Annotated in this window: 56 protein-coding genes, 1 tRNA gene, 1 other RNA gene and 2 pseudogenes (2 of these 60 cut by a window edge); 10 read left to right on the top strand and 50 right to left on the bottom strand. The window is 42.8% G+C overall.

Annotated features, from left to right (window positions below; genetic code table 11):
- The 14 genes from FOC72_RS11345 to FOC72_RS11280 form a co-directional block, all read right to left on the bottom strand.
- On the bottom strand, positions 1–764 hold the 5' portion of the coding sequence (locus tag FOC72_RS11345; protein ID WP_002893973.1) for a caldesmon family protein. Its footprint begins 544 nt before the window's first position; 764 of the gene's 1,308 nt are visible here — the first part of the coding sequence; it begins with the start codon at positions 762–764; its stop codon lies beyond the left edge, outside the window.
- Positions 765–1,272: 508 nt separating this feature from the next.
- Positions 1,273–2,286, bottom strand: a complete 1,014-nt coding sequence (locus FOC72_RS11340; protein ID WP_002893974.1) for a hypothetical protein — start codon at positions 2,284–2,286, stop codon at positions 1,273–1,275.
- A 30-nt stretch (positions 2,287–2,316) separates the two neighbouring features.
- The gene (locus tag FOC72_RS11335; protein WP_002893977.1) at positions 2,317–3,252 is read right to left on the bottom strand and encodes a hypothetical protein; all 936 of its coding nucleotides are present in this window, start codon (positions 3,250–3,252) and stop codon (positions 2,317–2,319) included.
- Between the two features lie 79 nt (positions 3,253–3,331).
- Positions 3,332–4,189, bottom strand: coding sequence for a hypothetical protein (locus FOC72_RS11330; protein ID WP_002893978.1), 858 nt, complete (start codon positions 4,187–4,189; stop codon positions 3,332–3,334).
- Positions 4,190–4,511: 322 nt separating this feature from the next.
- Positions 4,512–4,892, bottom strand: a complete 381-nt coding sequence (locus FOC72_RS11325; RefSeq protein WP_002893979.1) for a PTS glucitol/sorbitol transporter subunit IIA — start codon at positions 4,890–4,892, stop codon at positions 4,512–4,514.
- Between the two features lie 98 nt (positions 4,893–4,990).
- A complete protein-coding gene (gene srlE, locus FOC72_RS11320; protein ID WP_032913995.1) occupies positions 4,991–5,971 on the bottom strand; it encodes a PTS glucitol/sorbitol transporter subunit IIB in 981 nt (326 codons plus the stop codon).
- A gap of 16 nt (positions 5,972–5,987) precedes the next feature.
- Entirely contained in the window at positions 5,988–6,530 is a 543-nt protein-coding gene (srlA, locus tag FOC72_RS11315; RefSeq protein ID WP_002893982.1) for a PTS glucitol/sorbitol transporter subunit IIC, read from the bottom strand.
- On the bottom strand, positions 6,527–7,024 hold the full coding sequence (locus tag FOC72_RS11310) for a transcriptional regulator GutM (protein WP_002893984.1): 498 nt from the start codon (positions 7,022–7,024) through the stop codon (positions 6,527–6,529). Before FOC72_RS11310 ends, srlA begins: the two co-directional genes overlap by 4 nt.
- Complete coding sequence (locus tag FOC72_RS11305; protein WP_002893987.1) at positions 7,024–8,850, bottom strand: BglG family transcription antiterminator; 1,827 nt, start codon at positions 8,848–8,850, stop codon at positions 7,024–7,026. The genes FOC72_RS11310 and FOC72_RS11305 overlap by 1 nt, the downstream gene beginning before the upstream one ends.
- Before the next feature lie 62 nt (positions 8,851–8,912).
- Entirely contained in the window at positions 8,913–9,713 is an 801-nt protein-coding gene (locus tag FOC72_RS11300; protein WP_002893988.1) for an SDR family oxidoreductase, read from the bottom strand.
- 184 nt (positions 9,714–9,897) lie between these two features.
- Positions 9,898–11,247, bottom strand: coding sequence for a glucose-6-phosphate isomerase (locus tag FOC72_RS11295; RefSeq protein ID WP_002893989.1), 1,350 nt, complete (start codon positions 11,245–11,247; stop codon positions 9,898–9,900).
- Positions 11,248–11,818: 571 nt separating this feature from the next.
- An RNA gene (ffs, locus tag FOC72_RS11290) (signal recognition particle sRNA small type) lies at positions 11,819–11,916 on the bottom strand.
- A 12-nt stretch (positions 11,917–11,928) separates the two neighbouring features.
- Positions 11,929–12,399 (bottom strand): tRNA adenosine(34) deaminase TadA, encoded by a 471-nt coding sequence (gene tadA, locus FOC72_RS11285; protein ID WP_002893991.1) that lies wholly within the window; start codon positions 12,397–12,399, stop codon positions 11,929–11,931.
- 243 nt (positions 12,400–12,642) lie between these two features.
- Positions 12,643–13,935, bottom strand: coding sequence for an adenylosuccinate synthase (locus tag FOC72_RS11280; protein ID WP_002893992.1), 1,293 nt, complete (start codon positions 13,933–13,935; stop codon positions 12,643–12,645).
- A gap of 297 nt (positions 13,936–14,232) precedes the next feature.
- Here FOC72_RS11280 and gshAB point away from each other — a divergent pair, with 297 nt between their 5' ends.
- The 3 genes from gshAB (at position 14,233) to FOC72_RS11265 (ending at position 18,816) form a co-directional block, all read left to right on the top strand.
- Positions 14,233–16,485 (top strand): bifunctional glutamate--cysteine ligase GshA/glutathione synthetase GshB, encoded by a 2,253-nt coding sequence (gene gshAB, locus FOC72_RS11275; RefSeq protein WP_002893993.1) that lies wholly within the window; start codon positions 14,233–14,235, stop codon positions 16,483–16,485.
- Positions 16,486–16,689: 204 nt separating this feature from the next.
- Positions 16,690–17,535 carry a hypothetical protein gene (locus FOC72_RS11270; RefSeq protein WP_002893994.1) on the top strand — a complete coding sequence of 282 codons (846 nt, stop codon included), beginning with the start codon at positions 16,690–16,692 and terminating at the stop codon, positions 17,533–17,535.
- 24 nt (positions 17,536–17,559) lie between these two features.
- Positions 17,560–18,816, top strand: a complete 1,257-nt coding sequence (locus FOC72_RS11265) for a toxic anion resistance protein (protein WP_002893996.1) — start codon at positions 17,560–17,562, stop codon at positions 18,814–18,816.
- 76 nt (positions 18,817–18,892) lie between these two features.
- Here the strand turns inward: FOC72_RS11265 and FOC72_RS11260 are convergent.
- Positions 18,893–19,711 (bottom strand): annotated as a pseudogene (locus FOC72_RS11260) (ADP-ribosylglycohydrolase family protein).
- 118 nt (positions 19,712–19,829) lie between these two features.
- On the opposite strand from FOC72_RS11260, the gene hslO reads away from it, so the two are divergent.
- Positions 19,830–20,702, top strand: a complete 873-nt coding sequence (gene hslO, locus FOC72_RS11255; protein WP_011837605.1) for an Hsp33 family molecular chaperone HslO — start codon at positions 19,830–19,832, stop codon at positions 20,700–20,702.
- Positions 20,689–21,666: a tRNA dihydrouridine synthase DusB gene (gene dusB / locus FOC72_RS11250; protein WP_002894002.1), complete on the top strand. Its 978-nt coding sequence runs from the start codon at positions 20,689–20,691 to the stop codon at positions 21,664–21,666. The genes hslO and dusB overlap by 14 nt, the downstream gene beginning before the upstream one ends.
- A gap of 40 nt (positions 21,667–21,706) precedes the next feature.
- Here the strand turns inward: dusB and FOC72_RS11245 are convergent, their stop codons facing one another.
- From FOC72_RS11245 to FOC72_RS11205, 9 genes are all read right to left on the bottom strand, one after another.
- Entirely contained in the window at positions 21,707–22,456 is a 750-nt protein-coding gene (locus FOC72_RS11245; RefSeq protein WP_002894003.1) for a DUF6287 domain-containing protein, read from the bottom strand.
- A 159-nt stretch (positions 22,457–22,615) separates the two neighbouring features.
- The gene (locus FOC72_RS11240; protein WP_002894004.1) at positions 22,616–23,404 is read right to left on the bottom strand and encodes an NUDIX domain-containing protein; all 789 of its coding nucleotides are present in this window, start codon (positions 23,402–23,404) and stop codon (positions 22,616–22,618) included.
- Positions 23,405–23,458: 54 nt separating this feature from the next.
- Positions 23,459–24,274: a nicotinamide riboside transporter PnuC gene (gene pnuC, locus FOC72_RS11235; protein ID WP_002894005.1), complete on the bottom strand. Its 816-nt coding sequence runs from the start codon at positions 24,272–24,274 to the stop codon at positions 23,459–23,461.
- Positions 24,275–24,295: 21 nt separating this feature from the next.
- Positions 24,296–25,354: an AAA family ATPase gene (locus FOC72_RS11230; RefSeq protein WP_002894006.1), complete on the bottom strand. Its 1,059-nt coding sequence runs from the start codon at positions 25,352–25,354 to the stop codon at positions 24,296–24,298.
- A gap of 186 nt (positions 25,355–25,540) precedes the next feature.
- Entirely contained in the window at positions 25,541–25,942 is a 402-nt protein-coding gene (locus FOC72_RS11225) for a DUF4430 domain-containing protein (protein ID WP_002894007.1), read from the bottom strand.
- Positions 25,926–26,411, bottom strand: coding sequence for a hypothetical protein (locus tag FOC72_RS11220; protein ID WP_002894008.1), 486 nt, complete (start codon positions 26,409–26,411; stop codon positions 25,926–25,928). Before FOC72_RS11220 ends, FOC72_RS11225 begins: the two co-directional genes overlap by 17 nt.
- A 42-nt stretch (positions 26,412–26,453) precedes the next feature.
- Positions 26,454–27,164, bottom strand: coding sequence for a DUF4272 domain-containing protein (locus FOC72_RS11215; RefSeq protein ID WP_002894009.1), 711 nt, complete (start codon positions 27,162–27,164; stop codon positions 26,454–26,456).
- 125 nt (positions 27,165–27,289) lie between these two features.
- Complete coding sequence (locus FOC72_RS11210; protein WP_002894011.1) at positions 27,290–29,719, bottom strand: ATP-dependent Clp protease ATP-binding subunit; 2,430 nt, start codon at positions 29,717–29,719, stop codon at positions 27,290–27,292.
- Positions 29,720–30,184 carry a CtsR family transcriptional regulator gene (locus tag FOC72_RS11205; RefSeq protein WP_002894012.1) on the bottom strand — a complete coding sequence of 155 codons (465 nt, stop codon included), beginning with the start codon at positions 30,182–30,184 and terminating at the stop codon, positions 29,720–29,722.
- A gap of 146 nt (positions 30,185–30,330) precedes the next feature.
- On the opposite strand from FOC72_RS11205, the gene FOC72_RS11200 reads away from it, so the two are divergent.
- A complete protein-coding gene (locus tag FOC72_RS11200; protein ID WP_002894013.1) occupies positions 30,331–30,819 on the top strand; it encodes a hypothetical protein in 489 nt (162 codons plus the stop codon).
- A gap of 99 nt (positions 30,820–30,918) precedes the next feature.
- Here FOC72_RS11200 and tsf read toward each other — a convergent pair whose 3' ends face one another.
- Complete coding sequence (tsf, locus tag FOC72_RS11195; protein WP_002894014.1) at positions 30,919–31,962, bottom strand: translation elongation factor Ts; 1,044 nt, start codon at positions 31,960–31,962, stop codon at positions 30,919–30,921.
- A 72-nt stretch (positions 31,963–32,034) separates the two neighbouring features.
- Positions 32,035–32,817, bottom strand: coding sequence for a 30S ribosomal protein S2 (gene rpsB / locus FOC72_RS11190; RefSeq protein ID WP_002894015.1), 783 nt, complete (start codon positions 32,815–32,817; stop codon positions 32,035–32,037).
- A 307-nt stretch (positions 32,818–33,124) separates the two neighbouring features.
- Between rpsB and FOC72_RS11185 the strand changes: the two genes are divergently transcribed.
- A tRNA-Cys gene (locus FOC72_RS11185) sits at positions 33,125–33,195 on the top strand.
- Between the two features lie 129 nt (positions 33,196–33,324).
- On the top strand, positions 33,325–34,089 hold the full coding sequence (locus FOC72_RS11180; RefSeq protein ID WP_002894016.1) for a hypothetical protein: 765 nt from the start codon (positions 33,325–33,327) through the stop codon (positions 34,087–34,089).
- 85 nt (positions 34,090–34,174) lie between these two features.
- On the opposite strand, the gene nusG is transcribed toward FOC72_RS11180, so the two are convergent.
- The gene (gene nusG / locus FOC72_RS11175; protein WP_002894018.1) at positions 34,175–34,711 is read right to left on the bottom strand and encodes a transcription termination/antitermination protein NusG; all 537 of its coding nucleotides are present in this window, start codon (positions 34,709–34,711) and stop codon (positions 34,175–34,177) included.
- 788 nt (positions 34,712–35,499) lie between these two features.
- Here nusG and FOC72_RS11170 point away from each other — a divergent pair.
- Positions 35,500–35,856: a hypothetical protein gene (locus tag FOC72_RS11170; protein WP_002894021.1), complete on the top strand. Its 357-nt coding sequence runs from the start codon at positions 35,500–35,502 to the stop codon at positions 35,854–35,856.
- A gap of 488 nt (positions 35,857–36,344) precedes the next feature.
- On the opposite strand, the gene secE is transcribed toward FOC72_RS11170, so the two are convergent.
- From secE to pbp2a, 3 genes are all read right to left on the bottom strand, one after another.
- On the bottom strand, positions 36,345–36,524 hold the full coding sequence (secE, locus tag FOC72_RS11165; RefSeq protein ID WP_002894022.1) for a preprotein translocase subunit SecE: 180 nt from the start codon (positions 36,522–36,524) through the stop codon (positions 36,345–36,347).
- A 9-nt stretch (positions 36,525–36,533) separates the two neighbouring features.
- Positions 36,534–36,686: a 50S ribosomal protein L33 gene (rpmG, locus tag FOC72_RS11160; protein WP_002894024.1), complete on the bottom strand. Its 153-nt coding sequence runs from the start codon at positions 36,684–36,686 to the stop codon at positions 36,534–36,536.
- Positions 36,687–36,754: 68 nt separating this feature from the next.
- Positions 36,755–38,983 (bottom strand): penicillin-binding protein PBP2A, encoded by a 2,229-nt coding sequence (gene pbp2a, locus FOC72_RS11155; RefSeq protein ID WP_002894025.1) that lies wholly within the window; start codon positions 38,981–38,983, stop codon positions 36,755–36,757.
- Between the two features lie 176 nt (positions 38,984–39,159).
- Here pbp2a and FOC72_RS11150 point away from each other — a divergent pair, with 176 nt between their 5' ends.
- Positions 39,160–40,035, top strand: a complete 876-nt coding sequence (locus tag FOC72_RS11150; protein ID WP_002894027.1) for an RluA family pseudouridine synthase — start codon at positions 39,160–39,162, stop codon at positions 40,033–40,035.
- Positions 40,036–40,109: 74 nt separating this feature from the next.
- On the opposite strand, the gene FOC72_RS11145 is transcribed toward FOC72_RS11150, so the two are convergent.
- From FOC72_RS11145 to nrdD, 20 genes and pseudogenes are all read right to left on the bottom strand, one after another.
- The gene (locus FOC72_RS11145; RefSeq protein ID WP_002894029.1) at positions 40,110–41,084 is read right to left on the bottom strand and encodes an acyltransferase family protein; all 975 of its coding nucleotides are present in this window, start codon (positions 41,082–41,084) and stop codon (positions 40,110–40,112) included.
- A gap of 153 nt (positions 41,085–41,237) precedes the next feature.
- Positions 41,238–42,647, bottom strand: coding sequence for a lipopolysaccharide biosynthesis protein (locus FOC72_RS11140; RefSeq protein ID WP_002894031.1), 1,410 nt, complete (start codon positions 42,645–42,647; stop codon positions 41,238–41,240).
- A gap of 10 nt (positions 42,648–42,657) precedes the next feature.
- Positions 42,658–43,743 (bottom strand): NAD-dependent epimerase/dehydratase family protein, encoded by a 1,086-nt coding sequence (locus FOC72_RS11135; RefSeq protein WP_002894034.1) that lies wholly within the window; start codon positions 43,741–43,743, stop codon positions 42,658–42,660.
- Positions 43,724–44,446, bottom strand: coding sequence for a 2-C-methyl-D-erythritol 4-phosphate cytidylyltransferase (ispD, locus tag FOC72_RS11130; RefSeq protein ID WP_002894037.1), 723 nt, complete (start codon positions 44,444–44,446; stop codon positions 43,724–43,726). The genes FOC72_RS11135 and ispD overlap by 20 nt, the downstream gene beginning before the upstream one ends.
- A complete protein-coding gene (locus FOC72_RS11125; protein ID WP_002894039.1) occupies positions 44,443–45,768 on the bottom strand; it encodes an O-antigen polymerase in 1,326 nt (441 codons plus the stop codon). The genes ispD and FOC72_RS11125 overlap by 4 nt, the downstream gene beginning before the upstream one ends.
- Positions 45,768–46,691, bottom strand: a complete 924-nt coding sequence (locus tag FOC72_RS11120; protein ID WP_002894042.1) for a LicD family protein — start codon at positions 46,689–46,691, stop codon at positions 45,768–45,770. The genes FOC72_RS11125 and FOC72_RS11120 overlap by 1 nt, the downstream gene beginning before the upstream one ends.
- Positions 46,692–46,696: 5 nt before the next feature.
- Positions 46,697–47,656 (bottom strand): glycosyltransferase family 2 protein, encoded by a 960-nt coding sequence (locus FOC72_RS11115; RefSeq protein ID WP_002894043.1) that lies wholly within the window; start codon positions 47,654–47,656, stop codon positions 46,697–46,699.
- Between the two features lie 77 nt (positions 47,657–47,733).
- Entirely contained in the window at positions 47,734–48,534 is an 801-nt protein-coding gene (locus FOC72_RS11110; protein ID WP_002894045.1) for a glycosyltransferase, read from the bottom strand.
- A gap of 44 nt (positions 48,535–48,578) precedes the next feature.
- On the bottom strand, positions 48,579–49,439 hold the full coding sequence (locus FOC72_RS11105; protein ID WP_002894047.1) for an NAD-dependent epimerase/dehydratase family protein: 861 nt from the start codon (positions 49,437–49,439) through the stop codon (positions 48,579–48,581).
- A gap of 6 nt (positions 49,440–49,445) precedes the next feature.
- Positions 49,446–50,051 (bottom strand): sugar transferase, encoded by a 606-nt coding sequence (locus FOC72_RS11100; protein ID WP_002894048.1) that lies wholly within the window; start codon positions 50,049–50,051, stop codon positions 49,446–49,448.
- Between the two features lie 15 nt (positions 50,052–50,066).
- A complete protein-coding gene (locus FOC72_RS11095; RefSeq protein ID WP_002894049.1) occupies positions 50,067–51,869 on the bottom strand; it encodes a polysaccharide biosynthesis protein in 1,803 nt (600 codons plus the stop codon).
- 41 nt (positions 51,870–51,910) lie between these two features.
- Positions 51,911–52,609 carry a polysaccharide biosynthesis tyrosine autokinase gene (locus FOC72_RS11090; RefSeq protein WP_002894050.1) on the bottom strand — a complete coding sequence of 233 codons (699 nt, stop codon included), beginning with the start codon at positions 52,607–52,609 and terminating at the stop codon, positions 51,911–51,913.
- Positions 52,610–52,619: 10 nt separating this feature from the next.
- Positions 52,620–53,315 (bottom strand): Wzz/FepE/Etk N-terminal domain-containing protein, encoded by a 696-nt coding sequence (locus FOC72_RS11085; protein ID WP_002894051.1) that lies wholly within the window; start codon positions 53,313–53,315, stop codon positions 52,620–52,622.
- Positions 53,316–53,322: 7 nt separating this feature from the next.
- Positions 53,323–54,054, bottom strand: a complete 732-nt coding sequence (gene cps4B, locus FOC72_RS11080; protein ID WP_002894052.1) for a capsular polysaccharide biosynthesis protein Cps4B — start codon at positions 54,052–54,054, stop codon at positions 53,323–53,325.
- Positions 54,051–55,523 carry an LCP family glycopolymer transferase CpsA gene (gene cpsA / locus FOC72_RS11075; RefSeq protein WP_437344464.1) on the bottom strand — a complete coding sequence of 491 codons (1,473 nt, stop codon included), beginning with the start codon at positions 55,521–55,523 and terminating at the stop codon, positions 54,051–54,053. Before cpsA ends, cps4B begins: the two co-directional genes overlap by 4 nt.
- Before the next feature lie 240 nt (positions 55,524–55,763).
- Positions 55,764–56,363, bottom strand: coding sequence for an anaerobic ribonucleoside-triphosphate reductase activating protein (nrdG, locus tag FOC72_RS11070; protein ID WP_002899261.1), 600 nt, complete (start codon positions 56,361–56,363; stop codon positions 55,764–55,766).
- Positions 56,329–56,874, bottom strand: a pseudogene (locus tag FOC72_RS11065) (GNAT family N-acetyltransferase). The gene nrdG and the pseudogene FOC72_RS11065 overlap by 35 nt, the downstream one beginning before the upstream one ends.
- Positions 56,875–56,883: 9 nt before the next feature.
- The gene (locus tag FOC72_RS11060) at positions 56,884–57,381 is read right to left on the bottom strand and encodes a GNAT family N-acetyltransferase (RefSeq protein ID WP_002894057.1); all 498 of its coding nucleotides are present in this window, start codon (positions 57,379–57,381) and stop codon (positions 56,884–56,886) included.
- A gap of 52 nt (positions 57,382–57,433) precedes the next feature.
- Complete coding sequence (locus FOC72_RS11055; RefSeq protein WP_002894059.1) at positions 57,434–57,574, bottom strand: hypothetical protein; 141 nt, start codon at positions 57,572–57,574, stop codon at positions 57,434–57,436.
- A gap of 1 nt (position 57,575) precedes the next feature.
- A protein-coding gene (nrdD, locus tag FOC72_RS11050; protein WP_002894061.1) for an anaerobic ribonucleoside-triphosphate reductase crosses the window boundary here: on the bottom strand, positions 57,576–57,671 show its 3' end. The gene runs 2,100 nt beyond the window's last position; 96 of the gene's 2,196 nt are visible here — the last part of the coding sequence; its start codon lies beyond the right edge, outside the window; it ends in the stop codon at positions 57,576–57,578.

The raw sequence follows: 57,671 nt of genomic DNA, 5'->3' as shown, positions 1-57,671 counted from the left end.
TCTCCAGCAATCAATTCTGAACGATTAGTAGAAGTTAAATCCTTTTCGCTGTTAGATGACGTTCCCCCCTGATAAATATCAAAAGAATCATTATAAATATTGTTTGTTTTAGAACTTGGATTGGAAACTAGCCCTGCAGCTCCTAGTCCTATGAGTAACATGAAAAACGCCCACATAAGTTTCCAACCCATAGAACTATCAGATGAAGACTCCGAATTTTCCTTCCAAAAAGCCTCATTCTCTTCTTTTTTAGCGAGCTCCTCAGCACTAAATCTCGGACGAAGCTCATACTCTTCTGCTTCAGATACAAGTTCTGAGTCTGGACGATTAGTTTCATCCTTAAAATAGAGTGATTCTTTCTTCTTAGATTTCAAGGATTCTAAAGCAAAAATAAGGCGAGATAACTCTCTCTCCCTCAGGTGTAAGAAGTCATCTGACTCAGCCGTTGAAACTCGTTTAATCTCTGTTTCAGTTCTCAAGCCGTCTGGAGTCTCTGAAACATCCTGATAGCTTAACTGAGCCCTACTATCTTTGTCGCTTACATTAATTACTGGATTAGAAGAGGATTCATTGAACTCAATGTTTTCTATTTTTTCTACTACTTTTTTCTCAATCATTTGAGATTGAGCCAAAACCTGAGATTTCTCTTCTTCAGATTTTTTGGATTGTGATACAGAATGTTTGATGCCACTTCTTTTAGGCTGAACCTTGTTAAATTTTGATTTATGTTCCCGTCTTAAGGCTTCCAGATTTCTTTTTTCCATATATTCTCCCAATCATATTTTTTAAACTAATCAGCATTAGTAAGATAGCATTTGTTATTTATTTTGATAGATCTGCTCTAACAGACAGTCGCTAGCTTCTCTTTCTTCAATAAGCTAGAAATACCATATCTGTATCAATAACTTTTTTAAAACATCATTTACTATTTAAAATATTTTACAACAAAAATAACTAATGTGAGACTTTGATGAATAGTCCTTTTAACTTCTCAGTTCACCCTTCCTCTAAACACTTTGAAAAGGCAATGTTTCGCTAAGACAGTCTTGTTCCAGTATATCATATTTTGAACAGGTTTAGCTCTAAATCTACAAGGAAAAAGACACGAACTTTCGTCCGTGCCTAACAAAGCAATTCCAAACCATATACCAACGATATTATTTAATTCTTTCGTTCAAAATGTTCCCGCTGTTAGCATCAATGGTTATTTTAATCTTTTGCGTACCGTTCAGAGCTTCCAGCTTGTGAGATAAGCACCCCTATTCATTTATTCTATTTAGAAAGATTACTCAATAGATACTGTCCGTTTTCCTGACGGATAAAAGTCAAAGTTATCTCCTTATTTGAAGAGGTTTCATAGTTTACAAGCATCTTCGGCTCTGATTCACCATCCCCATAAACTGAGATATGTTGATATTCTGGGTATTCCTTGATTACTTCTTTAAAGGAAGAACCGCCCTCGCCTGTTTCCGCATCACCCGTCTTTAAGCTCTCTGTAATCTGGCTAGATACCTTTTTATTATAGCTGTCACTGCCGGGCATAATACTCATACCCTGAAGATGGTAGCTACCATCCTCGTGTTTCATAAAGGTCAGAGTGGTATAACTAGAGTCAGGTAACCAAGACAATGAGAGCCCTTCTTCCTGAAACGTCACACTGCTGGCCAAGCCAAAATCTTTGACTACTTGTTCAGGGGTCAATCCTTCATCATCCGCACTAACAATGCTCAGCTTTTCAAAGTCTTTCACTTCCCACTCATACACATCCTCTTTTGACGGAGCCACAAAAGAAGCAACATCGCTTTGATGTCCCTTTCGAGACAGACTTGGCACACTTCCCCCACCCATAAAATCATTTAGGAAATAGCCGCCAAGACCTCCTAGCAATAGTCCCGCTGCCAAACCTATTCCTAAAAATCCTATCAGCTTGCCCGTACTATTTTTCTTTGGCTCTGGACTTGGCTGGGCAGCGAAGTTTGCAGCTTGCTGTGGTCCGGCAAAGTTCTGACCAGCTGGATTAAATCCCTGAGGAATTGCTTCTTGAAAAGCAGGATTTCCCCAATTATCCTGCTGAGGCATCTGCTGCTGAGGAGCTTCAAAAATGGGTTGCTGAACACCAAAATCTTGATTAGGATTCATCATTTCAGGACTGTCTCCTTCTGTTGGGAAAGGCTGCCCCTCTGTTGAGTTAGCTACAAATTGTCCTGAGTCTGATGACTGGACTTGCTGTGGATACGGAGCTAATCCTTCTAAAGATTGTTCCTGCGGTTTATTTTGTTCTGACATCGTTTCTCCTTTTATTATTTGAGTTCTATTTTATTTATTGGCAGTAGTGGACAAAAGATAGTTTCCGTCCTCCTGCTGAACGAAGAACAACCTATAAGTACCATCATTAGGAGCGTCATAAGCCACCTCCATAATGGTTTGACTAGTATCCTCACTGAAATCTTCATCTACACGAATATAGATACTCCTCGGACTGCCATATTCCTTAAAAACTTCCTTATAGGAAATGCCATCCTTACCAGTCTTTGCATCGCCTTTTTTCAATTTTTCAAAGTAATCAGCCGCCATCGCTTCGTCCTCAGCATTATGTTTGCTTCCTTCAAAGCGAATATTATAGATATGAAGGCTATTCAGATAGAAACCATCTTTTTTCTTCTCAAAAGCCAGAGAAGCGGTTTGATCTGTATAATAAACTGGCCAGTCCTCCTCATCATCAGAATCTTGAAGCGTTCCCCACTCTAAATCAAGGCTGTCACGAGAGATTTCTTCTTTTAAAGCCTTGCCATATTTATCAAGAATATCTTCCACAGAAGTACCATTCGTATCTGTCTGAATAGTATTGAACCGTAACTCTGACAAACTATCAATGTCCCACTTGAACTCAGTAGTATCAGGGTCAATGTACTGATCTGATTGATCTCTCTTTGATTCTCCAGCATCTGCCAAAGGATGAAGGACAGGATATTCTCCTCTGATGACCTCCGCTACTCCCATGCTATATCCCCATACTCCCCCTCCGATTAGTCCAAGACCAAGAGAGAGCAAGGCTCCGCCTATCAGGATTCCTTTCCAAGATTTATTCTTGGTCAAAGGCGGAGTTGGTCCCTGCGGACTTGAAACATGGCCCTGCTGAGGTTGAAAATGATGCGGGAATCCCTCTTGCGACTGAGCATTCTTTGAAGGCTCAAAAGAATGCTGTGTTTGCTGTTCTGTCAATCTTCTTTCCTCTTTCTTGTTTATTTCCAATAGTCTTATCAGTTCTCTTTTAATAACGAAATGCTTTGAAAGCAGTCAGTCACAAAAGATAAACTAAATAACTAAAAACTTACATTTCCTCTGACTTTATATATAAGAAATTTCCATCTGGCTGGCCTACAAACAATAGGTATTCATAACCATCTTCTGTTTTATAAGTCACCTCAGCAATCAGACGGTTGGAGATAATCTTATTATCCACATCACGCTCGGTGGTAATGACAATTTCTGACGGAACAGGATGCTTCTTCAGAACTTCCGATAAGGCTGTCCCTCCTTCACCCGTTTCCTTGTCTCCTTCTTTCAAACGTTCAAGGTCTTTGGGAGATAATACGCTCCAATCTGTCGTTTCCTTCCCTTTTCTATATTCTTTAAAAGAATCTCCAACTACCACTTGTCTCAGATAGTAGTTCTGGTCAACTTTATCAAATTGAAAAGAAATATTTTGCTCCTTATCCCTGACAGAAGGGCCCCATCGGAGTAACAGGCGATTACGATCATATTCTGCTGAACTAGCCAAGCCATAAGTTTCAACGATTTGATCAGCCGTCAGACCTAATCCTTCATCATTTGTATAGCTCAACCGTCCCAAGTCTTTCAATGTCCAATTAAACTGAACCGACTGCCCATCTGTAGTAAAGCTGTCACTCTTGTCTTTGGCTTCTTCCTGAGCCTTACTCAGACGCTTAATCCTTTGTATATCCTTATTTGTCTGCGCCTGCTTGCCGATAAAATAAGCTGAACTGCTGCCAATCAAAAGACCAATTATGAGAGCAAAAATTGAAAGTCCTATGACTTTTCCGATATTGCCCTTCTTATCAGGCAATCCTTGCGGCTGAATCTGCTGGAAATTCCCTTGCATTGGCTGGCTAGGTTGATTTTCTTGCCAAGCCCCTTGCACTTGACCTTGTCCATCTTTATCTGACATGGTTTTCTCCTTATAAATTTTATTGATTTGTCATATTGCGAAAACATTGAAAAATAATGACAAATTTTACAATATTATAACATAAATTATTCTTCCACTCAAAAAGGGAGTGGGAAAGAACTTCAAACAAGTTAAAAAGTTCGTCTTCCCACCCCCGCACAGTTGATCAGGCAATCTTTGGGGCTTAAAAAGCGAAGGAAGATGCCAATCAACCACTGCGTCATCTATTTTTTCTAATTTAGACCCAAAAGCCTGGACTTTTGCCCAGGCTCTGAATCAAGTTTTTAGACTCTTATTTTTCTAGTATTCTTATTTAGATATTTTATCCTAATTGAGCTACTTCAAAAATCTGAATGGTAGAGCCTTTTTCAATTACTACTGCTTGGTCTGCTGCGACATGGAGTGTACCAGGAAGGCTCCCCTCTTTTGAACCATCAAAAGAAATCGTGATATGGCCCAGTCCAGTTAAATTTTTTTCTACTACATTTCCCACGGAACTAATCGAATATTCCTGATTATCTACCACCAGCTTGCCGCCTTCTAGTATTGAACCTAGCAGATTTTTGTTATCAATCTTAAAACAATACTCTGCTAAATCTTCCGGTGCTTCTTCTCCAAATAAAATGAGCATATTGGCATCTTGAATCATATTCTGAGCTTCAGGCCCCACTTGAATTACTTTAGCTTCAAAAATTTTCTTCATCTAATTCCTATTTATCCTTTCTCTAATTTGTCTTAAACTTATGCTTATAGATAAGTTTAACATAATAGTTGCTCTGTTTACGTGCATCTATCAAAGGTCTATTGATAAAGACCAATACTAGCTATCCAAGCTACTAGCACCCGCGGAACACCATTGAGAAAGCGTGAATAAAGCACAGAAGGGACACCAACCTCAACTGTTTCAGACTTGGCTTCAGATAGACCGAGTGCTACAGGAATGAAATCACAACCGTTTTGAGTGTTGATAGCAAATATAGCTGGCAGAGCCATTTGGGGCGGAATATTCCCTTTTCCGATTTCGACTCCAATTAAGGTTCCGATAATCTGACTGATAACAGCTCCGGGGCCTAACAAAGGAGATAGGAATGGCAAGGAACAGATAAAGCCAATCAAAATGAGTCCCCAGATGTTCCCCGCTAGGGGAACCATTAATTTTGCCAGCCAATTTCCAACACCTGAACCTTGAATAACCCCAATCAGCAAGGAAACAAAGGCCATGAAAGGAATGATTGTGTTGAGCATTGTTTGGATGGCTTCACGAGCAGCCTGGTTGAAAGTCGCAACGACCTTCCCAGCGCCCATCCCAATTCTTGCTACAATACTTGTTTCAGCTTTTTGCTCTGTAATTTTTTTACTAGTATCATAAGTTGGCTTTTCTGTTACCACAGTTGTCGCTTTTTCGTTTTCATTAGCAGCAGAAATTTGATTAAGGCCAACTGCTGACACATAGATTTCCTCGGTGATATATTGTGCTAGAGGGCCACTTTTCCCTGTAGCGACAATATTGATTGTAGGGATCCCCTTTTTAGGATAAATACCGCAGCGAAGAGTACCGCCGCAATCCACGATTGCTAAAGCAATTTCCTCATCAGGGATAGAAGTTTTAAATCCGTTAACAGCTTCCATACCAGTCAAATCAGCAATTTTATCTACAATATCTGGCTTTTCTCCGCCGCCAGTGATATAGATAAATTTATGCTTAGCCTCACTAGGTGTAATGACCAAAGGGCCTCCAAAACCACCATTTCCTTTAACAACTTTTATACTCTTATATGACATAATTTCACTCTTTCTATCAATCAAATGTTTTACTCAAGGTAACACCTTGCTGTTTTGCAACATAGGCAGTCGTAAAATCTGTTACCCATCCACCAACAAAGTTCATGATAATTCCTACAAGCATGTAACGGATTGCCAAGTCCATCTGACTCAAACCTAAAGTTTGAATTCCTGTCGCAATTCCCATCCATACAAACAATTCCCCAGGATTGATATGTGGGAATACACCATTTGAAGTATGGCAGAACTGCATCTGAGCTGCTACAAAACTAGGTTTATAATATTCTGGCAAGAAGCGTCCCATACTGATCGCCATCGGATTCCCCAGCATAAAGGCTGAAATGAAAGGTAAAATCATATAACGGCTAACAGGATTTTTGGCAGAAATCTTAGCCAAGGAATTGACCTTTTCTTCTCCCAAGAAAGCGATAAGGGTATTCATTGCAATCAATAGCATTAAGACAAGCGGTACAATATTTGTCATCCAGCTAATAAAGGTTTCTCCACCTAATTGGAAGAGTTTCATAAAACTCTCTGCAAATTTTGTAATGTGATTCATAAGGAACTCCTTTTCTTATTTTTTTTAAATAACTGTTTAATAGATAATTGTAAGTAATTCGCATAAAAGCCGAATCCCAGAAAAGAATCAGATGAACTTGTCTCTTTCTCAATACCTGCCTCATGCCAAAGATAGACTTTTCTAGCATCTTCTATGGCTGATTGCATCAACTTATTTTCTTTTCTCACAAGAGGATTATACTTGTCAAAATAATGGATGTCTTCTCCAACATAATCGTCCATATTTTGAAAACGCGCTAAGATTGTGACTCCTTGCATTTTGCTAGCTTTAAGAACCCGACCGTTTTCATCAACCGCGAACATGACAATCGTACCGGATTTTATTCTTCCGGACTTCCTGCCAATCGCTACGCGCCCCAGTTTTCGGAGCATCGTATAGGTCTTATTGAAGTCTTTTAGTTGCTGCCAGCCGAGGAACATTTGAAATATATAAGCTGCCATGACAAATACAGCGAAAATTATTAGCGAATTCATTAAAATACTCCTTTGCTCTTAGAAAATGATAGAAACTCAGTCTCTGTTTCTACAGCCCTCAATGCTTCTTTTAAAGAAGGCTCTCCTGCAATTCTAAAAATATCATCATACAATTCCAGTAATTCACTTTCCATTTTTGTTTCAATTTCTGAGGGAATAGCGACTAGAAAGATAAATTCAATCCATTCATCTCCTTTTTTATAAGGTTCTTCAAGCTTTCCAAACATTAAAATAGTCTTTGCATAACCCTGGTTAATTGTATGGGGGAAGGCAATTCCTCCACCAAAAATGGTTGATTGCTTTTTCTCCCTATCAATTATCCGTTCTCTAAAACCTTCATCAATCATCTGAAGTTTCCCTAACTCTGCAACCATATTTAGCAAGTATTGCTGATAGGTTTTTTGGGGGCTTAATCGAAGAAATCGTAAGCTGACTGTTTCTAGATTTTTTTGATGAAAAGCATTGGCTCTCTGCCATTCTTCCTGCAGCCATTGATCATCAAAAAGATGATTAACTTGAATGACTGGAGATTTAGAATCTTTATATTTTAGAGGAACTGTCGTAAAAATCGCGAAATAGTCCTGATTCAAATCCACATTAAAATCCTCTTCAGAATACTGAGTAATGTCTACATCATTTCCAAGGACTCGTCTGAGTTGCTGAATAATCATCGCAGCTGTTCCTCTTCCTGTTGTGCAAACTACAGCTATCTGCTTGCGAGAACCCTTAACAGCAGAATTTTGCTTTCTTAAAATCATTTCAAAATACAAAGCCAGATATCCGATTTCGGATAATTCTAATTCAGAACCAAAAATTGCAGATAGTTCTTCTCCAGCTATTTTTGCCATTTCAAAAGCAAAAGGATATTGAGTTTGAACCTCGCCATGAAATATATCATTAGCTTGCACATGGAAAATCAGTCGATTGATTAAGGGGCCTAGATGAGATTTGATTTCTTCAAATAATTCTTCATCATCAAAGTGAACCAACATTGTTTCTTTGACTTTCTTGACAATCCCTTGAAAAATCTTTGCAAGCTGTTCAGATTGATAAGATGTCTTGCTTAAAGTGTCAATAAAACGGACATTAAACGGAAAACACAAAAAGTCTATCTCAAACTGACTGAGGGAAATCTTATAAGTCATTTCAATATGATAGATTAATTTCTCAGCTAAAGGTGTCTCTGTTAAATCATTCCTATAGTAAGGAATAGGACAATTCAACACTCTAGATGTATGAATACGCTCCACCATAATTGAAATGGTCTTTCGAAGGAGTTCCTGTGTTTCTTTAGGGATTTTATAGTCCTGAACTAGCGTCTCCAGAAAAGAAGATGTTGCCTCAGTGAGTGTCCTTCCTTCAAAGTAAGGAGCCACTTGGTGAATATAGAGCAAGCGCAAATTCAGCTCGCTCCCCAAGACCTCCAGCCCACGGTTGGGCTTTCCTGAAATAGTGATAGAGTAACTCTCTGCCAAAGATTTTACTTGTTTTAAATCCTTATTAAGGGTACTTCTACTAACACCTACTTCCTCAGCCAAGTCGTCAATAAGAAGAGGGGAGGTTGACTCAATTAAACGTTTTAGCAAATAGGCAATTCTTTTACTGGAAGAATTGAAGTCACTCTCCTGTTTTAAACTACCAGATAAAATCCTTTCCAACTCTGTATAGTCATACACTTCTAACATTAACTGATCATCTTGTACGATAATCTGGATATTAGGAGACAAAACATCATTTAATTGTTGGATACTCTTTTGCAAGGTTTGCAAGCTAATATCCAGTTCTGAGCGCATATCTAACAAGGAATAAGTTGGCTGCGAGACCATTTTATCTAAAATATTATACCACCGATTTACTAAGGTCAACTCTCTTCCCTACCTTCATTGTTTTAACCGCGAGTTTTACCTCCGGCAATATTTGTAGTGACACCTGTTATATAGCTAGAACGGTCTGAAATATAGAACGCTACAAGATCAGCTACTTCCCGTAGTTTCCCACTCCGTCCCAATGGAGTCGTTGAAGTTGAAGCATAACCAGCTCGAATATCTTCTACAGTCTTTCCTCGTGTATATGCCAGTGCTTCTTCATAAGAAAGAGTTCGAAGACCCGTAGCTTCCATAATTCCTGGAGCAATTCCAACCACACGTACACCATGTTTACCAAGCTCTTTCGCCCATGAACGAGTGTAACTATAGACTGCCGCTTTCGTTGCAGCATAGGCACTTTGTCCTTCAGAACCTTCCAAGCCTGCTTCTGAAGCCATGTTCACAATTACACCTTTCCCATTTTTCACTAAAATACGTCCTACTGCCTGACTAACCAAATACAAACCTTTTTGGTTAATCATTGTTACTTTTTCGAACGTCTCATCGTCCAACTCGTAAGGACCTTTAGGATTTTCTGCATCGATTAATAATCTAGGGACATTAATCCCTGCATTGTTGACTACCGCATCAATATTGCCAAATCTTTCAACTATTTTAGCGACTCCTGCTTCTACTTCAGAGCGAGAAGTTACATCAACTTTTACAAATAATAGATTCGGGTGACGCAAATCGTTGTCGCTAAGGTCAAAATTCGCTACATTGACACCTAATTCCAGCAATTCTTCAACGATTGCCTTACCAATCCCAGATGACGCACCCGTCACAAGAACTGTTTTGCCTTTTATGTCTAACCAATCATTCATTTTGATACCTCTCAAATTTTATTTACAAGGCAATTATACAGCGCTTTCATAAAAGAATTAAGACACTCTTTTTTTCACTGTTCAAAAAAATAATAAACTAATTAAGAGGCTTGTACTAAAAAATCCACAAGAAATGAACTTGTGGATCTTTTTATATTCTAAATGAACTCAGAGCATATGAGAATCAAAGGCGTGCATTCAACTCAGCACCCAGCTCTTCAAAGCCTGGTTTCCCAAGAAGAGCAAACATGTTTTTCTTATAAGCCTCAACTCCTGGCTGGTCAAATGGATTGATACCATTCAGGTAGCCAGAAAGAGCAATAGCTAACTCAAAGAAGTAAATAGTATAGCCCAAAGTGAACTCATCTTGCTCAGGCAGGGTCACAAACATATTTGGCACTCCGCCGTCTGTGTGAGCTAACAGCACTCCATCTGTTGCTTTCTTATTGACAAAGTCAACATCTTTTCCTTGCAGATAGCCAAGGCCATCCAAGTCTTCTGCTAATTCAGGAATCAACACATTTTTGCGAGGCTTATCTACACGAATAACTGTTTCAAAGAGGATACGAGTTCCTTCTTGAATAAATTGCCCCAAAGAGTGCAGGTCTGTTGAGAAGTTGGCTGAAGTTGGGTAGATACCTTTTTGGTCTTTACCTTCTGACTCACCAGCCAATTGCTTCCACCATTCTGAGAAGTATTGCAAAGATGGTTCGTAGTTAGCTAGAACTTCTGTCAGATAACCTTTACGGTACAAGATATTGCGTACAACTGCATATTGATATGCTTCATTTTCAGCCAACTTATCAGAAGCATAAGCCTTGCGAGCAGCATTTGCTCCTTCCATCAACTTGCTGATATCAGCCCCTGCAGCTGCGATTGGCAAGAGTCCCACTGCTGTCAATACTGTAAAACGACCACCTACACTATCAGGCACTACAAAAGTATCCCAGCCATTAGCATCTGCTTCAACCTTAACTGCACCTTTAGCGCGGTCTGTAGTTGCATAAATCCGTTTATTTGCTTCTTCCTGACCATACTTCTTAACCAAGAGTTCCTTGAAGACACGGAAAGCAATAGCAGGCTCTGTTGTTGTTCCTGACTTAGAAATAACATTGACAGAGAAATCTTTGTCTGATACATAGTCTACCAAATCAGCCAAATAGCTTGAAGAGATAGAGTTTCCAGCATAGAGGATCTGAGGTGCCTTGCGTTCTTCTTTGCTTTGCAAGTTTGCAAATGAATTATTCAAGAAATCAATAGCTGCACGAGCTCCTAAATAGGAACCACCAATACCGATTACGATCAATACCTCACTATCAGATTGGATTTTAGCAGCAGCCTTTTGAATACGAGCAAATTCATCTTTGTCATATTCTTCAGGCAAGTTCAACCAGCCAGTCATTTCTGCCCCAGGACCTGTACCATTTCGCAGAGCAGAATCTGCTGCAGTCACTTGAGGCTGCATATAATCTAGTTCATGTGGTGCTACAAATTTATCTAATACCTTTGAGTAGTCAAATTTAATATGTGTCATGTTTATCCTCCAATTGTTCTTTTCTTTTATGATAACGCTTTAGGAAAAAATAAGCAAGTGCTTTTACTATTTTAAAACGTTTACATTTTTTATTCTATACTATTTTTCTAAATAAGCTAATCCTAGGACATAACTGAAAGCAATCGTTTGCGTAAGTCAACAAATTTTAGCCATATATTGAGAAGAATATTTTTGATTGACAAAGAGCCCAATATTCTATTTAAGATTGGATGTCAGCTGAATTCATTTCAGGTCCGTTCGAACTTGATTTACTGCTCCAATATCCATCTGCGCCTTTCAGGCTTGATTCATTTAATTTCGGAACCTAGTTCTCGCTTCGCTCAAACTGCGTCAATGTACCTATACCCATCTAACTTCTTCGGAGTTGATTCGTTAAGAATCTTTATAAGGTTTACAGATTTTTCCCTTATAGGAAAAACTGCATCCATTGCTCTAAGATTCATCTGCGCCTTTCAGGCTTGATTCATTATACTTCGGAACGTAGTTCTCGCTTTGCTCAAACTGCGTCAATGCCTCTAAACTCATCTTCCTCCTTCAGAGTTGATTCGTTAAGAGGCATAGAAAAAGAGCACACAGCTTACATCGCTTAGGGCTGCTGGATTCCTCCCCTGACCCGCTTCACGCAAAACTGTTGCTCCATGAATAGTATATCACATTTTTTTACTTTTGGCGACGATTTCTAAAAAAATCTTGCATGATTTGAGCACAGTCTTCTTGGAGGACACCTGTCTCCACTTCTACACGGTGGTTAAGTCGCTCATCTGTCAAAATATCATAAAGGCTGCCAGCTGCTCCAAACTTTTGATTTGCTGCTCCATAGACAACGTGAGGAATGCGCGCTAGACCGATCGCTCCGCTACACATGACACAGGGCTCAATGGTCACAAAAAGCGTTGTATCCAGCAAGCGCCAGCTATTTTCATGCCGATTCGCCTCTTCAATAGCCATAATTTCCGCATGCATAACAGCCCGCTGCAGCTCCTCACGTGCATTGTGACCGCGTCCGATAATCTTACCTTCTTTGACCAAGACACAGCCGATGGGAATTTCATCATGAGCCAGAGCAATCTCCGCTTCCTTCAAAGCTTCCCGCATAAAATCTTCTTTTTCTTCAATCGTATAGTTCATCATATTCTTTCTTAAACTTTCGTTCTCTATTCCATTATATCATAAGCTAATCAGTCGTCTTAGAAAAAAGAAAGCCACCACTAGGGTGACTTTCAGGAGATTATTATGAAAAAAGTTTAGGATTTTTAAACAAAGTTAGGAGGTCTTTGTTTATGTCGTTAGTATAAAATATATATCTTAAATGAATCTTAAGATGAAATTTTCTTGCAAAAAAGCACAAGAAGCAATTTCCTTGTGCTGACTTTTTTATAAATTAGACCAGACGCTTTCCAAGATATTGGTCTGCTCGCGGCCAGGACCGACTGAGAAGGTAGAAATACGAACACCAACCAACTCACTCACTCGGCGAACATAGTTGCGGGCGTTTTCTGGCAATTCTTCCAGACTGCGGACACTGGTGATGTCCTCTGACCAGCCTGGCAGCTCTTCGTAAATCGGCTTGCAACGCTTGAGCTGTTCCAGACTAGCTGGGTAATGGTCAATTCGCTGCCCATCCAAGTCATAGGCTACACAGATTTTCACTGTATCCAGACCGCTCAAAACATCGATGGAGTTAAGCGAAAGATTGGTAATCCCTGATACACGGCGGCTATGGCGCATGACAACAGAGTCAAACCAGCCTACCCGACGCGGACGACCGGTGGTGGTGCCATATTCGTGGCCGATATCACGAATGCGGTCACCAACTTCATCGAAAAGCTCTGTTGGGAATGGTCCATCTCCGACCCGACTGGTGTAGGCCTTGCAGACACCAACTACCTTGTCAATCTTGCTCGGACCAACTCCAGAACCGATGGTGACTCCCCCCGCAACCGGATTAGATGAAGTTACAAATGGATAAGTACCTTGGTCAATATCCAGCATAACCCCTTGAGCCCCTTCAAAGAGCACTCGCTTGCCCTGATCCAGCGCATCGTTGAGGATAACAGAAGTATCGGTCACATACTGCTTTATTTGCTGTCCATATTCATAGTATTCTTCAAAAATATCATCAAAGCTGATTGCTGTACTATCGTACAATTTCTCAAAGAGGCGGTTCTTCTCAGCTAGATTCCGCTCCAAGCGCTCTCTGAAAATATCTTTATCCAAAAGGTCAGCAATGCGGATACCGACACGAGCAGCCTTGTCCATATAGGCAGGGCCGATTCCCTTGATTGTTGTTCCGATTTTATTGTCACCTTTTGCTTCTTCCTGCAGACGATCCAGCTCGATATGGTAAGGCAGGATGACATGCGCTCGATCAGAGATGCGAAGGTTATCCGTCGTCACACCCTCTTCATGCAGGTAGTTCAATTCTTTGACCAGAGATTTGGGATTGACCACCATTCCATTTCCAATGACAGAGATTTTTTCTGGGAAGAAAATCCCTGACGGAATCAGGTGCAGCTTGTACTTCTTGCCGTCAATCACGATAGTGTGTCCGGCATTGTCACCACCCTGATAGCGGGCAATCACTTCGGCATTGGCTGAAAGGAAGTCTGTAATCTTCCCTTTTCCTTCATCCCCCCACTGGGTTCCTACAACAACTACTGATGTCATAATTTTGTCTGAGCTGAAGCAGCTCTTCCTTTCTTGAAAAGCAGGCAGGAATCTCACCTGCGATTATGTTTTATACCTCATTATATGAAAAATTTAACAATTTTTCAAGGTGGGATCCATTCTTGATTTGCTTTTCTCCTTTTGAAAACGAATTAAATTTTCAAAAAATCTGTTTTTTCTGAAAGTTGTTAGTTTATTAAAAATAAAAGTTCGGAATTATTGTAAAATCGTAGCGAAAATTTGTTTTCTTTTTCCGTTTGTAATAGACTAAAATTACTATCATAGGACGGTGAAACGATGACGATTAATCAATTACTGCAGAAACTGGATACATCAAGCCCTATTCTCCAAGCGACCTTTGGTCTGGAGAGGGAAAATCTGCGGGTGACAGCTGACGGGCACTTAGCTCAAACTGCTCATCCGAGTCAGCTTGGTTCCCGCAATTTCCACCCGACCATCCAAACAGACTTCAGCGAGCAACAACTAGAACTAATTACACCTATTGCTCACTCGACTAAGGAAGCACGACGCTTACTGGGAGCTATCAGCGATGTAGCAGGTCGCTCGATTGACCAGAGTGAACGTCTCTGGCCTCTGTCCATGCCACCACAGCTGACTGAAGAAGAGATTGTCATCGCCCGTCTGGAAAACGAATACGAACGCCACTATCGAGAGGGTTTAGCGAAAAAATATAGCAAAAAACTACAGGCCATCTCTGGCATCCACTACAACATGGAGCTAGGAAAAGATCTGGTCACTGCTCTCTTTCAAGCCAGCTCCCACCATTCACTCAAGGACTTTAAAAATGACCTCTATCTCAAGCTAGCGCGAAACTTTCTGCGTTTCCGCTGGATTTTAACCTATCTCTACGGGGCAGCCCCTTTGGCAGAAGCTGGCTTCTACAGTCAGGACATTCCCCAGCCTATCCGCTCTTTTCGTAACAGCGACTATGGCTATGTCAATGACGAGAATATTCAGGTGTCCTACGCTTCTTTGGAGCAATATGTAACTGATATTGAAAACTATGTTCAGTCAGGCGAGCTCAGCGCTGAAAAAGAATTTTACTCAGCCGTTCGCTTCCGTGGACAGAAGCACAATCGCGCCTATCTGGAGCATGGAATTACTTACCTGGAGTTTCGTTGCTTTGACCTCAATCCTTTTGACCATTTAGGCATTAGCCAAGAGACCTTAGATACTGTCCATCTCTTTTTACTGAGCCTACTCTGGCTGGATGATGTAGAAAATGTGGATACGGCATTAAAAGCCGCCCACGACTTGAACCAAAAAATCGCATGTAGCCACCCGCTGACTGCCCTTCCAGATGAGGCAGGTAGCTCAGCCCTGCTCCAAGCCATGGAAGACCTCATCCAGCATTTTGAACTGCCGACATACTACCAAAGCTTGTTTGAGCAGCTTAAGGAGGCACTTCTGAATCCTCAGCTAACCCTATCTGGTCAGCTCCTGCCTCATATTCATCAGGATTCCTTAATGCCCTTTGGACTAGAAAAAGCAGAGAAATATCACCGCTACGCTTGGACTGCTCCTTATGCCCTCAAAGGATACGAAAATATGGAACTGTCCACCCAGATGCTGCTCTTTGATGCGATTCAAAAGGGGCTGAATGTCGAAATCTTAGATGAAAATGACCAATTTCTCAAGCTTTGGTATGGCCACCATGTGGAATATGTCAAGAACGGCAATATGACCTCCAAGGATAACTATGTCATCCCTCTGGCTATGGCCAATAAAACCGTCACCAAAAAGATTTTGGCTGCAGCTGACTTTCCTGTTCCGGCTGGAGCAGAATTTTCTTCCCTAGAGGATGGACTGGCCTATTACCCTTTGATTAAGGACCGACAAATTGTCGTCAAACCCAAGTCAACCAACTTCGGACTGGGCATCTCCATCTTCCAAGAACCAGCTAGCTTGGAAGCTTATGGCAAGGCTTTAGAGATTGCTTTTTCAGAAGACGCTGCTGTATTAGTGGAGGAATTCATCGCTGGAACGGAGTACCGTTTCTTTGTCTTAGACGGTCAGTGCCAAGCTGTCCTCTTGCGAGTAGCAGCCAATGTCGTCGGAGACGGTCAGCATACTGTGAGAGAATTGATTGCCATCAAAAATGACAATCCGCTGCGGGGCCGAGATCATCGTTCACCGCTTGAAATCATTGAACTGGGCGACATTGAACTGCTCATGCTGGACCAGCAAGGCTATGGACCAGATGATATCCTGCCTGCTGGAGTCAAGGTTGACTTGCGGCGCAATTCCAACATTTCTACTGGTGGAGACTCGATTGACGTCACAGACAGCATGCACCCATCTTATAAGGAACTTGCTGCTGACATGGCAAAAGCTATGGGAGCTTGGGCTTGTGGCGTTGACCTTATCATCCCTGACAGCTCTGCCATTTCCACAGAGGAAAATCCCAACTGTACCTGCATCGAGCTCAACTTCAACCCCTCTATGTATATGCACACCTATTGTGCTGAGGGACCGGGACAGAGCATCACCCCTAAAATATTGGCCAAACTTTTCCCAGAAATGGACTGATAACATAAGAATCGCAGGGCATTCCCTGCGATTTTTGTTTGCAGGTTAGGATTCCTAATCTTTAAGCCGAGCTTACTTTCACGATAAAATAAAATCGCACCAGAAAAACCAAGCTTATCATAGAAACTTTTCAATCTTTATCCTTCAAAAACCAGCTTTTATGTTAAAATAGAGATATCACATTGATAAGAAAGAGAAACGTCCATGTCGAGGAGAAATGATGATTCCAACCAGCAACCAGAATGGTTTAGCTGGATTTGGATACTGGTATTTGTATTTGGTTCTGGAGCTGTAGCCAGCTATCTAATTCCCATAGCTATTCTGGGGGCTATTGGTTACGGAATCTATCGCCACCAAAGCCAGAAAAAAGTTCGGATTGAAGCAAAGCAAGCCAGCATTGGCCGTATTGAAGATTTGAAATCAGAGATTGGTCATGCTGACCGCCGCATTAAAGAATTGGAAGGCTACCAAGAAGATGGGGACCAAGAAAGCTATCAGAATTTAGCTCTAGAAATTCTTCCCCAGCTAACCTATATCAAAAATGCTGCTAACGACCTACGAGGAGAAATTCCTACTTCTGTCTACCAGCGAATCCAGACCAAAATTCGTACTGTCACCGATGAAATCGATGAACAACTGAAAAAGATTGAACGAGAGAAAAAACGAAAAGAAGCGCAGCCTAAGAAAACTAGTCTAGAAGAGCTAGCCCCAGAATTGGTCGCTACGGTTCGCAATATTCAGATTGACCATGAGGCCATTCTTCAAAAAATCTCTCAATCCGAAAGCAACAATAAGGAAGAGCTGACTGCCATTCATCAGTCCCAGATGGAGCACTACGAAGATATTTTAGAAGGCTACCTCAAAATCAAAGCTTCTCCCAAAGATTTTTACAATGCAGAGGAGCGGCTAGCCAAGGCCAAAGCAGCTATCGAGCAGTTTGACTTGGACCTAGACGAAGCCTTACGCCAGCTAAATGAAGCTGATTTGAGGGACTTTGACATTAGCCTGCGTATCTTAGACAAAGAAAAGCAAACAGACACTGGCTTTTAAACTAGATAAACCAAAGGAGAAACTATGAGCCAAGAATTTAATTTTGACATTGATAAAATCGCCAACAATGCTATCAGTAAAAGTGACAAAACAACGGAAATCATCGAAGCCACTACGACTCAAGGAAATGGCCAGCTAACTTTTCTGGAAAAACTGACTCCTGAGCAACAGAGTGCGATTACGGCTAAAGCTCCACAGCTGGTGGATAATTTCGTATCGGACCAAAATGCCTTGCTGGACTTTGGCCAATCTGCTGTAGAAGAGGTCAACGGTACTGTCAATCGTATCTTAGCCGAGCAGAAAAAATTACAAATTCCCCAGGTAGATGAGCTCTTAAAAAACACCAACAAAGAACTCAATGGCTTTGTCGCAAAATACAAGGATGCTCAAGTAGCGGAACTGGACAAAAAGCCTAATTTTCTGGAAAAACTCTTCAAACAGAGCAAAAACACTCTTCAAGAATTCTATTTTGACTCACAAAATATTGAGCAGAAAATGGACGGCATGGCTGCAACCGTCGTCAAGCAAGAAGACGTTCTGGCTCGCAATATTGTTTCTGCTGAAATGCTGATTGAGGACAATACCAAATCGATTGAAAATCTAGTTGGAGTTATTTCCTTTATCGAAGCTGCTCAGCAAGAATCTGGCAATCGAGCGCTCAAACTGCAGGCTGAAGTCGCTCAGCTAGATATGACAACTGTTGACTATCAAGTCAAATCGCAAGAATTAGCCCGAATGACAGAGGTGGTCAATACCTTAGAGCAGCAACACACTGAATATGTCAGCCGTCTCTATGTAGCTTGGGCGACGACTCCTCAAATGCGTAATCTGGTCAAGGTTTCCTCTGATATGCGCCAAAAACTTGGAATGCTCCGTCGCAATACCATTCCAACTATGAAACTGTCTATCGCCCAGTTAGGTATTCTCCAGCAATCGATGAAGTCTGGTCAGGTAGCTGACGCTATCTCTAATGCGAATAACGCTGCCCTGCAAATGCTCGCCGAAACGAGCAAGGAAGTCATTCCTCAGCTGGAACGGATTTCCCAAAGCCCTACTATCGCTGTTGAGTCTGTCACTAAGCTGGCAGAAAGCCTCGTCGCACAAAATCAAGGCATTATCGAAGCCATTGATAAAGGACGAGAAAAACGCGCTCTGCTAGAAGCCACTGTTATCCAATCTGCAGAGACCATCAACAACTCTGTCAAACTGCGTGATCAAAAGATTATCCAAGCCCTGTTGGACCAAGGCAAGGAAGCCCAGAAAGAATTAACTACAGAATAAGCAAAAGAGCCTAGATGGCTCTTTTAATGTTTTACTTTTTAAATGATCAATACAGTCCTGTCTTCCGATTATCCCTTTAAAACAAGCAGCTTTCCAACAGTTCTTTATTACGCAGCTGGGCTAGCCAGTTGTCAGGAATTCCTTCCAAACCATAGATGATACCAGCCAAGCCGCCAGCAACTGCTGCTACTGTATCAGTGTCATCGCCCAAATTAACAGCTTTCAGGACAGTTTCCGGATAAGAAGTGCTAGTCAGCAGACACCACAGTGCTGCTTCCAAGGTATCCACCACATAGCCAGTAGAGCGAATGTCATCTTCGGTCAGATCTGCTAAAGTTTACAAACGAGCGTAGGTCGTACTAGTCTCTAAGCCTAATAGTATTTCCGGTAGTTGCTGGCCTTTTAAGAGCCTACGAGCAATAGCCACATAAAGCAGGCAGGCCTCCACGGAAGTCGCATGGGCATGTGTAATACTGGAAACAGCCTCAATATCAGACGGACCAGCTGCCGTAAAGGCTAGGGGCAGAATCCGCATCAAAGAACCATTCCCGTTGGAATATTCATCAGACAGACCGTGTCCACTTGTCAAGGCTTCGCGAGTCGCATTTCCTACATCGAAGGTCAAACCATCTGGCGTGTAGGCTCTCTTGAAGAGCCAATTTTTAAACCGCTGCTGCATATCAACAGGATCAATCTTACCTTTTTCCCTGATAGAATCACAGGTCGCCAAAACAAGGCTGGTATCATCTGACCAAGTGCCAGCAGGTTGCTGATGGCTGCCATAGCCCACCATCTCAATCGCTTTAAAACTGCCTCGGGTTAAAAATTCATACGGAACTCCTAATGCATCAGCTACTGCCAGACCATAGACTGCCGCTTTCAAAGATTGGTTCATACTAGCCTCCTCTGCTTTTTATTTTATTATACTATTTTTGCTCTTAAAATGCTTCCTAACCCCAAAAAACAAGCGCAGCCTCGCGCTTGTTTTTCTATTTTATGTTAAAATAAAAGGTATGGACAAAATTATCAAAACTATCTCAGAAAATGGTTCATTCCGCGCTTATGTGCTGGATAGCACAGAGACGGTTCGGACCGCTCAAGAAAAACATCAAACTCAAGCAAGTTCTACTGTTGCACTTGGCCGCACACTGATTGCCAGCCAGATCTTGGCTGCAAATGAAAAAGGCCAGACCAAGATTACCGTCAAGGTCCTCGGAACCAGCTCATTAGGCGCGATTATCACAGTAGCAGATACCGAGGGCAATGTCAAAGGTTATGTACAGAATCCCGGTGTAGATATCAAAAAGACTGCCACCGGCGAAGTTCTGGTTGGTCCTTTTGTAGGCCAAGGAGAATTCCTCGTCATCACGGACTACGGTACTGGCAATCCTTACAACTCCATGACTCCTCTCATCTCTGGAGAAATCGGCGAAGACCTAGCTTTCTACCTAACCGAAAGCCAGCAAACACCTTCCGCAGTTGGCCTCAATGTCCTCTTGGATGAGAATGATAAAGTCAAGGTCGCTGGCGGTTTCTTAGTACAAGTTCTGCCTGGTGCCAAAGAAGCTGAAATTGCCCGCTTTGAGAAGCGAATCCAAGAAATGCCTGCTATCTCAAGACTGCTGGAATCTGATGACCATATCGAAGCTCTGCTGGCTGCCATCTATGGTAATGAGCCATACAAACGCCTGTCTGAAGAGGAAATCCGCTTCCAGTGCGACTGTAACAAAGAGCGCTTCATGAATGCCTTGGCTACCCTGCCAAAGGCTGACTTAGAAGAGATGCGTGACCAAGACCAAGGAGCTGAAATCGTCTGCCAATTCTGCCAAACTGCCTATCACTTTGACCAAAATGACCTGGAGGAACTGATTCGTGACAAATCTTAATACCCCTTTTATGATTGGGAATGTTGAAATTCCCAACCGCACAGTTCTGGCGCCTATGGCCGGCGTAACCAACTCTGCTTTCCGAACCATTGCCAAAGAGCTGGGAGCAGGCCTGGTCGTGATGGAAATGGTCTCTGACAAGGGCATCCAGTATAACAACGAGAAAACCCTCCATATGCTCCATATTGATGAGGGAGAAAATCCCGTTTCTATCCAGCTTTTCGGTAGCGACGAGGACAGTTTGGCGCGCGCAGCGGAATTTATCCAAGAAAACACCAAGACGGATATCGTCGATATCAATATGGGCTGCCCGGTCAATAAAATTGTCAAAAACGAAGCTGGGGCTAAATGGCTCAAGGATCCTGAGAAAATCTATAAAATCATCAACAAGGTCCAGTCCGTTCTGGATATTCCTCTGACAGTCAAGATGCGGACGGGTTGGTCTGACAGCTCACTAGCTGTAGAAAATGCTCTAGCAGCCGAAGCCGCTGGAGTCTCAGCCTTAGCTATGCACGGCCGCACCCGTGAGCAAATGTATACTGGTCATGCTGACCTTGAGACCTTGCACGACGTAGCCCATGCTCTGACCAAGATTCCTTTCATCGCTAACGGTGATATCCGCAGTGTGCATGATGCTAAACAGCGTATCGAGGAAGTCGGTGCCGATGCCGTTATGGTGGGCCGAGCTGCTATGGGAAATCCCTACCTCTTTAATCAAATCAACCACTACTTTGAAACTGGCGAAATCCTTCCAGACCTCAGCTTTGAAGATAAGATGAAAGTCGCCCATGACCACCTCTCCCGCTTGGTAAATCTCAAAGGAGAATATGTAGCTATCCGCGAATTCCGGGGCCTAGCTCCGCACTATCTGCGCGGTACTGCCGGAGCAGCCAAGCTCCGCGGTGCTATTTCACAAGCTGAAAGTCTGGCTGAAATTGAAGAACTCTTACAAATTCAAAAATAAAAACAAAAGGAAGCCAATTGGACTTCCTTTTTTGTTCTGTTTAGGGTTGAGTCACTACAACGCTTGTTACTGAGCCGTCTGCTCCTGTTGTAATCTGCAGATTGGCATTGCCTTGCCCGCTTAACTGCGCATTGTATTTGCCATCATCCAGTGTATAAGAGTAGGAAGCAATGGAATAATTATCTGTCTTTCCATCTGCAGACTGGACAGTGAATTGACCATTACCTGATACAGTCACAGTATTTCCATTGGCATCCTTCCAAGTTCCAGCAGCGGCTGAGAAATCCCCATCCACCATAGTCAAGACACCTTTATAGCGAGCATTGCTGGCTGCCTGTTTATTCTGAAGCTGGCGATTGCTTTCGGGCGCTTGGGCTGGTTGAGCTGCTTGATTCTGAGTGTTTTGTCGACCTGAGGCTTGCTGTGGCTGCGGTTGTTGGGCTTGAGGAGCTTCGACAGTAGACTGTTGCTGACTGGCAGGAGCTTGGGCTTGTCCAGGCTGGCTAACTGCTCCTTCTGAAGAAGCGCTATTGCTAACCTTAGGAGAAGCGCTGGCCTTGCTGGATGACGCAACTTTTGAGCTAGAAGAAGCTTGAACAGTCTTGCTAGAACTAGCACTTGTTGCACTTTCTTCTTTCTTACCACATGCCCCTAAAAGCAAACTAGAAGCCAGAACTGCAGCTGCCATCATTTTTGTATAAGTACGTGTTTTCATCTTTTGTCTCCTTGTAATATTAAGAAATCTTTTTGTAACACAATTGTAACACTGTAATTTTACTATGTCAATCATTTATGCAAAATTCTTAAAAAATTTTTTACTCAAGCGAAGTTCTGTTTCTCAATCTGTTTCTTTTGTCATGAGAAACTTGCTTCTACTTATCTATTCGTAATTAAAAACGAAAAAACAGGACAAATTTGTCCTGCAGAGAAATATATGATCGGCTTTCTTTTAATCTGGTTTTTCTGCCTTCAGCCGATACACTTTTCTCGGCTTCTTCTTTGGCACGCGCTTAACACCAGCCTCCTCTAGGTATTCTCCAAATTTCACTAGAAAATTATTGCTGACAATAGGTCGTCTAGGCGTGATGAGATTGACCAACTCAGTCCCTTCATAGACAGTAAACAGTGATTCTAGCAAATGGAGAAAAGTTGGATTCCAGTCCAGTCGCCCCTGAATCCGCTTGATAGATTCCAGCAGGATTTGGTAGTGGTCAAAGGCAAAGTCCTCTGCTGTCAGGAGCCGCTCACCGTCTCTAAAACTCCTTGTCTTAAAGTCTACATCAAGAAAGGTGACTTCCTTGGCATCATCCCCAGCTTGTACTTGATCTACTGCTATGGCCGGCAGATAGACTAGATGGGCAATGGTGATGACCCATCCGCGTGGATCACGCCCTGGAGTAGATACCGTCATCAGCTGTTCCACCTTTTCCAGCGGTATCTCCAGCCCCACCTCTTCCTTGACTTCCCGAATGCAGGCCTGATAGGCATCCTCATGCTTGTCTACAAAACCTCCGACCAAAGCATATTTATTTTGATAAGGGTGAGCCTTGCGCTTGATGACCAAGAGTTTTATCTGACCTTCTACGAAGCAGTAGGCCACCATATCTGCTGTTACGCTGGGCGTCTCGTACTTGGGTAAATCCTGTGTCTTGTACCATGCCAAAAAGGCGGACTCATCCGCCATGGTTTCGTAGTACTCTTTTTCCGACATTCCCGCTGGGATATCCTGTTTGGTCATGAGTTTCTTCCTTTCCTAAGCTATTTTTTCTATCAAAAAATCTCAAATCTTAGTCTAAGCTTTCTTCACCGCCTTGGTCCACTGATACCATCCAACGATACTATTGAGGGTATAGACCCAGTACATGGCCTGGATATGAAGGTTGCTACCCCACCAGAGATAAATACTGAAGAGATTGGTCGCAATCCAGAAGATCCACTGTTCGCGGTAGAGACCAGTCATGAGAAGCTGACCGATACCATTGGTCGCATCTGTCACGCTATCACGGAAAGGCCGGTGACTGTGAATGCTCTTATAAGCAAAGCCCATGCCAATCCAAATCAAGGCCGTCAAGGCCAAATATTTAAGCCAGCCACGCCAGTCTAACTTCTTAGCTTCAAAATGAGATGGCTCTTCCTTATCTTGTTCATTAACCCGGTTGGACAGCCAAGTATAAAGGCCGATTGGCTGCATAATAAAGAAGTAGACCGTAGTCAGCACTTCTCCATAGAAGCTAGCCTGAAAGGACAATAGGAGATAAATTGCCGAATTAACCGCTCCAAAGAGGTAATTGCTGGCCCGCCCCTCGGCCACTAGAATAACGCAAACGATGCCTGTCCAAGAAGCAAAGAGTCCCAGCCAATCATGTTGCTTCTGGCCACTGGTGAACTCCAGAATGAAAGGCAAACTGGAAAGTGTAATCAAGTAGAGCCATTGAGCCAAGCTGCGTCCGCTACATAAATCCTGCCAGAGCAATTTTGCAATCCCCTTAATACCCTGCTTTTTAGCTGCGGCACAGACATTGCGGAAATTCCGAGCAAAAGTTTGAGATTTTTGTTTCAGTCCTGCGTAGAGAGCCGCAGGAGAGAGTTTTTGATTTTTTACTACCATTCTATTTTACCACTTTCTTTTTTAATCCGCTTGATAAATCATGTCAATCGCTTCTTTGGCCGCCTGATAATTGTCCAAATAACTGCCAGCCAGATAGACCGTCGGAATATGAGCCAAGCACTGCTCTTTCAGTCTTTTTAGATGGCTTGAAAAATCACTGCGGATAGCCTCGTCTGCCATGCTCATATCGCGAAAGCCATCGTTAACATAGGCCCCAACCGGCTCAGCAAAGAGAATCAAATCCCATTTTTCCTTGGACAAAATGCTGGCAAAGAGATTGTCAAAAGTATCTGTCTCTTCATCCTGAACCGGACTTTCTTTCAGATAGTAATCATAGTAAGCCTTGGTTACCAGTGAATTTGTATCAGCCACGACCAGACCACGGTTGGAGCTGCTGTCAATCAAACGGGAAGTCTGAGCATATTGTCCCAAGAGCAGATAATAGTAGTCTTTAGGGGTCAGCTCATCGTCTCTCACATTATTTTGAATCTGGTATTCTCGAGCATATTCCAGGCTGACTGGAGCATCATAGTAGCGAGCTAAGTCCTTGGCCAAGGTCGTTTTACCATTGCTGGCGCTACCCATAATCAGCACTTTCTTAGTAAAGTGACGGCGGAAAGGTTGGGCGATATATTTCCAATAACGACTAGGATTTTCCCGAATCATCGTTGCTGAAATCCCAAACTGTCGCTCCTGCAAGGATGTTTTGAAGTCACGCTTTTCTAACTCCTCCTGATAGTCAGCTTCTCCAACAAAGAAAATCAGTTCCTCCCGTTCTGAATCATAGCCCACCAACTCCAATAAAGCCGGCAGCCACTTGTCCCAACCCAGAGGATAGCGAGGAAAAGAAGTTTCATCCAGTTTGTAAACCTGGGTCAATTCATCATCTGCGAAAGTCTCCCGCGTATAGCGGAATCGTTTCTGCAGAGATAGACCCACTTCCTGCCCACGGTCTCCCTCATAACCTGAAACCACCACGCGCACCTTGTCGTAAGAACGCTTAGCCTTCTGTATCAAATCGATATGCCCCTGATGCAAGGGAGCAAATGTTCCAAATACGATTGCAATTTTTTCTTTCATAGGCCTATCCTTTTTATTGTTTTTTATATTTTTGTTCTTTATATGTTTTTATTATAAACTATATTTTTATTTTGTCAATAGTTTTTTATAAAATTTTATAAAAATACTTTTAAGACACTTTAAAACTGTATTAAGCGCAAAAAAAGAACCTAATGTCTTAAGCATCAGATTCTTTCTATAAAAGATTTATTGCTGATAGACTTCTTGGTAGAATTCCAGCTTGTCTCCATCCTTGACAGTGATTTGATTGGCTGCCTTAGGAGCCATTTCTCCGTTGACCTTAAACATCCAGTAGAGGCCCTTTGCTTCATCCTGAGCATGGCCGTCAATAGAAGTGATAAAACCATCTTTTTCTTCGACCTTATAGGCCTTCTTCAAAGCATCCATAGCTGTCTTTCCTTCTTCAACAGCCACCGTTTTCTCGCTCTTCTCCTGACCATCTGGTGCAATACTGATGCTGATTTTCAGTTCCTTTTTGACAGAAGAATCAGCGGAACTAGAGCCCTTGTCAGTATTTGTCTGGCTGCTGCCACAACCTACAAGGAGAAGGGCAAAAGCAAGTGTGAGCAAACTAAAGATTTTTTTCATTATAGATCCTCCTTAAAATAGGGTACAAGAGTGGGTAAAAAAACAAGGTCGACAGTCCGTGCGCTATATTGAAGGTCAAAGCGTTAATAATCGCATAAGACCACCAGTGATAGTTGTAAAGCAAGGCTGTCAGTGTATCGATGGCAATGCCATAGCCAAAGGATAGGAGAGCTGCTACTATTCCCTGTCCCACTAGATTTAACCGAGGATAGAGCAGTCGCCAAAGGCAAAGAATCAGTCCAAAGGACAGCAACTGAAAGAGGACGATTGGACTCATCCCCAAAAGAAAGGCTGATGTAAACATCGTCACAGCCATGACCAGGAGTGAAGTCGGCAAATCCTCAAAGATGACTATCAGGAAAAAGATAGCTGAGATAGGCTGCACATTTGGCAGAAAGGAAAATGCATAGCGAAAGGCCACACATAGAGCCGATAGGATGGCAATTTTAGCCATTTTACGAGCAGACAAAGGTACCTCCTTTTCTAATTGAGTGAATCAATAGAAGTTGGACTAGGTATGCAGCTCAACAGCATCCCAGTCCTGGGCCGTATTCAGCCCCAGCAGCCAGTCAAGACCAGACCGCCTCTCCAGAACAACACTTTCATCAAGGCCTGCCGATGCTGGCTGGTCATGAATCCGAGCATCAACACAGGCCCAATGATAACGATAAATCAAATCATCCTCATCCAGTAACTCTTCTAAGCTGCGCGGTTGGCATTTTCTCAGAAATTCCTGAAAGTCAACCGCACTAGCGACTGCGTCAATAGCAGCATCACAATCACAAATCTTATCTGGAAACGGCAAAGCATCTACTAGACCCAAGTACCAAATCAAGGACCAATAGGCCTCGTATTTCCAAACCATATTGATGATAGCTGCCGGGTCGGCACGATCTTCCAAGACTGCCCTTTCTTTGGGCGTCAACTCTTCCTGCACCCCGTATTGCTGCAGTTTATCCTGCAGCCACTGGCGGCTCTCCTCATTATAATTATTATTTTCGATATCCAAGGCCGCCTGAATAATCAAGAGGCTGCTAATAGCTCGACGCGCAATTTCTTCTAGCGAGCGCGGCCGCACCTGCTCAGCACTTTCGATGACCGGCAAATGCTCAATGTAAGGAATACCTTCCTTTTTCAACCGCTGGATACTAGCCGCCTTGCGCTCTTCTGGTGTTTTTACTCTGGCTTTCTTGCCGGCAAACAAGTCTTTAAAAAACGACATATCAGCCTCCAATCCTTCAATTCCAATTTCATTGAATGATGAAATAACTGTTCGGTATCTATAGGTATGATTGCTATCAGGGATTAACCGCGAGCACTCAACTTTCCATTGAAAGACTGCGCTTTCTAGGCCACTTCGAACTTGAGTTGGCCAGCTTTGACCCCGACCTTAAGAGTTTGACCTGTTGTCAAATCTCCTGTCAAGAGTAGCTCAGACAGCTTGTCCTCTACTTGAGTCTGCAGAGTGCGGCGCAATGGCCGTGCTCCCATTTCCACATCGTAGCCTTCCTGAGCCAGTAGCTTAAGGGCACTAGCCTGGAACTTCAGCTCAATTCCCTTCTCAGCAAGACTGGCAATGAGCGGTTTGACCATAACCTTGACCACTTCCTGCATATCTTCTGCAGATAAGCTGTGGAAGACTACTTTCTCGTCAATACGGTTGATAAACTCTGGTCGATATGCTTTCTTAAGCTCTTCCAGCATCCGTTTTTCCATATTGGCATGGTCCAAGCGAATATCGCGCGCTCCAAAGCCCACCGTCTTATCATCCCGCAAACTGGTTGCCCCCAGATTGCTGGTCATGATAATAATCGTGTTGGAGAAGTCCACCTTGCGACCCTTGCTGTCCGTCAGCTGACCATCATCCAAGACCTGGAGGAGGACATTGAAAATATCTGGATGCGCCTTTTCCACCTCGTCAAAGAGTAGGACAGAATAAGGTCGGTTGCGCACCTTTTCCGTCAGCTCCCCTCCTTCTTCATAGCCTACATAACCTGGAGGCGCTCCGTTGAGACGGCTAGCCGCGAATTTCTCCATGTACTCACTCATATCAAAGCGGATGAGGGCAGATTCGTCATCAAAGAGACTTTCGGCCAAGGCCTTGGCTAGCTCTGTTTTTCCGACTCCTGTCGGACCTAGGAACATAAAGGAGCCAATCGGACGCTTGCTGCTGCGGATACCAGACTGGTTCCGTCGGATAGCTCGGCTGATAGCTGAAATCGCCTCGTCCTGCCCAATCACGCGTTTATGCAATTCTGTTTCCAAATTGAGGTATTTCTTCGCATCTGTCTGAGTCAGCTTCTGCACAGGAATACCAGACAAGCTACTAAGTGTTGCCAAGACATCGTCTTCTTCCACTTTCAGTTTATAGAGCTTGGGTTGCTGCTCTTGCTCAAGCAGTTGGGAAACCTTTTTAAAATCCGCTGCCATCAAGGCTTGATCCACTGGCGTCAAATCCGACTGCTCGTAATTCTGTGGCCCTCTATTCTGCACTGTCGCACTGGCCTCGTCCAAAAGATCAATGGCAGAGTCCGGCAGGTGCTTGCTAGTCAGATAGCGATGGGCATATTTCACCGCCGTCTCAATAGCCTGATCACTAATCTGCACCTTGTGATGGTCCTCATAGCTCTTTCTCAAGCCTTGTAAAATAGCAATGCTGTCGGCCACATTAGGCTCTTCTATGCTGACCTTGGCAAAACGCCGAGAAAGGGCAGCATCTTTTTCAATATGTTTCTGATACTCTTCCTGCGTCGTAGCACCAACTGTCCGCAATGTTCCGCGAGCTAGAGCCGGTTTCAGGATATTGGCCGCATCCAAGGTCGAGTCAATACCGCTGCCAGAGCCCATGATGGTATGAAGTTCATCGATGAAAAGAATAACATGACCATCTTCTTCAATGTCATTGATGATATTGTTCATCCGCTCCTCGAAGTCTCCGCGAAAGCGAGTGCCAGCAACTACATTCATCAAGTCCAGCTCCAAAACCCGCATCTTGGCAAGTTCAGCGGGAACCTGACCAGCCGCTACACGCTGAGCCAGTCCTAAGGCCAGAGCTGTCTTACCAACCCCAGCATCTCCAACCAGCACTGGATTGTTTTTAGTCTTGCGACTGAGAATCTGAACTATTCGTGAAATTTCCTGATCACGGCCAATGACGGGCTCCAATCGGCCATCTCTAGCCAGCTCCGTCAGATCACGGGTGTAATCTTCCAGCCCCCCGCTGGTAGAAGCCGGCATCCCCATCATATTAGCCATGGTCTGCTTGGCTGCCATTACTCCCTTATTCAGACTGCGGATAGCCTTGATATCTTCCTTGCCCCAGCCAGCTCGCTGCTCCAAGACCTTTCGCAAATCACTAATTTTCAGTCCCTGCTCCTTGTCCTCGTAGCTAAAGCCAGTAAATTCCAGGATACGAGAAGCCAAGGTCCCTCGGTCAAATAGCATGGCCAGCAGCACATGCTCAGTACCTACATGCTTAGCGCGAACAGCTTCTGAAATCTGGCCCGCTTCCTCAAACAGCTCCTCTAAGCGATAAGAAAAAGGCAGCAGCTCGAAGTGACCGTCTTTCTGATAAGCCTGACCAGTAATCTGAAAAGCTGCTTCTTCAAATCCATCCACTTCCACAGGAAACTCATTGAGAACTGAACCAGCAACGCTGTAGGGATTATTAGCCAGAGCAATCAACAGATGCCATGATTCCAGATAATCTGTCGTAAAATGGCCGGCCAAGAGCTGGGCTGCTTCCAAGCTTTCTATTAAGGCTTTTGAGTATTTCATTTATGATTCCATTCCTTTTCTGTCTAGTTGTTGTAAAATCTTTTTTAATATCCGGGCACGAATCACCGCAGCCCCATCACCCAAAATCGAGTCCGACGCTGTTGACAAGATTAGATTGCCCTCACGTTCAGTCATAATCTTCTCGTCAAAAAGAAGCTGAATAACATCTGTGAAAACCTGCTGGCTGACACGCTCTCCCACACTGTCGTACAGGCCGCAAAGCATCTGATGCCGGTCGGAAAATTCAATCTTTCCAATTCGAATATAGCCGCCGCCACCACGCTTACTCTCGACGATATAGCCCCGACTTTCCGTAAAACGCGTCTTAATCACATAGTTAATCTGACTGGGAACCACCTGAAAAACATCAGCCAGTTCACTGCGTTTCAGTTCAACCATTCCCGCCTGAGCCAGAATAGATTTGATATATGCTTCAATACTGTCCGATGTATTTTTTGCACTCATGACTTCCCTTTCCAGTTGAGAATTTCAGAATAAATCTCTTTTTTCCTTGCTTCTCTAACATTGACTATCTTTGACTAATATTATACCGGAAAAGTCTCTATTTTGAAAGAAAAAGGGATGACTGAAAGGTCTGACAATTCAAACTAGTGAAAAAGCTTTGTCAGACTTGTGTAACCGCTTGCTTTTTGCTTTTAAAGCGTTATAATATAGGTGGAAATCCACAAGGAAAAGACAGACAGAAACTCCTGCCTGCCAACGATCATCTAAACAAGGAGGATAATCCAATGAAAATGGATTGGCTCAACTATTCTCGTCATGTACTCAAATGGCTTTTTGCAGCTCTGAGTATTTTCACCATCTTTTCTGCTGACTATGTCGATATTCCTATCGGAGCTCTCATCGTCTGTCTTTATGCTCCCCTGCTCTTCGAACAGGAGCTAGTCAGTAACCGAGTCAAATGGTATAGCTTTCTGATCATGATGGTGGTTACTCTGCCCCTTTTGTTTATTACTAAAGTCTATCAGTTTAGCTTGACTTACCCCCAAACGACAGTGCTTCTCTTCCTCTTGGCAGTCTTGATTTTTACCAACGGCTTGATTGCACATAAGGAAGAAAGAGAAAAAGCAGCTAAGTGATGCTGCTCACCATTCTAAACTTGATGTTTAAAAACCTATAAAAAGGTCTGAGAAAAAATCTCAGACCTTTTTATCGTTCTATTTCTAAGCTAAAAACGATTAGTTTTGACCAAGAGCAGCAGCCATTGTTGCAGCTACTTCGTTTTCAAAGTCGTTAGCAGCTTTTTCGATACCTTCACCAACTTCAAAGCGAGCGAACTCAACTACTGAAGCATTTACTGATTCAAGGTAAGCTTCAACTGTCTTGCTGTCATCCATGATGTATACTTGTGCAAGAAGTGTGTAAGCTTGGTCAACTTTAGTATTGTCAAGCATGAAGCGGTCCATTTTACCTGGGATAATCTTGTCCCAGATCTTTTCTGGTTTGCCTTCAGCAGCCAACTCAGCCTTGATGTCTTCTTCAGCTTGAGCAACAACTGCATCAGTCAATTGAGCTTTAGAACCGTATTTCAAGTGTGGAAGAGCTGGTTTACCAACCATTGCACGGCTTTCGTTGTCTTGATCGATGACATGGTTCAATTGTGCCAATTCATCTTTAACAAATTGCTCATCCAATTCTTTGTAAGAAAGAACTGTTGGTTTCATCGCAGCAATGTGCATAGAGATTTGCTTAGCAAGAGCATCGTCTCCACCTTCGATAACGGAGATAACTCCGATACGGCCACCGTTGTGTTGGTAAGCACCAAAGTGTTGAGCATCTGTCTTTTCAATCAAAGCAAAGCGACGGAAAGAGATTTTTTCTCCGATAGTTGCAGTTGCAGATACGTATGCAGCTTCAAGAGTTTCACCTGAAGGCATTGTCAAAGCAAGAGCTTCTTCGTTGTTAGCTGGTTTACCTTCAGCGATTACTTTCGCAGTTGCATTTACCAAATCAACAAATTGAGCATTTTTCGCAACGAAGTCAGTTTCAGCATTCACTTCAACAACAGCGGCAACATTACCGTTTACGTAAACGCCTGTCAGACCTTCAGCGGCAACACGGTCAGCTTTCTTAGCTGCTTTTGCCATCCCTTTTTCGCGAAGCAATTCAATCGCTTTTTCGATGTCGCCATCAGTTTCAACAAGTGCTTTCTTAGCGTCCATGACACCAGCACCAGATTTTTCACGCAATTCTTTGACAAGCTTAGCTGTAATTTCTGCCATTTTTCTTCTCCTATTTTTTAATGTAAATAAAGGAGCTGGGCTGAGCCCTGCCCCTTTAGGTTAGTTTACTGATTATTCGTTTGAACCTTCAACAACTTCAACGATTTCTTCAATAGAATCTGCTTGAGTTTCAGTTGCAGCCAATTCTGCTTCTACTGATTCAACGCTATCTTCACCTTGACGGCCTTCGATAACAGCATCAGCCATTTTCGCAGTGATCAATTTAACCGCACGGATTGCATCGTCGTTAGCTGGGATGATAACATCGATATCATCAGGATCAGTGTTAGTATCAACCATAGCAACCACTGGGATACCTAATTTCTTAGCTTCCTTAACAGCGATTTGCTCTTTATGAGGGTCAACTACGTACATCACATCTGGGATGCGAGGCATATCTTCGATACCGCCCAAGAATTTTTCAAGACGAGCACGTTGTTTGTTGAGAAGAGCGACTTCTTTCTTAGGAAGAACTTCGAAAGTTCCGTCTTCTTCCATGCGTTTGATTTCTTTCAAACGAGCTACACGTTTTTGGATAGTAGACCAGTTTGTAAGAGTTCCACCCAACCAACGGTGGTTGATGAAGTATTGACCTGAACGTTCTGCTTCTTCTTTGACAGCGTCAGCAGCTTGCTTTTTAGTACCAACGAAGAGGATAACTGCATCGTTAGCAGCAGCATCACGCATAAAGTCGTAAGCTTGGTCAGCATACTTTACAGTTTGCTGCAAGTCGATTACGTGGATACCGTTACGTTCAGTGAAGATGTACTTAGCCATCTTAGGGTTCCAGCGACGAGTTTGGTGACCAAAGTGAACACCAGCCTCAAGAAGTTGTTTCATTGAAATTACTGCCATGAGTAAATTCTCCTTTTTGTTTTTTTCCTCTTTTAGATTTCAGCTCGCAGGACCACCCGAGGGCAACAGTCCCACAATTCATCTAAAATGAGTATTTTGCCATTTACACGGCAACCTCTATTATAACAAAAGCGCAGCTCTTTGACAAGGCATTTACCAGATTTTCTTCCGCTAGCCACTATTCCCACTTCTCAGCAGAACATTTATTCTCCAAATTGTTCAGAATAGGAACATCTAATATTTTCTGCTTTGACTATGAAAGACTCTTGACGAAAGCAAGTATTTACGATAGAATAATAAGAGTCGCGGCGGTATAGCCAAGTGGTAAGGCACGGCTCTGCAAAAGCTTGATCGTCGGTTCAAATCCGTCTACCGCCTTCGTAAATATATTTCTAGAAGTCCCTCAAAGGGCTTTTTTATTGCATTTCCTATTGTTTCTAGCAAATTTTGCTGATATAATATTATAAAAACATCATTCATCATCAGCGAAAGGAAAAAAGATTGATTATGAAAAAAGTCAGCTTCTATGCCCTCAGCCTTCTCTCTCTGCTAGCTCTCTCAGCCTGCATGCCTGCCAAGCAGACACAGCAAAGAAAAAAGACGCCTAGCTCCCTCAAAGCTTCGAAAAGTTCATCCTCTAAGGAAACATCCAGCAAATCATCTAGCAGTAGCTCTAGCACCTATGAAAGTAGTGATGAGGTATTTCAGAAACGTGCTAGCTTTGATCCAGATGATGCTTCTGCACTACAATACATACCAGATGCAGCTTCTATTCCTGAATTAGAGAAAATAAGAAATTTTCATATTTCCACTGGCTTTGTCATTCAGGTAAACGGAGAGGATATCAATGGTGACAAACCTAAAACGTCTTACGATGAGGTAACAGCGACTCTAGGCCAACCCACATTCAGCACTGATGAGAATGACCCTGGCAATTCTGTCAACATCTGGCACACAGACAACGGAGACATTATGTGCTACTTTACCAATAATGTCCTGACGAATTTGAGTTTTAGCCTAAAAGACGCTCAGCCAGCCAAAAGCAGTTACTCTAGCATCACCACATCCGACACTCCCAAGACAGCTTTCGACAAGCTTGGTCGTCCGGAAATGATTATACGTTCAGAACGCGATACAACCTTTGTCTATAAAAATTCTAATGATGAACAGTTTAGTTTCTCTACCCAGAACAATCAAATCGTTGGGGTAATGTCTACCTATCAAATGAAACAAACTAAAGACATTATTGACTCCGTCATTAAGGATAAGTAATCTTCTAATCAGTTCCAAAAACATAAAAATCCAAGATCTTTTCAGTCTTGGATTTTATTTTTGACTAGGATAACAACTTCGTCGATTAAAGCTCTGCAATTTGGCTAAGATTAACTTCAGCCACGGTGTCATTGCCAAACATGGAAATAATCATCTTGACCTTGTTATTATCAATCTCCGTAATCTTACCTGTATAGTCAGTAAAGGCACCATCTATGATACGAACGGTATCCCCAACCTTGACATCCAAGTCAAATTCCTGCACTGTTTGCCCCATGGAGATGAGAATGTTGCGAATTTCTTCCTCCAAGAGTGGTGTTGGTTTAGAACGGTTTCCGTGTGAACCAACAAATCCTGTTACATTCGGAGTATTCCGCACGACAAACCAGGCTTCGTCTGTCATTACCATTTCCACCAAAACATAACCAGGGAAGCGATTTTCTTCGATTTCCTTGGTCTTGCCATTTTTCTCTACTTGCACGGTCTGAGTAGGGATTTCCACGCGCAAGATATTTTCCAGCATGTTATAAGTTTGAGCACGCTGCAAAAGATTTTCTTTCACCTTGTTTTCATAGCCTGAATAGGTCTGCAGTACAAACCAGCCTTTGTCAAAACTGTCCATGAGTTCATCCTTTCCTAAATAAAAAAGCCTGCGGGCTTCTGCTTCTTTCTAGCCCTATTATACCATAATTTCCTCAAATGCAAAGGAATTTATTAACTATTTTCCTGACAAATCAAAGTCTTTTAATTCTGCCTCAAAATTCTTGACAAGGGAATATAAAATGGTATAATAAATCTATAATTTAATATTTTTACTTTTCAGTTGGGTATGAGGCCTGTCGGCTTCATTCTATCTTTAAGAACTGACTTTCTAATCTTTACTGAGACTTAGACTGCTTAAGAGATAGTACCAAAATACAGAAAAACAATCTACGAAGCTATGGGATTGGTATTTTGAAAGATTTTGTGTGACAGCTTAGACATTTATGACTATCGGTAATATTATGACTTTTCGGGCTATGGCTTGAAGAACACTAAGAAAGATTTTTTCAAAACTGACTACATAGGATGTTTTGTTAGTAGAATCGCTTTTTGGTGTGCTTTGAACTTGTTTGAGAGGTCTTTTTTGCTGAACAAATGAATGTCGAATCAGAAGGTATTTCCAGTTGGAAAAAAATTCTGATTTCACAGGTGTTCAAATGGCAAGCTGCGAGTGTGGCTTTTTTATTTGAACAAATTATTAATATCTTTAAGGAGGCGAGATTATGAAGAAAGAGACTGCAGACCAGCAGCCCATCAACTAATCTTCTCCTTAGAGTACAAGCAAGCCTGACAAGCCATTAAAGAAGACATGTATTCTTTAGCAGCATTCAGGTACATCCGCATGTCCTATGAAAGGAGACGATTGACATGCTCAACACTATCACGGACGCCATCCACTCTCTCGCTCCCAACATCTCGGTTGTTATCACCGTCGTCCTGCTCTACTTGGGCAAGAAGACGGCTGATAAGCTCGTTGACGAGGTCCTCAAGGACCTCATTGCTTCGGGAAAGAAGTTCCTGGAGAAGCGCAAGCAAAAGCGTCAGCAGAGCCTGCGGAAGCAGATCAGTCTTCTTCGGAAGAAGAATGCTGAACTTCGCAAGCTCACTAAGCTGGACGAGCGCAAGCTCGAGGAGCTTTTGCTCAGCAAGAACGAGCAGCAGCGCAAGCAAAACCGCAGCAATAAGAAGCGGGGAAAGCACAACAACAAGCGCCGGAAGAAGTAATTCCGGTGCAACCAAGGAGCCCTCATCTACGCCAATAGATGAGGGCTCCGGCTTTATTCTGGGAGAATTTCTATAAAAAAACTCTCACCTACGCCAATAGATGAGAGCCCTCGATTGTACATGCATACAACCTATCACGGAATTATATTATAACTTATTTTTTATACCTTGTCAAGTGTTATATAAAAATAGTATGTGTCATAGATTTTGAGAAGATAAAAAATCTAAACTCACTAACAACCATTTAGAAAATTATATCCTGCCAGAATGGTTCATTAAAAAACTCTCATCTACGCCAATAGATGAGAGTCCTCGATTGTACATGCATACAACCTATCCTAGGTATACTATTTTAGCCCCTTTTTTATACTTTGTCAAGCTTCACCTAAAATAGAATAACTACATACGTCAAAAGTCCCACCTACTCACAATAGATGGGACTTTGAATAATATGCCTGTTGTAGACTTTTTTATTTCTACTTAAATCATTAAGAGAAAATATTCAGAATCTGGAAAAGACCGCTTGCCACTACTTTGTCAAAGATATAGATGATCACTACGAAGAATGCAGTGTATTCCATGACAGAAATAAAATCTGTCCATCTCTCTTTTCGGGTAGGCCAAGTTGTATCTTTCAATAATTTAAAAACGTCTTTAAAGAATTTCACAACAATCTCCTATCTAGTTTCTTTATGCAGGGTATATTTACTGCAATGCTTACAAAATTTATTAACTTCTAAACGCGTTGGTTTTGGAGTGCTACTGAGCTTAACCGAGTAGTTCCTAGAACCACAGACTGTACACGCTAGACTCGCTTTTTTTAATGCCATAACGCCTCCATCTTTCTTATTATAGCAGGATTCTATACTTTTGACAAGCCGTTCAGCTCTTTTAAATCCTATTGAAACCAGCTGGTAACAGTATCCCAAAGGTTTTTCGCTTTCTCAGGAATACCAGTGTCATCAATGGCTTTCTTGGCTTCATCCACCAGATTTTGAGCTCGGTCCTGAACGTCCTGCAGGAAGTCTTTGTTTTCAGTTGTAGTTCCCGTTTCTTCGGTACCATAGGTGTCCACAGGGGCAATACCGTTGGCAGCATAGGCATTCTTCTGCCCTTCAAAGGAAGTTCCTTCTGTATATGGCAGGATGCTATTGGCAACATTTCGGAAAACCGCCGAGGCTTCATTCGCGCTGGTTCCAGTCAGATAGTGGGTTTCATCAGTTTTTGGAAAGCCTAGCCACTGGCTGATAACCACATCCGGCGTATAACCAATAACCCATTGGTCACCAGATAGATCTGGGTTAAAGTCCGTTTCAGTTGTACCGGTCTTACCAGCCATAGTATAGCCATACGGAGCCGCATAAATACCTGTACCGTTCGAGAATGTCCCCAGCATCATGCTGTTCATCTTGTCGGTCGTTGAGCTATTGAGGACCCGAGTAGAGGTTTGGCGATGGGTCTTGACGACCTGACCACTGGCATTTTCAATTTTTGTAATGAGATGGGCATCATTCATCACACCGCCGTTGGCAAAGACCGAGTAGGCCTGCGCCATCTGCATTGGATTGGTCGTAACTCCGCTTCCTAGCGCTACTCCCAAAGTCTTATCAACCTTGTCCATATTCAGACCAAACTTTTTCCCGTACTCAAAGGCTTTGTTGATGCCTAGCTCGTCTACAGTTGAAACAGCTGGAATGTTCAGAGATTCTGCCAAGGCTTGATACATTGGAACTTTAGGGGAGCTTTGGATATTGCCGTAGTTGTTGATAGTATAGTCGCCAAAGGTGGTTCTGGTATTATCCAGCTCCTTATCTGTCGGCCAACCAGCAGCAACGGCTGGACTGTAAGCAACCAAGGGCTTGATAGTAGAGCCGGGGCTGCGGGAAGACTGGGTTGCATAGTTAAAGCTTCTGAAGGTCGAGCCTTCTGCACTATTGACTCGTCCAACTAATGCCCGGACACCGCCGGTTTTTGGATCCAAGGCAACACTGCCCGACTCAGCCATAGTACCATCTTCTGCTACAGGAAAGAGAGAGACATTGCTGTAAATAACCTGCATGCTGGCTTGGTAGTTCTGATCCAATTCAGTGTAAATGCGATAGCCATTATTAACAATCTCTTCTTCTGTCAAGCCGTAGTCATTGACCGCTTCATTGATGACCGCATCGAAATAGGACGGATAGCGATAGTCTTCTGACTTACCGGCATACGCATCAACCAGCTGGCCACCGATTCCTACAGCGGCTGCCTGATCGGCTGTCCCCTGATCAATAAAGCCTGCAGCAACCATATTTTGCAGCACCGTATTACGGCGATTGGTCGCATTTTCGACTGAATATAGCGGATTGTAAATCTCTGGCCCCTTGAGCATACCAGCCAGAACAGCCGACTGGTCCAGACTAAGCTGACTAGCCGAAACTCCGAAATATTTCTTAGAGGCATCCTCCACACCCCAGACCCCATTTCCAAAATAGGAATTATTGAGGTACATGGTCAGGATTTCCTGCTTGCTGTATTTCTTATTAATTTCCAGAGCCAGGAAAAATTCCTTGGCCTTCCGCTCGATGGTCTGGTCCTGAGACAGATAGGCATTTTTGGCCAACTGCTGGGTGATGGTAGACCCCCCACCCGAGCGACCAGCCGTCAGGATAGCTAGGATAAAACGACTGTAGTTAATCCCGCCATTCTCATAAAAAGTCCGGTCCTCTGTCGCGATGACAGCATTCTGCAAATCTTGACTAATCTCGGTCAGCTCGACATAGGTTCCTTTCTGACCAGACAGGCTTCCCGCTTCATTGCCATCCTTGTCAAAGATGAGCGTGGTAGCTTTAAGGGCATTCTGCAAATCCTTGACATTGGTTGTCTTAGCCACATAAAAGAGGTAGCCGCCGACCACCAGACCAAAGGTCAAGCCAAGAATAAGGAATATTTTTGTCAGATGAAACCTGCGCCAAAAACGACGGATAGGGTGCTGAGAGAGAGGTTTCTTCTTGGTCTTGCCCGAACGGCTGAGACCAGACTTAGCCTGCTCTTCTGTCAGCTCTACCTCCTCTGCTGCTTCTTTTTGAGGTTTCTGTATGGTAAAATAATCTACTAATTTTTCAAACAAATCTTTTAAATTCTTCATAAACCTTATTTTATCACCTTATTTAGGTGCAGACAAGAAAGTACCCTATTTCCTGTCTGATTTTTAGTTATTTTTAAGAAAAAGAGTATATTAAATAGCCTTTTAAAAGCCTCTGCAGCAAGTCTTACCTGACACTGCCTATTTCCAAACAGCAGGCTTTCTGCTACAATAAATGTATGAAATTTACACTCACTATCCCAGATGGACTGCCCGCCATGACAGTCAAAGAGCTGCTGGAAGAACAATTTCTCATTCCGCGAAAAATTCGGCACTTTCTGCGGACCAAGAAGCATGTGTCCGTCAACGGTCTAGCTATCAACTGGCAGACTGTAGTCAAACCTGGAGATGACATCTGCCTGATATTTGATGAAGAGGATTACCCTCAAAAGACAATCTTGTTTGGAAATGGCGAACTCGTAGAAGAGCTCTATCAGGACCAACATCTCATCATCGTCAATAAACCTGAGGGTATGAAAACCCATGCTAATGAGCCAACAGAGCTAGCCCTGCTTAATCATGTTTCCGCCTATGTCGGTGAGACCTGCTATGTCGTTCACCGGCTGGACAAAGAAACCAGCGGTGCTATCCTCTTTGCCAAGAATCCCTTTGTCCTCCCTATCCTCAATCGACTGCTGGAAAAGCGAGAAATCAGCCGCGAATATTGGGCTCTGGTTCAAGGCAAGTTCCCAAGCAAAAAACTGATCTATAAAGACAAGATTGGCCGCGACCGCCATGACCGCAGGAAGCGGTTAGTCGAACCCCAAAAAGGACTCTATGCAGAGACTCATGTGACTAGGGTCAAGCAATTTGGGCAGGCTGCCTTGGTCAAATGCCAACTCAAGACTGGCCGCACCCATCAGATCCGTGTTCATCTAGCTCACCACGGACACCCTCTTATCGGTGACCCCCTTTATCATCCGCAGCCCAAAGGGCGGCTTATGCTCCACGCCCATCGGCTGACCTTCACCCACCCTTTTACGCTAGAAAAAATAACAGTCGAAGCCCGCTCTGACAGTTTTGAAAAAGTATTGAGCAGTCTGAACCCAAGATAGACCAAGAAAAGCAACAGTATTCTCTGTTGCTTTTAGTTTAGAGTCAAAGCGAGGATAAGCTATGACAGCTTACATCACTGAGCCGGAAGTGCACTGATAAGTCTGGGTCTGATGGTTTTCTGAAAAGCTATGCTCAGCAAGTAAGACAGTAAGAAAATGATAAAAAAGCCAAAACTATAAATGGTATTCCGAGGCATTATCGACCTGAAAATGAAGATAATGAAGGGATGAATGATATAAATCATGGTGGCATATCTCTTGGCTATATTATTCAAAATCGGAATATCAATATCAGTCCCATTTCTGACCGCATAGAAGAAAATTGCACTGGACGAGAAAAGGGTACTAGGATAGAGGTCATACTCCGTGCCCATGAAACAGTACTCAAGCAGAATCAAGCCTGCTATTCCCAAGCCAATCGCCCATTTCCTGACAGAAGACAAGTCGTAGGCTAAAATCCGATCTCGATGCTTGGCAAACTGCATGCCTAAAATGAAAAAGGGAAGACCCATAAACAAGAAGTTGCGATAGTACAGAGTGCCACTAATATTGAACTCAATACAAAAAGCCAGAACCAACAAGAATAAGGACACACCAAAGCTAGTTAAGCGGTGAAAATGCTTATAAAAAACCAGATAAAGCGTGTAGATATAAGAAATCGCCAGCAAATACCAGATCGGTGTAGCAGCTGAGCCAATCAAGTCTCTGGGACTGTTAAAGAGGAAAAAGTTTGTAAAATCAGACAGGTCTATAGATGCCATCTTTTCTGTTAGTTCTCTGGTCAGCACTAGGTTGACAAAATGAACAATCGTGTAAAATAGGAGACTGGCAGCTGTCAAAAGAAGCATCTGCTTGAGACGATACTTGACCTTATCCCTGCAAATATTAAAGGAAAAATAGCCCGACAGCATCATGAAAAAGGGAACTGCAAAGCGGGCCACAATTTGATAAAAAACGCCAAATTGCCCCGGCAACAGAAAGTGTAAGGAAACAATACTAAAGCAAGCTAGGGCCTTGAAAGCGTGCAAAGTTGTGTTTTCAGTCTTCATGCAGACATTATAGCATGTTTATTATTACAGCTCATCAAGACCAGATTACACACCCATTAAAAAACATATCAATTGATGACAGGGGAGTGCATATAAAAAGCCCGGACAGGGCTTAGCGTTTAGATTGTTAAACTATTTATAATTTCTCGAGCATCAACGAGCCCGCAATTGCTGGAGCAGGCCTTTCAAACTTTGGTATTTGTAAATGCTATAGGTCAGATAGACAAAACCGTAGGCTGCTGCAGCTAGATAAACTGATAAAAACCAATTCGAAGCAATAAATACAAGTGTCATTAGCAACTCAATCCAGATATCTTTGACAACCTCGATCTGCATCCTTTTGGCTAAGATTAGCTCTGCCAATATACTCCTAGTCGCCAGCAATAGCACGATAGACAGCACTGTAGCATTCAGATTGCGCAGAGAAACTGCAAAAATCAAGGTAGTAGCAAAGCTTAAAAGCATGGCAATAACATTTACTTTAAAAATCTGCCTCTCCATTCGCAAGGCTTTTAAGTAGGTATTGATAAGCAGAGCCATCTTGCCCTCGTAGACAGACATAGGAAAGACCAGAGCCATAAATATCAAGGACTCTCTGTAAGCCGGTAGCCAGCTGTCCAAAGCTATTTTCAGAGGATAATACAGCAAAAGCACTCCAAACATAAGAACCATAAGGACATTCCGCAACTGATTGTAAATCTTAGGCAACTTGCTTTCGTCCGTCCGTTTCAAAATCGGAAAGATGACCAAACCGATAGCGTTGATAAAGGTCATCAGCAGATTGGAAATGCTCAGGGTCAAGGATACTTTCCCAAATGTAGCAATGTTCCATACCTTTTGAATCCCCATTCGAACCGTCCCGATAATGAGCATACTGGCTACATTTGATAGCATCAGATTGATACCGACAGCAATATTGCAAACCGTTTCCCGTATATCAAGTTTAAACTGATTGAGAGGTCGCAGGGCCATATCTCGGCATAGATACATAGCATAAAAAAGAGAAACAACTCTACCAATCAAATCTGCATAGACCATAATCTTGAAATCTCGAAAACCTACAAAAATAAAGACCAGCAAAAGCAGTAAATAGAGGAGTCGGTCTCCACTAACAACATAGGAACTCTCCTTTAGTCGATTAGTCATCTGCAGAACGTAAACAAAGAGAAAGCGCAGATTGGTGACCAACATGGTATAAACCAAAAGTGTAAAAACAAACCGACTGCTCTCATCTCTAATAAAGGCAGAAGTTCCTAATAAAAATAAAATTCCAATCCCTGTCAGATAGATCAAAAGCATGAGAAACTGAGAGAAAAACTTTTCTTTATCCAGCTCATCATACTCCAACCCACCGTAGCGAAGGTAGATTCCGTCCACCCAGCCCAGATGAACAAAACCGGCATAGGATAAATAAAAAATATAGAGTTGCCAGTAGCCATACTCCTCTACACCCATAATCTTAGGCAAAATCAAGACAACCAGAGAAGAAACTATTACTGTCAGCAAATTGGACAAGACAACATAGGAAAAATTAGCTATTATTTTTTTAAATCCACCAGACAAATTTACCCTCCTATTTCTTCCTATCTGACGCCATGCTCTCAATTAACCGTAAAAACATGGTTTCTAAATCAGTATGAGCTTGCCAGCCTAAATTCTCAAGCTTGTCCGTATTAAGACGAATCTTAACTGTCGGATTATAGCCTAGCTTTTCCACATCTTCTGCCAAATCAAAGACCAACTTCGTTTCATTGCTACCACTTAGTTCAATAACCATTTCCGCCATCTCACGAATGGAAATAGCCGTCTCTTTATTGGCGACATTATAAGCTTGACCCGCTTGGCCCTTCAGCAGAATGTAAAATATGGCTTCAATGGCATCTTTGGTATAGCAGTAGTTCCGAACAGTCTCCCCTTTAGTTCGGAGAATAATATCACTCTTTTCAAGGACAGCACGCGCAAACTGTGCAAAAACTCTGTTGTCTTCATAGCTCACACCTGGGCCAAAAGTTTGTGACAAACGAGCCATTTTCACTGGCACCTGATACTGATGACGATAGCCTACACACAAGGACTCTGCCATGCGCTTGCTTTCCGAATAACTGCTACGGACACTGGTTGGATCCAAATAACCGTAATCTTTCTCGTTAATGCTGGAAGCATCTGAATTTGTCGTCCCATAGACTTCCAGAGAAGAGAGATAGACCATACTGCGAACCTGCTTGTTTTTAGCCAGCTCCAGCAGTTTTTTCGTTCCATTTATGGCTAGAACAATTGTCTCCACAGGATGCTCAACGAAAAAAGAGGAGTCCGTCGCACTGGCTCCATGGATAATATAATCCAAATCCTCCTCTATCTGCCAATCTGACAGCAAGTCAGCATACACTAGCTGCAGATTCTCACTATGTAAAAAATCTTGAAATAGATCTTCCGCTTTTTTCTGATTTCGCGCCAAGGCCACTACTCTGACATTGGCATCGTACAAATCATTTAAAGCCATCAAAGCGGAAATACAGTGTCTGCCTATAAGTCCGGTTGCTCCGGTTACCAAGACTGTAACATTGCTCAGTTCTCTGAGAATAGGACTGACAGCAGCTAGGTCTTCCATATCCTTTTGTAAAATCGTATTATTGCCCATATCAACCAAAAATTTGTGCATTTTCACGCGCTTCGTAAATAGCTCTAAAGATATAAAAATCAGATGGAGTCGTAATTTTGATATTTTCGCTGCCCCCCATGACTGTATGCAGAGGGAGTCCAAAATAACGAGCCAGTGTCGCAGAATCCGTCATATCAAACTGATTCTCTGCCTGAGCTTTTAAATGTAGGGAGTGAATCTTTGAAAGCGCGAAGGTTTGAGGGGCGACAGCTGTCTGACAAGTGGAACGCTCAATTACCTGATTAATAACATCCGCCTCGTCGACCTGAATGACCGTTTCGATAACCGGCTTAACCGTAATAGCTGCCCCATACTTTTTGGCTGCTTCAATATTTTTAGAAATGATTCCCCCGTCAATCAAGGGGCGAACACCATCATGAATCAACACATAGTCGTCATCGTTCTTGTACTTTTCCCGTAAGACAGATAGACCATTAAAAATAGACATTTGTCCAGTCTCTCCACCAGGAACCACTTGACTGACTTTTTTAATATTGAATCGAGCTAATAAATCTCTGCAATAATCCAGCCAGCCGTCTACACAGACAACCACAATGTCCGATACTGCCGGATGGTCTTCAAAGTGCTCAATCGTATGAATTATAATAGGCTTACCATGCAACTCTAAAAACTGCTTGGGTAAGGTCTTGGTATTCATGCGGCTGCCTGTGCCGCCTGCGAATATCAGAGCTGATGTCGTCATACCGATACTTTCCTTCCTCTCGTTGTAAATCGTACTCTACTCAGTAAATCAGCTGCCATATAAATCACAAAAGCATAGATAATCCGATTAATATGGGTTGTCAGCAATGACAGCAACGTTTCCTGAAAGAATGAAATGACCAAAGGATACGCAAATAAAGCGAAAACAATAACCTTTAGCGGGGTGAAATAGCGTTTTTTGATAGAATAGTAGAAACTTCCGTAAAAGAAGCCATATAAAAGCTGAAAGATAAGGACTGAAAAATAACCAAAATCCTTGATAAAGTAGTAATAAATTGTGTAAACATTGGTTTTATCGTCGTTAAAATGAACAACAGGCAAGAAAGGGGTCAGCTCATGGCTAGACAGACCGAGGGATTTCAATGTTCCATAGATAGCAATAAGAGTATTTTCTCCAAAGACTTGATTATCGCTATAAAGAGTAGGATTTTTCAGATAATAGTCTAAAGCCTGGATGGGAGAACCCATATATTTAACCAAATTGTCCAAAATTCCGAACTCTGCCCGACTATCCACTCGATTGAGGACAAAGGTTCCAACCGCCATGAATAAGACAAGGAATACAAAGCCAATTATCAGCAAAGAGCGAAAAAGCTTCACACCATACCTACTGTCTCTCCACGAATAATACTTCGAGAAAAACAGCATATACACAATAGCATAGCCTGCAACCAAGCCCAGCAACTCCGTACGCCCAGTAGACAAAAGGGAAATACCTAAAGAAATCAGACTAACCAGCAGTAACTTGCCCTTGTAGAAAATGCCATCTTTTCCTGAAAAAAGAGATTCACAGAAAAAGTAGAAGAAAACAATTCCTAAGGAAAAGTTAACTCGCAGCAAATTGAGGCTAAGGCGACTAAGAGAGAAATCATAATTTGTAGTCATATGCCGAGCCAATTCAATGGTTTTAAACAATCCCCCAGGTACCTGCTTGCTCTGCGCCGCCAAGTAAAGCAAATCGGAATAAATAAACCTGACCGCATAAGCCAAAAACAAGAGAACTAAAATAATGAAAAAATTACTCACCTTTATTTGACTAGGTTTGGCATCCAACTTCCTCTCAGCAAACAAATTCGATGATAAGAGGACTCCCATTAAAAAAATGGCATTCCCAACAAAGATAACAGTGACCGTTATCAGAGAAAGTCCCTCTCCCCATTTGGATGAATAAAATGCAGTAAAAATGCTTGCTATCATCCATATTGCCAAGTATATAAAAGCCGGGTTAGCATAGTCTCTCCCTACTGTTTTGATTGTCAAAAACAATAGGAAAAGGCCACCCAAAATTAGTAAAAAAACCATTATCTTCCTTCTATTAATTCAACCCAATTATCTCTCAGTCTGACATGACGTTCTGTCTGTTCTTTTTTTTCAGGCGGTGTCATGTAATCACCATAGCGATTGGTCAGATACTTGTCCGCATCATTCGGTCCGTCGAACTCATAGCCTTCGAAGGAATACTTCTTAGCTGGATAGAAACTTTCATAGTCAATAGTCTCTCCCAAATAGCCTTTTACACCATAAGCAATGGTTATTTTTGAAGTCTTCTTATTAGACTGGATGAGTTTTTCCATCAACTTATACATATTAGCCGGCCCCATGATAAAAGAAGGGAAGCCTATCAGTCTTCTGATCCAAAGATTTTGTCTGAGTTCTTTGGATTCTTTAGCCATATAGGTCAGATGCGGAGTAAACTTCGTATAGCAGCGCGAGCTGTTATGTGACAAATCCAAGGCTCTGAACAGAAGGCCCTTGAGCTTGCGAAGTATGTTATTCTCTGGGACAAAGTCAATTGGCAGCATATCAAGATAAAGATGTTTCTTTTTACTGAAACCTTCTCCCAAAACATCATAGTAGGTCAGTGACTTGCTCTGCAGCTTTAGAACCTTAAAGACACTGTCTGTCGCATCCGCAGGAGAGATCAACTCAAAGTCCTCGCTGTCCGCAAAGATTTCCTGCAGACGATTGTAGTCCTCTCGGAACATCACCAAGTCGATATCATCGTCCCAAGGGATATAGCCCCCATGCCGCAAAGAGCCAATCAAGGTCCCTGCAACCATGTAGGAATGAATATGATGCCGACGACACTCTGCATCAAATTTTTTATACATTTGTAAATAGGCTTTTTGTAAAACCTTTAATTTATCATCCGTAATTTTCTGATACATGGGGCTGAAGCGTTCTCCCAAAGCCAACTCCCATTCAATCTTACTGGTTCCTCTCATTTTTCTTACCTCCCAAACTTTTTCAATAATCTCCTAGCAACTCCATTCAGTGAATAGGTGTATACCAAATCACTGATGAAATCTTTTATTGTTCGATACTCCCTTATTTGAAACATCAGGCCCAAAGCCCAAAATGGATTTCTAGACTGTAATAATTTCAGTCTAAGATTGGTCAAGGCCAAAGCCCTAGCAAGCTTGCGATGATCCGCCTCAGAAATCTGTCGCTCCTCTGCGATTTTTTTCACGGACTCATAGCGACTGATGACCTTCTGTAAATAGTTAATCCTAGATAACCTTGTTTTATTAAAACTGAGCGACGACGCAGACTGGGTTACATTCGCCTGATGAATGCGATGCTGATCTAGAAGCTTGTCCAAGCAAACAACTTTTCCATACAATGGAGCCAGCATACCAAATAAAACATCATGATAGTCAAATCCAGGATAATCCGTATACTGCTGCTGCAAAATATCTGTCAGTACCGACTTTCTAAAAGCTGTCTGATAACCTGACGGCCAATTTTTCAGAAGCCAAGCTAGATTTCTTTCTCGACATTCTCCTGAAACCTTGGGCTCTTTGATGACCTGACCATTTTGATCAATCAAGTAAGACTGGCCATACACCATAGCAACGTCTGTTTCTAACAGTACTTTCTGCAAGGCAGCTGTTTTATCAGGCAGCCATTTATCATCCTGATCAGCGAAAAAAACAATATCGTGCTCAGCCAAACTCGCTAATTTTATAAAAGTTCGATAATGACCTAAATTTTCCTGATTTTCAATCAGCTGCCAATCCGTCAGTTGATGCTTGGTGATGTAGTCCCTGATTAGCGCCACTGTCTGATCTGTCGAACAGTCATCACAGATAATGACCTGATCAGGCTTCAGCTTTTGAGTGCGGATAGAGTCTAGTTGCTCCAAAATAAACTCCGCCCCATTATAGGTCGCCATCACGACAGAAATCATTTCTCCCTCCTTCCTAAACTTTTCATCCTATATCGCTTTCTCCCTATCTAAGCTAGACTGCTCTGTCTGTAAAGCCATTACTTTCTTCTAAGCAGATACTTATAAATGAACGCTTTTATCCAAATAGGCGTTCCCACAAAAGCACGAATCATCAACATATTTTGATAATATTGCCCTCGGTTCAACATACCATGTGACAGCAAAAAAGTATTGACTACTTTCCAGCTGGCAATCTGATCTGTCTGGCTTCTTCTCGTATGCATGCCATTTCCGACACGAGCATAAACCAAGACCCGATTAAGATTAGCGAAACGACATCCCTGAGCAGCCATTCTCGCCCAAAGATAATAGTCTTCCACTAAAGGCAGGGGCTTGTAATTGCCTGCTTTTAAAACAGATGATTTCTTGAAAAATACCGTCATGTGACAGAAAGGATTTCTCCGCTGCAACCTTTTGATAATTTCTTCATGGGAAAGCGGCATTTGTTTCTCTGCTACTATTTGATCTGGTTCCGCGTCAAATTCTATAATATTGCCACCCAGAACATCTAACTGTGGATGCTGCTCAATATAGTCAACTTGTTGTTGAAAACGATCCGGTGTCGCAATGTCATCTGTATCCATTCTTGCAATCCAATCATAAGAGCAAGCCTCAACTCCCCGATGCAAAGCTTCTCCCAATCCGACATTTTCCTTTAAAGGTAGAACTTTCATCTCTGGAAATGTTTCCTTGAAATCTTGAATCGTCTGATAAAGCTCTTCTGTCAGCGGCCCATCCTCTACAAGGACAAGCTCATCTGGCTTGCGGCTCTGCTCTATAAGAACGCTATTTAGGCTCTTTCTTAAGAAATCCGGATTCTCCTTCTGATAGACAGACATCAATACCGAAAACTTCACTTACAATCCCCCCCAATCATCCTAAACTAGTTTCCCTTCTCCGTCTTCTCAATAGACCTCCTAAAATTTGCCACCTGATAAGACTGAGGATAGCTAGACATCTCTTTTTCATAAGTTAAATCTGAAAACAGCTTATTCAGAGTCGAAACATGGTGAGACAGTCCTTTTAAAATCCAGTTAAATGCAGGCAGCAAGGCTACTCTCTGGCCATGAGTCCTTTTTATTTCTTTGACTAGCTGAGAGGTATTGACATAGTCCTGATTTTGAGGATAGAAGACACCACTGTCTTGATTCTGAACAATCAGTCTGATAAACTCACAAAGATTGTCAATATAAATCATACTACGTTCGTTCTGTACCAAAGGGAAGACTGGTAGCTTCTGAGCCAACTTTGACAGTCGCTTATAATTTCCCTTAGCTTGATAACCATAAACCATGGGCGGCCGTAACACTGCCAATTTGAAATCTTCGCTTTCCAATTCCGCCAGAAGTTGCTCAGCAGCTAGTTTGCTTTTGCCATAAAAAGAATCAGGACGTTCTTGTGTCTCCTTTGTGATAACACGGTCTCCCAAAACTTCGCCATAGACGCTCATGCTGCTCATAAAGATAAACTGTTTGACGCCTTCGCGATTAGCCTTTTGAGCCAATTCATACGGTAGCTGAGTATTGACTTGCTTATATTCCGACTCCATCTCTTTTGATGGGTTGGAGATATGGACAATCGCCGCCAAATGTAAAATTACATCAAAAGGCGAAAAATCTTTCTCCTTCCAGGCTTCTCCGCGGACATCCAACTCATCAACCTGAACATCCTCTCGTGAAGAAACATACCTCTTAAAGCTCCGGCCGATATAGCTACCCTCTCCCGTAATTAATATTCTTTTCATCAGCCTTTAATCTTTCTTTTCCATATTTCCCGTGCCGCCTTCGACAACGCCTTCGCTCTTAGCAACACTCTTAATGGTGCCAAAAAAACAGCGGACATCCAATCCAAAAGACAAATGCTGGACGTAGTAGCCGTCCAATTCAGCTTTCTTAGCAATCGGCAACTCATCTCGCCCGTGAATCTGAGCCCATCCTGTCAGACCTGGCAAAACATCATTAGCTCCATAGCGGTCTCGCTCTTCAATCAAATCATACTGATTCCAAAGAGCCGGTCTTGGACCTATGATACTCATGTCACCGACAAAAATATTCCAAATCTGAGGCAACTCATCCAGAGATGTCTTCCTAAGAAACTTCCCAACCTTTGTAATCCATTGCTCAGGATTTTCCAGCAAATGAGTTGGGGTATCTTTAGGTGTGTCAATTCGCATCGTTCTGAATTTCAAAATATAGAAGTGTTTCTTATGCAGACCGACCCGCTTCTGTTTGAACAAAACTGGTCCTTTTGAATCCAATTTAATAGCGATTACTAGAAGTAGAAAAAACGGTGATAAGACAATCATTCCTATGAATGACAAGACTATATCTAATGTTCGTTTAAAAAATTTATACATGATTATCCTAAAAACTTATTGCTGTGCAAACTTTACCAAGCTGTCCTTGAGGTCATTTGCACCAAGAGACAGAAGAGAGTCCACATAGGAATCCACCTCTGTCTTGGGCAACGACTGAACATTCCCTACAAAAATCTTTTCATAGACTTGATCATTGACCTTTTCCTTGGCAGACAAGAGCTCTTCATAAAGCTTTTCGCCCGGTCGAATGCCTGCTTCCTGAATCTGAATCTCCTCTTCAGTATGGCCACTGAGTGTGATCATCTTTTTAGCCAAGTCCAAAATTTTCACAGGCTCGCCCATATCCAAGACAAAAACCTCTCCCCCTTGCATCAAGGCCCCAGCCTGAATCACCAAGCGGCTGGCTTCTGGTATCGTCATGAAATAGCGTGTCATTCGAAAGTCCGTCACGGTGATTGGACCTCCCTTGGCAATCTGCTCCTTGAACAAAGGAACAACACTACCTCGGCTGCCCAAAACATTCCCAAAGCGGACAGCTGAGAAAAGAGTCTTTCCTTCTTCATTTAAACTGGTTACGACCATTTCTGCTACACGCTTAGTTGCCCCCATAACATTAGGCGGGTTGACTGCCTTATCTGTAGAAATCATGACAAATTTCGCGACGCCAGCTGCCTTTGCTGCTTCTGCTACATTTCGTGTACCATAGATATTGTTTTTGACCGCTTCTGTTGGATTGTACTCCATCAAAGGAACATGCTTATGAGCTGCTGCATGATACACTCGATCAGGGCGATAGGTTTCCATAATATGGAAAATCCTCTCTCTATCTTGAATATCTGCAATGATTGGAATCAGCTCAATATCATCTTTATAACGGCTTGACAGCTCCTTGTGAATCAAATAAATTGAATTTTCTCCATGACCTAGAAGCAGGAGCCTAGCTGGGCAGAATTGAGCAATCTGACGGCAAAGTTCCGAGCCGATAGAACCACCAGCCCCTGTAACAAGCACTGTCTTGCATTTAATATTGGACTTCAAACTTTGCTGATCCAGCTTAACTTCTTTACGCCCTAACAGATCTGCAATATCAATTTCCTGAAGTTTGCTGACAGATAGTTTCCCCGTAATCACCTGTTCATACTTAGGCATGGCATTGACCTTGACCTCCGTTTGTTGGCAGTACTCTACGATTCGCTCGTAATCATCCGGAGCCAATGAAGGAATGGCAATGACAATTTGTTCGACTTCATAATTTCCCACAATTTCAGGTATCTGCTCGGTTGTTCCTACAACTTTTACTCCATGAAGATAGGTATTTTGCTTATTCTTATCATCATCTACAATCGCAACAATCTTTAAATCTTTTGATTTTTGCTGGGCTGTCTTGATAAAGAGACTAGCACCATCCCCTGAACCAACAACAAGGGTCTTCGTCCCATCTACTTTCTTACCCAGTAAGGCTGACGGGTGCTGCACGAATTCATGAATCTCCCGCCAAGTCAGCCTTGAAGCAATAACCAACAAAAATGATAGCAGCATAGAAAGGACAATATATCTACTGTTTGTAGATTCATAAAAAATTTTCTCTGCAATGTATACAATTGAGTAAGCTCCCAAAATTGAGCCTCCCACTCGAAACATTGTTTTGTAATCTGTATACCTTGTAATGGTAGAAAAGACATTCGACAGTGTTGCAAATGTCAAATACAGTACAATAATCCCCATTAAAATAGAGACAAAAGATAAATCCGTTATCCCGACATATTTTGCTAAGAAGAATTTTGAAATCCCCTGACTTATACTGAGCAAAATAATATCAACAATAATTAAGATGACTCTTTTTCTCGCTCTTGTCATGTTCCTAATCTCCCAATTATCCTAAAACTCTTTAATCCCTATTATTTCCCATAATTGCCATAGCTGCCATATCCCCCATAAGTTCCGTAGGCGCCATAGCGTTCCAAATCAATGTTATATTTATTGAGGACAACACCCAAAAAAGGAGTTCCCGTTTGTTCCAACTGCTCTTTAGCTTTCATGACTGCTTTTCGTTTGATATGGCCTGCTTGTGTCACCAAGAAGCTGGCATCGCATTTCTGAGCGATGATAGCCGCATCAATGACCAGACCAATCGGTGAAGTATCCACAATGATATAGTCATAACGAACACGTAAATCAGTCAAAAGCGCATCAAACTGCTTGCTTTGCAAAAGCCCCGTCGGATTAGGTGATACTGGACCAGATAAGATCACATCCAGATTTTCCAGATCTGTATCGTTGATGACTTCGTGCAGGGCAGCCTGTCCTGACAGATAGTCCGTCAGTCCTGATACTTTTCTCTGACTGCTAAACACACCTGACATGACTGAGTTGCGGATATCCGCATCGATCATCAAGGTCTTGTGACCAGCTCTGGCAAAGGCGGCTGCGAGGTTCACTGAGGTTGTAGACTTTCCTTCATTTGCCGTCACCGAGCTTATTTCGACCATTTTGATATTGGCGCCACTCAGCTGTACATTAGTACTTAGAGCATTGTAGTATTCCTCGGTTAGTTTGACAAGGTTCCTTTTTTTCCTAACTAATTCTAAGGTTGCCATTTTCTCTCCCTTACATTCTGTTCATATCTGGGATAACGCCCAATAGCGTCAAGCCCATAACTTCTTCAATGTCCTCTGGCTTCTTCACCCGATCATCCAGGATTTCGACAGCGATGATAAAGATCGACATCAGGACGCTGCCCCCTAAAAATCCTAAGATAACATTACGCCGAATATTTGGTGAAGAAGGCTCTGCTGGGACTGTTGCTTCTTCCAAAGTTGTCACATCAGAAACTTTTGTCACCTCGATGATTTTCTCAGCGGCGATATTACGAAAGGCATTGGCAATGCGAGCCGCTTCCTCTGGATTGTCATCCTTAACTGTAATCGAAACGATACGAGTATCCGCCGGAACGGAAACGGTGATGTGACGCGTCAGCTCTCTTGGTGACGTTTGCAGTTTCAACTCACTAATTGCCTGTGACAGAACCGCCTGCGACAGAATGATTTCCTTAAAGTCCTTAACGAGGTAAGACCCCGCCTGCAGGTCCTGATTAGTCAAAGCTGCCTGCGTTTCATTCTGACGGCTAACCACATAGATGCGTGTGGTGCTCTGATACATTTTCTTAGCAATAAAGACGCTGTAGCCAAAAGCCAGCAAAGAAAAGAGCACCGCTCCCAATACGATGGTGAACTTTTTCAGCCATAAGGCTCTCAGCAAGGACAGAATATCGATTTCTACGATTTGCTTTTCTTGTTTTTCCATTTTTCCCCTAAATCAATTCATTTTTCAATAATAATGCTTGGTTGCCGCCAAAGAGGGCCTCTGCCCGGCGGGAACCGTATTTCTTAGCGACGATGTCAAAGGCCTCTTTCATAAAGGGCGGTCTCTGGCTTAGATTGTGCATGTCGCTGGCAACAAAGTGGACCAAGTCCTTCTCCAAAAAGAATTGAGCCCGTTTTTTCATAAATTTATGCGAGTCTCTAAGCAGCTTAGGCCTTAGAACACTGGAGCTATTAATCTGAGTATAGCAGCCCATATTAATGAGTTCCTGCACCTTCTTTTCATCATTTTCCAGGCAGTGATAACGCTCAATATGAGCAAGGACCGGTGTTAGACCTAAGCGCAGAATTTGAGCTAAGCCTTTATGGATGTCCTTATAGGGCGTCGCCATGCTAAACTCAATCAGCACATAGCGTGTGCCAGCTAGACTGGGGAAAATTCCCTTTTCCAACTTATCCGCCACATCGCTGGTGTAGTAAATCTCTGCCCCATAGAGAACCGTCAAGTCAGGCGCTACAAGCTCTGCCAGTTCTTTTACTATTTTAAAGTTAGAGCTAATGGTCTCTTCAGGCGTTTCAAACATACCCTTTCTGCGATGAGAGGTAGAAATGATGGTCCGAACTCCCTGTCGATAGCTTTCCTCCAGCAGTTTTTTGGAATCCTCAAAATTCTTAGGGCCATCGTCCACATCAAAGATAATATGAGAATGGATGTCAATCATGGTGTTTTCCCTTCCATTACCTGCTGAATCGCTGCCTTAGCATTGTCAAGGCTTTCTGGCTGGATTTCCATCATGTAGAGATTGAAATCTGGCATAGCATAGGATGGTAAATCCATGCGTCCGTTTCCGCTGATAGCTTGTGACTGAACCTGATAGCTTCCACCTGACTCCAGCTGGGTATTGACCAGATTCATAAGAACAGGCAGCTCCATATTGGTCTGGATAGAGTCCTGCAAGCCGGAAATAATCTCGTTGTAGTTCTTCAAAGCACTGGTTGAAGTCAGCTTTTTAATGACTGCTTCGATAACCTTTTCTTGGTTTTTTCCGCGGTCATTGTCGCCCCCCTGAAGAGAGTAACGCTCGCGAACAAAGCCTAGTGCCTGATCTGAGTTCATATGGACTTTCCCTACTGGGAAATGATGATTGCCGTGTCGGCTGGTAAATTCTTGGTCATTTTCAACATCAATCCCACCCAGCAGGTCTACCAGCTTGAGGAAAGAAGAGAAATTCAGACGAACATAGTAGTCAATGCGAATGCCGTAAAGATTTTCCAGAGTGTGGACAGAAGCATCTACTCCGTAAATCCCTGCATGAGTCAGCTTGTCCATCTGTCCGCCTCCTCCATCTGCAATCGCCACATAAGAATCACGAGGAGTTGTAGTCAAGAGGACTTTCTTGGTCTTGCGATTGACCGTCATGATGATATTGACATCTGAGCGAGAGACAGATGAAATCGAGCCATAGGTGTCAATACCGCTGACATAGATATTGAAGACATCTGCATTGGCATCATCCCTGCGCTTGCCTGTCTCTACTTGACGGGTGATTTTATAAGTATAGATTTTCTTTATCTTTGAAGCATAGTCAGCATCATGAGAAGCCAGCATGTCTCCAAACGAGCTATTGAGGGCAATGGCCTCAGTCTCTTGATTGATGAGGGCCTTGTAGGCTGCGATATAAGACGAGCTGTTTTCCACTGTGAGTTCTGTCTTTTTAGTCTTCTTGATGTGCTCCAGAAGAGCTGTCACATTGTCCTTGTCTCCATTTTCAGTCGGAGCCGTAAGCTTCTGCAGCTGAGTTACATCTGATTTATCGCTGTCTGTCCGGACATAAACGGCCATTTCAATTTCAGAGTAATTTGAAGTGGAGTTCACACCTCTAGATAAGTCCATCAGCTCCTTGACCCCGTACATGGCTCCTGAAGATACCAGCAAAGTCACAAGCAAAAGTAAGGTTGTCAGGACTTTGAACTTATTTTTCCATACAAAGAAGGCTGCCAGTAAAATAACAGCCGCCAAAAGAGCAGACAAAATAAGGTTCAGGTGATGAAACGCCAGAACATTATTTTTAAATATAGAAAAAACCAGCAAACCTGAAACCAAGCTTACCAATGTCAGTAAAGCTGCATTAAAGAGCCTCAGCTTCTTCCCCTTTTTAGAAGCAGGCACATTTCTCCTATGTTGATTCATAATTCTCCCTTTTTCTCCCCTGAGATATAAATACATTTTATTATATCATAAATGCATTATGATACACTAAAATATTTAAAAATATTTTAGTTTTTCCCAAAATTTGTTGACAAAAAAGGACAGTCTGTATTAATTTTCGGTAAATTCTTTCTTTCTTCTCGAAAAGCCAATATTTTATACCGTTTTTGACAATAGAAAAAAGAGGCAAAACCTCTTTTATATCAGTATTTTGCTTATTTTTTAAAGCATCTTATCCCTGTCAACTTGCTCATAGGCTTGGAGGCCATCATTCAGCTTGTCCCAGATGACTACCTGGCCTGACTGAAGGGACTTCTGCACATCAATGATGCGCTGATTAGAAGAACCACGGAACTGCAGCATGAGATTCTTCTTGGTAAGGTCAAAACGGCCGTCCACTAGAATATCAATCAAACTCAGCAGCTCCAGCTTATCCTCCGTTTCCAGCATCATCTCCTCCCAGGTGTAGCCCGTCCAAGACCAGATATCCTTGTCTGGAAGCTCTCTCCGAATCCGCTTGACCAAGGGCAGGAGAATGCCTGTATTGAGAAAAGGCTCGCCGCCTAGGAGGGTCAGCCCCTGCACATAGGGTTCCGCCAAGTCTTTCATAATCTGCTCCTCCAGTTCTTGGGTATAAGGAATGCCGGCGTTGAAAGACCAAGTTGCTGCATTATAGCAGCCCTCACAGTGGAACATACAGCCACTGACATAGAGGGAGTTACGGACACCTTCGCCATCCACAAAGTTAAAGGCCTTATAGTCAATAATTCGCCCTTTACTCAGCTCCTCACTTTTCCATTCTTGAGGTTTGGGATTGTTCATCTTCATCCTCCAAATCAATCCAGTAGCGCTGACTTCTGTCGATTGTATTTTCGTAAACACCGCCAGCAGAGAGAATGGTGCGACGACTGGCTTCGTTGTCTTCATCGCAGGTAATCAGCACTCGTTCCAGTCCTTGCTTTCGAGCCTCTGCTAGTCCTAGCTCTAGCTGCAACTTGGCCAATCCCTTTCTGCGTTGACTGGGCCGGATAGAATAGCCAATATGCCCACCCTCCACAAATAATTTGTCATTCAAGGATAGGCGCAGGGCTAAAAATCCCAAAGGAAAGCCAGTCTCATCAAAGGACAAAAATTGGATGGCAGGAACCTAACCTGCTGGCAAATTGGCAGCAGCCTCCTGCTGCTCTACAATCTTTAACCAATCCTCATAATCCTTTGCTCGCTTCCAAGCGGAGCCCATGCCACCATGCATATAGGATTTTGCTGCATCAAACTCCGCAATCATCTCTAAAATAGCGTCTTTATCTTTCAAAGTTGGTCGTCTTAGCTCCATGCTCCCTCCTTAATTGACATCAATCCAGTAGCGCTCTTTCCCGCCTCGAATATCCTCTAAAGCTCCGCCATTAGCCAGAATCACTGCTCGACTGGCAGCATTATCACTATCGCAAGTCACTAGGACTTGTTTAATATTTTTACTTTTGGCTACTTGTAAGCCTTGTCGCAGCTGCTCTTTGGCCAATCCTTTCCCACGCGCAGAGGGACGGATACTGTAACCGATATGCCCGCCTTCTTGGAGCAAATAGTCATTGAGCCGCAAGCGCAGATTGAGAAAGCCTACAGCCTGACCATCCGCAGCAAAAGAGATTAGTTGGATGTAAGGCACAAAACCTTGCGGCAAGCCTAGACCTGCCTCAGCTAGCTGAATAGTCTCCAGCCAGTCCTCGTAGACAAAATCCGCTCCGCCAAAGAAGCCATCCTGTCGGCTACCAGCCGCTTCAAAGTCAGCCAGCATCTCTAAAATCTTTTCCTTGTCTTCTAGTTTCGGTCGTCTTAGCTCCATAGTGCCCCCTGATACGAAGAGAGTGAGACCGCCTTGCGCCCCACTCTGACTTCTATTGCTTCTTGTTTTTTTCTAAAAATTGCTGACGCAGTTTGGCCAATCGTTCTTTTTTGCCGCTGCCACCCTGCGAATGTTTTTCATGGAAACGCTGCACCTGAGCCTTTCCTTTGTCGTCCAATTGATACTTTCCCATCTTAATTTCCTTCGTACTTAATAGTCGAGCCATTCATGTGCTTGACCCGAGCTGATATTTCCTTGTGTCGGCCGTTGACCATTGGACGGGCTTGCGG

This window comes from Streptococcus sanguinis, assembly GCF_013343115.1.
Classification (GTDB): Bacteria; Bacillota; Bacilli; order Lactobacillales; family Streptococcaceae; genus Streptococcus; species Streptococcus sanguinis_H.
Note: the sequence above shows the minus strand (reverse complement) of the source record. Positions and strands in the feature narration are given on the sequence as shown.

What these genes read in the sequence shown, in the direction of transcription:
- FOC72_RS11340 (WP_002893974.1), bottom strand. Translation starts at nt 2,286, where the DNA reads ATGTCAGAACAAAATAAACCGCAGGAACAATCTTTAGAAGGATTAGCT.
- FOC72_RS11330 (WP_002893978.1), bottom strand. Translation starts at nt 4,189, where the DNA reads ATGTCAGATAAAGATGGACAAGGTCAAGTGCAAGGGGCTTGGCAAGAA.
- FOC72_RS11325 (WP_002893979.1), bottom strand. Translation starts at nt 4,892, where the DNA reads ATGAAGAAAATTTTTGAAGCTAAAGTAATTCAAGTGGGGCCTGAAGCT.
- srlE (WP_032913995.1), bottom strand. Translation starts at nt 5,971, where the DNA reads ATGTCATATAAGAGTATAAAAGTTGTTAAAGGAAATGGTGGTTTTGGA.
- srlA (WP_002893982.1), bottom strand. Translation starts at nt 6,530, where the DNA reads ATGAATCACATTACAAAATTTGCAGAGAGTTTTATGAAACTCTTCCAA.
- FOC72_RS11310 (WP_002893984.1), bottom strand. Translation starts at nt 7,024, where the DNA reads ATGAATTCGCTAATAATTTTCGCTGTATTTGTCATGGCAGCTTATATA.
- FOC72_RS11305 (WP_002893987.1), bottom strand. Translation starts at nt 8,850, where the DNA reads ATGGTCTCGCAGCCAACTTATTCCTTGTTAGATATGCGCTCAGAACTG.
- FOC72_RS11300 (WP_002893988.1), bottom strand. Translation starts at nt 9,713, where the DNA reads ATGAATGATTGGTTAGACATAAAAGGCAAAACAGTTCTTGTGACGGGT.
- FOC72_RS11295 (WP_002893989.1), bottom strand. Translation starts at nt 11,247, where the DNA reads ATGACACATATTAAATTTGACTACTCAAAGGTATTAGATAAATTTGTA.
- tadA (WP_002893991.1), bottom strand. Translation starts at nt 12,399, where the DNA reads ATGATGAACTATACGATTGAAGAAAAAGAAGATTTTATGCGGGAAGCT.
- FOC72_RS11280 (WP_002893992.1), bottom strand. Translation starts at nt 13,935, where the DNA reads ATGACATCAGTAGTTGTTGTAGGAACCCAGTGGGGGGATGAAGGAAAA.
- gshAB (WP_002893993.1), top strand. Translation starts at nt 14,233, where the DNA reads ATGACGATTAATCAATTACTGCAGAAACTGGATACATCAAGCCCTATT.
- FOC72_RS11270 (WP_002893994.1), top strand. Translation starts at nt 16,690, where the DNA reads ATGTCGAGGAGAAATGATGATTCCAACCAGCAACCAGAATGGTTTAGC.
- FOC72_RS11265 (WP_002893996.1), top strand. Translation starts at nt 17,560, where the DNA reads ATGAGCCAAGAATTTAATTTTGACATTGATAAAATCGCCAACAATGCT.
- hslO (WP_011837605.1), top strand. Translation starts at nt 19,830, where the DNA reads ATGGACAAAATTATCAAAACTATCTCAGAAAATGGTTCATTCCGCGCT.
- FOC72_RS11245 (WP_002894003.1), bottom strand. Translation starts at nt 22,456, where the DNA reads ATGATTGACATAGTAAAATTACAGTGTTACAATTGTGTTACAAAAAGA.
- FOC72_RS11240 (WP_002894004.1), bottom strand. Translation starts at nt 23,404, where the DNA reads ATGACCAAACAGGATATCCCAGCGGGAATGTCGGAAAAAGAGTACTAC.
- pnuC (WP_002894005.1), bottom strand. Translation starts at nt 24,274, where the DNA reads ATGGTAGTAAAAAATCAAAAACTCTCTCCTGCGGCTCTCTACGCAGGA.
- FOC72_RS11230 (WP_002894006.1), bottom strand. Translation starts at nt 25,354, where the DNA reads ATGAAAGAAAAAATTGCAATCGTATTTGGAACATTTGCTCCCTTGCAT.
- FOC72_RS11225 (WP_002894007.1), bottom strand. Translation starts at nt 25,942, where the DNA reads ATGAAAAAAATCTTTAGTTTGCTCACACTTGCTTTTGCCCTTCTCCTT.
- FOC72_RS11215 (WP_002894009.1), bottom strand. Translation starts at nt 27,164, where the DNA reads ATGTCGTTTTTTAAAGACTTGTTTGCCGGCAAGAAAGCCAGAGTAAAA.
- FOC72_RS11210 (WP_002894011.1), bottom strand. Translation starts at nt 29,719, where the DNA reads ATGAAATACTCAAAAGCCTTAATAGAAAGCTTGGAAGCAGCCCAGCTC.
- FOC72_RS11205 (WP_002894012.1), bottom strand. Translation starts at nt 30,184, where the DNA reads ATGAGTGCAAAAAATACATCGGACAGTATTGAAGCATATATCAAATCT.
- tsf (WP_002894014.1), bottom strand. Translation starts at nt 31,962, where the DNA reads ATGGCAGAAATTACAGCTAAGCTTGTCAAAGAATTGCGTGAAAAATCT.
- rpsB (WP_002894015.1), bottom strand. Translation starts at nt 32,817, where the DNA reads ATGGCAGTAATTTCAATGAAACAACTTCTTGAGGCTGGTGTTCACTTT.
- FOC72_RS11180 (WP_002894016.1), top strand. Translation starts at nt 33,325, where the DNA reads ATGAAAAAAGTCAGCTTCTATGCCCTCAGCCTTCTCTCTCTGCTAGCT.
- nusG (WP_002894018.1), bottom strand. Translation starts at nt 34,711, where the DNA reads ATGGACAGTTTTGACAAAGGCTGGTTTGTACTGCAGACCTATTCAGGC.
- FOC72_RS11170 (WP_002894021.1), top strand. Translation starts at nt 35,500, where the DNA reads ATGCTCAACACTATCACGGACGCCATCCACTCTCTCGCTCCCAACATC.
- rpmG (WP_002894024.1), bottom strand. Translation starts at nt 36,686, where the DNA reads ATGGCATTAAAAAAAGCGAGTCTAGCGTGTACAGTCTGTGGTTCTAGG.
- pbp2a (WP_002894025.1), bottom strand. Translation starts at nt 38,983, where the DNA reads ATGAAGAATTTAAAAGATTTGTTTGAAAAATTAGTAGATTATTTTACC.
- FOC72_RS11150 (WP_002894027.1), top strand. Translation starts at nt 39,160, where the DNA reads ATGAAATTTACACTCACTATCCCAGATGGACTGCCCGCCATGACAGTC.
- FOC72_RS11145 (WP_002894029.1), bottom strand. Translation starts at nt 41,084, where the DNA reads ATGAAGACTGAAAACACAACTTTGCACGCTTTCAAGGCCCTAGCTTGC.
- FOC72_RS11135 (WP_002894034.1), bottom strand. Translation starts at nt 43,743, where the DNA reads ATGCACAAATTTTTGGTTGATATGGGCAATAATACGATTTTACAAAAG.
- ispD (WP_002894037.1), bottom strand. Translation starts at nt 44,446, where the DNA reads ATGACGACATCAGCTCTGATATTCGCAGGCGGCACAGGCAGCCGCATG.
- FOC72_RS11125 (WP_002894039.1), bottom strand. Translation starts at nt 45,768, where the DNA reads ATGGTTTTTTTACTAATTTTGGGTGGCCTTTTCCTATTGTTTTTGACA.
- FOC72_RS11120 (WP_002894042.1), bottom strand. Translation starts at nt 46,691, where the DNA reads ATGAGAGGAACCAGTAAGATTGAATGGGAGTTGGCTTTGGGAGAACGC.
- FOC72_RS11115 (WP_002894043.1), bottom strand. Translation starts at nt 47,656, where the DNA reads ATGATTTCTGTCGTGATGGCGACCTATAATGGGGCGGAGTTTATTTTG.
- FOC72_RS11110 (WP_002894045.1), bottom strand. Translation starts at nt 48,534, where the DNA reads ATGTCTGTCTATCAGAAGGAGAATCCGGATTTCTTAAGAAAGAGCCTA.
- FOC72_RS11105 (WP_002894047.1), bottom strand. Translation starts at nt 49,439, where the DNA reads ATGAAAAGAATATTAATTACGGGAGAGGGTAGCTATATCGGCCGGAGC.
- FOC72_RS11100 (WP_002894048.1), bottom strand. Translation starts at nt 50,051, where the DNA reads ATGTATAAATTTTTTAAACGAACATTAGATATAGTCTTGTCATTCATA.
- FOC72_RS11095 (WP_002894049.1), bottom strand. Translation starts at nt 51,869, where the DNA reads ATGACAAGAGCGAGAAAAAGAGTCATCTTAATTATTGTTGATATTATT.
- FOC72_RS11090 (WP_002894050.1), bottom strand. Translation starts at nt 52,609, where the DNA reads ATGGCAACCTTAGAATTAGTTAGGAAAAAAAGGAACCTTGTCAAACTA.
- FOC72_RS11085 (WP_002894051.1), bottom strand. Translation starts at nt 53,315, where the DNA reads ATGGAAAAACAAGAAAAGCAAATCGTAGAAATCGATATTCTGTCCTTG.
- cps4B (WP_002894052.1), bottom strand. Translation starts at nt 54,054, where the DNA reads ATGATTGACATCCATTCTCATATTATCTTTGATGTGGACGATGGCCCT.
- cpsA (WP_437344464.1), bottom strand. Translation starts at nt 55,523, where the DNA reads ATGAATCAACATAGGAGAAATGTGCCTGCTTCTAAAAAGGGGAAGAAG.
- nrdG (WP_002899261.1), bottom strand. Translation starts at nt 56,363, where the DNA reads ATGAACAATCCCAAACCTCAAGAATGGAAAAGTGAGGAGCTGAGTAAA.
- FOC72_RS11060 (WP_002894057.1), bottom strand. Translation starts at nt 57,381, where the DNA reads ATGGAGCTAAGACGACCGAAACTAGAAGACAAGGAAAAGATTTTAGAG.
- FOC72_RS11055 (WP_002894059.1), bottom strand. Translation starts at nt 57,574, where the DNA reads ATGGGAAAGTATCAATTGGACGACAAAGGAAAGGCTCAGGTGCAGCGT.